The organism is Arthrobacter sp. Soil_C_49 (assembly GCF_057656635.1).
This window is the reverse complement of the sequence record NZ_JBDGJZ010000017.1, coordinates 57214-111080: the sequence shown is the minus strand read 5'-3', so window position 1 is coordinate 111080 and position 53867 is coordinate 57214. Positions and strand designations below refer to the sequence as shown.

48 protein-coding genes, 1 tRNA gene, 1 pseudogene and 1 riboswitch (1 of these 51 running past the window's edge) are annotated in these 53867 nt (G+C 65.9%); of the genes and pseudogenes, 30 read left to right on the top strand and 20 right to left on the bottom strand.

Going from position 1 to position 53867, the window contains the following annotated elements; all coding sequences use genetic code 11:
• Positions 1–337 (top strand): annotated as a pseudogene (locus tag AC3A4Z_RS20705) (hypothetical protein); the annotation flags it as partial.
• Positions 338–380: 43 nt separating this feature from the next.
• On the opposite strand, the gene AC3A4Z_RS20700 reads toward AC3A4Z_RS20705, so the two are convergent.
• Together AC3A4Z_RS20700 and AC3A4Z_RS20695 are read right to left on the bottom strand one after the other, a co-directional pair.
• Positions 381–1610 carry a glutamate--cysteine ligase 2 gene (locus AC3A4Z_RS20700; RefSeq protein WP_498713924.1) on the bottom strand — a complete coding sequence of 410 codons (1230 nt, stop codon included), beginning with the start codon at positions 1608–1610 and terminating at the stop codon, positions 381–383.
• Between the two features lie 67 nt (positions 1611–1677).
• The gene (locus AC3A4Z_RS20695; protein ID WP_493972633.1) at positions 1678–3201 is read right to left on the bottom strand and encodes a UDP-N-acetylglucosamine 1-carboxyvinyltransferase; all 1524 of its coding nucleotides are present in this window, start codon (positions 3199–3201) and stop codon (positions 1678–1680) included.
• Between the two features lie 185 nt (positions 3202–3386).
• Between AC3A4Z_RS20695 and AC3A4Z_RS20690 the strand changes: the two genes are divergently transcribed.
• Positions 3387–4205 carry a glycoside hydrolase family 25 domain-containing protein gene (locus tag AC3A4Z_RS20690; RefSeq protein WP_498713930.1) on the top strand — a complete coding sequence of 273 codons (819 nt, stop codon included), beginning with the start codon at positions 3387–3389 and terminating at the stop codon, positions 4203–4205.
• A gap of 76 nt (positions 4206–4281) precedes the next feature.
• On the opposite strand, the gene AC3A4Z_RS20685 is transcribed toward AC3A4Z_RS20690, so the two are convergent.
• The 3 genes from AC3A4Z_RS20685 to AC3A4Z_RS20675 are packed head-to-tail and all read right to left on the bottom strand — an operon-like array spanning position 4282 to position 7255.
• Positions 4282–5082: an energy-coupling factor transporter transmembrane component T family protein gene (locus tag AC3A4Z_RS20685; RefSeq protein ID WP_498713921.1), complete on the bottom strand. Its 801-nt coding sequence runs from the start codon at positions 5080–5082 to the stop codon at positions 4282–4284.
• On the bottom strand, positions 5079–6632 hold the full coding sequence (locus AC3A4Z_RS20680) for an ABC transporter ATP-binding protein (protein ID WP_498713919.1): 1554 nt from the start codon (positions 6630–6632) through the stop codon (positions 5079–5081). The genes AC3A4Z_RS20685 and AC3A4Z_RS20680 overlap by 4 nt, the downstream gene beginning before the upstream one ends.
• A complete protein-coding gene (locus AC3A4Z_RS20675; RefSeq protein WP_498713916.1) occupies positions 6632–7255 on the bottom strand; it encodes an ECF transporter S component in 624 nt (207 codons plus the stop codon). Before AC3A4Z_RS20675 ends, AC3A4Z_RS20680 begins: the two co-directional genes overlap by 1 nt.
• Positions 7256–7314: 59 nt before the next feature.
• Positions 7315–7455, bottom strand: a riboswitch (TPP riboswitch).
• A 73-nt stretch (positions 7456–7528) separates the two neighbouring features.
• On the opposite strand from AC3A4Z_RS20675, the gene AC3A4Z_RS20670 reads away from it, so the two are divergent.
• The 7 genes from AC3A4Z_RS20670 (at position 7529) to AC3A4Z_RS20640 (ending at position 11612) form a co-directional block, all read left to right on the top strand.
• Complete coding sequence (locus AC3A4Z_RS20670) at positions 7529–8071, top strand: heme-degrading domain-containing protein (RefSeq protein WP_498713914.1); 543 nt, start codon at positions 7529–7531, stop codon at positions 8069–8071.
• Between the two features lie 42 nt (positions 8072–8113).
• Positions 8114–8323, top strand: coding sequence for a hypothetical protein (locus tag AC3A4Z_RS20665; protein WP_498713912.1), 210 nt, complete (start codon positions 8114–8116; stop codon positions 8321–8323).
• A gap of 80 nt (positions 8324–8403) precedes the next feature.
• A complete protein-coding gene (locus tag AC3A4Z_RS20660; protein WP_498713910.1) occupies positions 8404–8883 on the top strand; it encodes a DUF4383 domain-containing protein in 480 nt (159 codons plus the stop codon).
• A 58-nt stretch (positions 8884–8941) separates the two neighbouring features.
• Positions 8942–10003, top strand: coding sequence for an iron-containing redox enzyme family protein (locus AC3A4Z_RS20655; protein ID WP_498713908.1), 1062 nt, complete (start codon positions 8942–8944; stop codon positions 10001–10003).
• Positions 10000–11040: a glycosyltransferase family 2 protein gene (locus tag AC3A4Z_RS20650; protein ID WP_498713906.1), complete on the top strand. Its 1041-nt coding sequence runs from the start codon at positions 10000–10002 to the stop codon at positions 11038–11040. Before AC3A4Z_RS20655 ends, AC3A4Z_RS20650 begins: the two co-directional genes overlap by 4 nt.
• Complete coding sequence (locus AC3A4Z_RS20645; protein ID WP_050053232.1) at positions 11037–11252, top strand: CDGSH iron-sulfur domain-containing protein; 216 nt, start codon at positions 11037–11039, stop codon at positions 11250–11252. Before AC3A4Z_RS20650 ends, AC3A4Z_RS20645 begins: the two co-directional genes overlap by 4 nt.
• A gap of 96 nt (positions 11253–11348) precedes the next feature.
• Positions 11349–11612, top strand: coding sequence for a DUF4235 domain-containing protein (locus AC3A4Z_RS20640; RefSeq protein WP_498713904.1), 264 nt, complete (start codon positions 11349–11351; stop codon positions 11610–11612).
• Positions 11613–11624: 12 nt separating this feature from the next.
• Here AC3A4Z_RS20640 and mnhG read toward each other — a convergent pair whose 3' ends face one another.
• From mnhG to AC3A4Z_RS20610, 6 genes are read right to left on the bottom strand one after another with little or no spacing between them, the layout of a single operon-like run.
• Positions 11625–12035: a monovalent cation/H(+) antiporter subunit G gene (gene mnhG, locus AC3A4Z_RS20635; protein WP_498713903.1), complete on the bottom strand. Its 411-nt coding sequence runs from the start codon at positions 12033–12035 to the stop codon at positions 11625–11627.
• Positions 12025–12303: an MrpF/PhaF family protein gene (locus AC3A4Z_RS20630; RefSeq protein WP_498713901.1), complete on the bottom strand. Its 279-nt coding sequence runs from the start codon at positions 12301–12303 to the stop codon at positions 12025–12027. The genes mnhG and AC3A4Z_RS20630 overlap by 11 nt, the downstream gene beginning before the upstream one ends.
• Positions 12300–12845, bottom strand: a complete 546-nt coding sequence (locus tag AC3A4Z_RS20625; protein WP_493972645.1) for a Na+/H+ antiporter subunit E — start codon at positions 12843–12845, stop codon at positions 12300–12302. Before AC3A4Z_RS20625 ends, AC3A4Z_RS20630 begins: the two co-directional genes overlap by 4 nt.
• Positions 12842–14446, bottom strand: a complete 1605-nt coding sequence (locus AC3A4Z_RS20620) for a Na+/H+ antiporter subunit D (protein WP_498713898.1) — start codon at positions 14444–14446, stop codon at positions 12842–12844. The genes AC3A4Z_RS20625 and AC3A4Z_RS20620 overlap by 4 nt, the downstream gene beginning before the upstream one ends.
• Positions 14443–14964, bottom strand: coding sequence for a Na(+)/H(+) antiporter subunit C (locus AC3A4Z_RS20615; RefSeq protein ID WP_498713896.1), 522 nt, complete (start codon positions 14962–14964; stop codon positions 14443–14445). Before AC3A4Z_RS20615 ends, AC3A4Z_RS20620 begins: the two co-directional genes overlap by 4 nt.
• Complete coding sequence (locus tag AC3A4Z_RS20610) at positions 14961–18074, bottom strand: Na+/H+ antiporter subunit A (RefSeq protein WP_498713894.1); 3114 nt, start codon at positions 18072–18074, stop codon at positions 14961–14963. Before AC3A4Z_RS20610 ends, AC3A4Z_RS20615 begins: the two co-directional genes overlap by 4 nt.
• A gap of 195 nt (positions 18075–18269) precedes the next feature.
• Between AC3A4Z_RS20610 and AC3A4Z_RS20605 the strand changes: the two genes are divergently transcribed.
• From AC3A4Z_RS20605 to AC3A4Z_RS20575, 7 genes are all read left to right on the top strand, one after another.
• Positions 18270–19673: an MFS transporter gene (locus AC3A4Z_RS20605; RefSeq protein WP_498713892.1), complete on the top strand. Its 1404-nt coding sequence runs from the start codon at positions 18270–18272 to the stop codon at positions 19671–19673.
• 144 nt (positions 19674–19817) lie between these two features.
• Positions 19818–20918 carry a Gfo/Idh/MocA family protein gene (locus tag AC3A4Z_RS20600; RefSeq protein WP_498713890.1) on the top strand — a complete coding sequence of 367 codons (1101 nt, stop codon included), beginning with the start codon at positions 19818–19820 and terminating at the stop codon, positions 20916–20918.
• On the top strand, positions 20915–21928 hold the full coding sequence (locus AC3A4Z_RS20595) for a DUF6807 domain-containing protein (RefSeq protein ID WP_498713887.1): 1014 nt from the start codon (positions 20915–20917) through the stop codon (positions 21926–21928). The genes AC3A4Z_RS20600 and AC3A4Z_RS20595 overlap by 4 nt, the downstream gene beginning before the upstream one ends.
• Positions 21925–22668: a cupin domain-containing protein gene (locus AC3A4Z_RS20590; protein WP_498713885.1), complete on the top strand. Its 744-nt coding sequence runs from the start codon at positions 21925–21927 to the stop codon at positions 22666–22668. Before AC3A4Z_RS20595 ends, AC3A4Z_RS20590 begins: the two co-directional genes overlap by 4 nt.
• The gene (locus tag AC3A4Z_RS20585; protein ID WP_498713883.1) at positions 22665–23723 is read left to right on the top strand and encodes a LacI family DNA-binding transcriptional regulator; all 1059 of its coding nucleotides are present in this window, start codon (positions 22665–22667) and stop codon (positions 23721–23723) included. Before AC3A4Z_RS20590 ends, AC3A4Z_RS20585 begins: the two co-directional genes overlap by 4 nt.
• Positions 23720–24202 (top strand): cation:proton antiporter regulatory subunit, encoded by a 483-nt coding sequence (locus tag AC3A4Z_RS20580; protein ID WP_050053222.1) that lies wholly within the window; start codon positions 23720–23722, stop codon positions 24200–24202. The genes AC3A4Z_RS20585 and AC3A4Z_RS20580 overlap by 4 nt, the downstream gene beginning before the upstream one ends.
• Positions 24203–24207: 5 nt before the next feature.
• Positions 24208–25389, top strand: coding sequence for a cation:proton antiporter (locus AC3A4Z_RS20575; RefSeq protein ID WP_498713881.1), 1182 nt, complete (start codon positions 24208–24210; stop codon positions 25387–25389).
• Between the two features lie 32 nt (positions 25390–25421).
• Here the strand turns inward: AC3A4Z_RS20575 and dcd are convergent, their stop codons facing one another.
• On the bottom strand, positions 25422–25997 hold the full coding sequence (dcd, locus tag AC3A4Z_RS20570) for a dCTP deaminase (protein ID WP_159829572.1): 576 nt from the start codon (positions 25995–25997) through the stop codon (positions 25422–25424).
• Between the two features lie 133 nt (positions 25998–26130).
• Between dcd and AC3A4Z_RS20565 the strand changes: the two genes are divergently transcribed.
• A complete protein-coding gene (locus AC3A4Z_RS20565) occupies positions 26131–27873 on the top strand; it encodes a CAP domain-containing protein (protein WP_498713877.1) in 1743 nt (580 codons plus the stop codon).
• Between the two features lie 3 nt (positions 27874–27876).
• Here AC3A4Z_RS20565 and AC3A4Z_RS20560 read toward each other — a convergent pair whose 3' ends face one another.
• A complete protein-coding gene (locus AC3A4Z_RS20560) occupies positions 27877–28338 on the bottom strand; it encodes an SRPBCC family protein (protein WP_498713875.1) in 462 nt (153 codons plus the stop codon).
• Between the two features lie 233 nt (positions 28339–28571).
• On the opposite strand from AC3A4Z_RS20560, the gene AC3A4Z_RS20555 reads away from it, so the two are divergent.
• The 3 genes from AC3A4Z_RS20555 (at position 28572) to AC3A4Z_RS20545 (ending at position 30072) form a co-directional block, all read left to right on the top strand.
• A tRNA-Gly gene (locus tag AC3A4Z_RS20555) sits at positions 28572–28645 on the top strand.
• Between the two features lie 135 nt (positions 28646–28780).
• Positions 28781–28921 carry a hypothetical protein gene (locus tag AC3A4Z_RS20550; protein ID WP_167344651.1) on the top strand — a complete coding sequence of 47 codons (141 nt, stop codon included), beginning with the start codon at positions 28781–28783 and terminating at the stop codon, positions 28919–28921.
• A complete protein-coding gene (locus AC3A4Z_RS20545) occupies positions 28918–30072 on the top strand; it encodes a N(5)-(carboxyethyl)ornithine synthase (RefSeq protein WP_498713873.1) in 1155 nt (384 codons plus the stop codon). Before AC3A4Z_RS20550 ends, AC3A4Z_RS20545 begins: the two co-directional genes overlap by 4 nt.
• Before the next feature lie 7 nt (positions 30073–30079).
• On the opposite strand, the gene AC3A4Z_RS20540 is transcribed toward AC3A4Z_RS20545, so the two are convergent.
• Positions 30080–31465, bottom strand: a complete 1386-nt coding sequence (locus tag AC3A4Z_RS20540) for an MFS transporter (protein ID WP_498713871.1) — start codon at positions 31463–31465, stop codon at positions 30080–30082.
• Between the two features lie 144 nt (positions 31466–31609).
• Here AC3A4Z_RS20540 and AC3A4Z_RS20535 point away from each other — a divergent pair, with 144 nt between their 5' ends.
• From AC3A4Z_RS20535 to AC3A4Z_RS20525, 3 genes are all read left to right on the top strand, one after another.
• The gene (locus AC3A4Z_RS20535) at positions 31610–32464 is read left to right on the top strand and encodes a LysR substrate-binding domain-containing protein (protein WP_498713869.1); all 855 of its coding nucleotides are present in this window, start codon (positions 31610–31612) and stop codon (positions 32462–32464) included.
• Positions 32465–32495: 31 nt separating this feature from the next.
• Entirely contained in the window at positions 32496–33308 is an 813-nt protein-coding gene (locus tag AC3A4Z_RS20530) for an alpha/beta fold hydrolase (protein WP_498713867.1), read from the top strand.
• 161 nt (positions 33309–33469) lie between these two features.
• A complete protein-coding gene (locus AC3A4Z_RS20525) occupies positions 33470–33787 on the top strand; it encodes a hypothetical protein (RefSeq protein WP_493972660.1) in 318 nt (105 codons plus the stop codon).
• 127 nt (positions 33788–33914) lie between these two features.
• Here AC3A4Z_RS20525 and AC3A4Z_RS20520 read toward each other — a convergent pair whose 3' ends face one another.
• Positions 33915–37418, bottom strand: a complete 3504-nt coding sequence (locus AC3A4Z_RS20520) for a proline dehydrogenase family protein (protein ID WP_498713864.1) — start codon at positions 37416–37418, stop codon at positions 33915–33917.
• Positions 37419–37790: 372 nt separating this feature from the next.
• Positions 37791–39254 carry an amino acid permease gene (locus tag AC3A4Z_RS20515; protein WP_498713862.1) on the bottom strand — a complete coding sequence of 488 codons (1464 nt, stop codon included), beginning with the start codon at positions 39252–39254 and terminating at the stop codon, positions 37791–37793.
• 152 nt (positions 39255–39406) lie between these two features.
• Between AC3A4Z_RS20515 and AC3A4Z_RS20510 the strand changes: the two genes are divergently transcribed.
• The 4 genes from AC3A4Z_RS20510 (at position 39407) to AC3A4Z_RS20495 (ending at position 43023) form a co-directional block, all read left to right on the top strand.
• Positions 39407–40321, top strand: a complete 915-nt coding sequence (locus AC3A4Z_RS20510) for a LysR substrate-binding domain-containing protein (RefSeq protein ID WP_498713859.1) — start codon at positions 39407–39409, stop codon at positions 40319–40321.
• 148 nt (positions 40322–40469) lie between these two features.
• Positions 40470–40895 carry an aspartate 1-decarboxylase gene (gene panD, locus AC3A4Z_RS20505; RefSeq protein WP_200900723.1) on the top strand — a complete coding sequence of 142 codons (426 nt, stop codon included), beginning with the start codon at positions 40470–40472 and terminating at the stop codon, positions 40893–40895.
• Between the two features lie 63 nt (positions 40896–40958).
• Positions 40959–41885: an AEC family transporter gene (locus AC3A4Z_RS20500; protein ID WP_498713857.1), complete on the top strand. Its 927-nt coding sequence runs from the start codon at positions 40959–40961 to the stop codon at positions 41883–41885.
• A 10-nt stretch (positions 41886–41895) separates the two neighbouring features.
• Positions 41896–43023, top strand: coding sequence for an FAD-dependent oxidoreductase (locus AC3A4Z_RS20495; RefSeq protein WP_498713855.1), 1128 nt, complete (start codon positions 41896–41898; stop codon positions 43021–43023).
• 13 nt (positions 43024–43036) lie between these two features.
• On the opposite strand, the gene AC3A4Z_RS20490 is transcribed toward AC3A4Z_RS20495, so the two are convergent.
• From AC3A4Z_RS20490 to AC3A4Z_RS20480, 3 genes are all read right to left on the bottom strand, one after another.
• Positions 43037–44503, bottom strand: a complete 1467-nt coding sequence (locus AC3A4Z_RS20490; protein WP_498713853.1) for an MFS transporter — start codon at positions 44501–44503, stop codon at positions 43037–43039.
• 62 nt (positions 44504–44565) lie between these two features.
• Positions 44566–47196 (bottom strand): trehalase-like domain-containing protein, encoded by a 2631-nt coding sequence (locus AC3A4Z_RS20485; RefSeq protein ID WP_498713851.1) that lies wholly within the window; start codon positions 47194–47196, stop codon positions 44566–44568.
• Between the two features lie 313 nt (positions 47197–47509).
• The gene (locus AC3A4Z_RS20480; RefSeq protein ID WP_493972669.1) at positions 47510–48499 is read right to left on the bottom strand and encodes an MsnO8 family LLM class oxidoreductase; all 990 of its coding nucleotides are present in this window, start codon (positions 48497–48499) and stop codon (positions 47510–47512) included.
• Between the two features lie 141 nt (positions 48500–48640).
• Between AC3A4Z_RS20480 and AC3A4Z_RS20475 the strand changes: the two genes are divergently transcribed.
• Both AC3A4Z_RS20475 and AC3A4Z_RS20470 read left to right on the top strand, forming a co-directional pair.
• Entirely contained in the window at positions 48641–49513 is an 873-nt protein-coding gene (locus AC3A4Z_RS20475) for an aldo/keto reductase (RefSeq protein ID WP_498713848.1), read from the top strand.
• A gap of 27 nt (positions 49514–49540) precedes the next feature.
• Positions 49541–50239: a type 1 glutamine amidotransferase domain-containing protein gene (locus AC3A4Z_RS20470; RefSeq protein ID WP_498713846.1), complete on the top strand. Its 699-nt coding sequence runs from the start codon at positions 49541–49543 to the stop codon at positions 50237–50239.
• Between the two features lie 94 nt (positions 50240–50333).
• On the opposite strand, the gene AC3A4Z_RS20465 is transcribed toward AC3A4Z_RS20470, so the two are convergent.
• Complete coding sequence (locus AC3A4Z_RS20465; RefSeq protein WP_498713843.1) at positions 50334–52667, bottom strand: coiled-coil domain-containing protein; 2334 nt, start codon at positions 52665–52667, stop codon at positions 50334–50336.
• A gap of 326 nt (positions 52668–52993) precedes the next feature.
• On the opposite strand from AC3A4Z_RS20465, the gene AC3A4Z_RS20460 reads away from it, so the two are divergent.
• Positions 52994–53867, top strand: the 5' portion of a protein-coding gene (locus tag AC3A4Z_RS20460; RefSeq protein ID WP_498713841.1) for an ABC transporter substrate-binding protein. The gene runs 110 nt beyond the window's last position; 874 of the gene's 984 nt are visible here — the first part of the coding sequence; the start codon lies at positions 52994–52996; its stop codon lies off the right edge, out of view.

Here is a 53867-nt window from a genome sequence, read left to right as displayed (position 1 = left end):
ACCCGAATTCCCCGTCCCTGCACCGGAAACACCCGGGCTGCTGACGCATGCAAAGGATGCAACCGAAACGCCAGGACCCCTGACCCGCGCAACCGACACCACCGGATTCCTGACGCCTCCGCAAGATCCACCCGCAACCGAAGCACCCGGATTCATGGACTTCCCGGACTTTTACCCGCCCTTTGAAGAGCCAAGCGATGACAACCTCGAGGATCCCCACGACTACTCGCCCGACGATCCCATCTGGGACGACTTCTACGCCCACCCGCCGACACTGCCCAAAGACCCGTTTCCGGACTGGCACCGCTGGCTCAGCGAATCCTCCTCGGTCCCCTGAGGCCTCTCGTCAGGACTGCCGAGGCTTGCCATAAGGTCTGCCGCTAGGACTGCCTGACCCGCAGCAGCTCCGGGGCCTCGTCGGCTGTGGAAAGATTCTGGGCCCCGCGCATGGTGACATCCACTGCGTGCCTGACGACAGCGCCGAAACCCAGGTCACCTTGTTCCATGGCGGCCAGGGTCCTGTCCCGGACGCGGCGCTGTTCAGCTGCCCCTGTTCCGCGCGCAATCACGTCTTCCACCCCTTGCCGGGCCAAGGAAAGTTCGCCTTGCTCCTGCAGTACCGGGGCAAGATAGTCAACCAGTGAACGCACCACATCCGCGGCACGCGCCGGCCGGAACGTCCCAAAATCGAGGAGTTCGCCGCCAAGTCCTGCGCTGCTCGCCTGCCAGGACGCCATCCGCAAAAGTACTGTCGGGACGGGAGCGGGATCCACGCCGTCGTGCCATTCGCGGCTGGCCGTCTCAACGAGCCCGCGCACCAGGACAGCGATCAGCGCGGCGTCCTCCGCCCGGAGGCAAACGTCTGCCACCCTGACCTCAACGGTGGGATGGTTCCGTGACAGGCGGGCGTCGAAGTACAGCATCCCTTCATCCAGCATCACACCGCTGTCCAGGAGCCGGGCCACCACCCTCCGGTACGCAGAGTAATCCCCGTAGATTCCCGAGGGTCCCGCGGTAGGCCACCGGTTCCACGCCTGCGTACGGTAACTCTCGAAGCCGGTCTGCACACCGTTCCAGAACGGTGAATTCGCGCTGAGGGCAGTCAGCACGGCGAGTTTGTCGCGGATCCGGTCCAGCACTGCCACACCCTCATCGTGCGACTCGATGTAGGTGTGGACGTGGAAGCCGCAGGTCAGTTGCTCCTGCGCAGTCAAGCCAAACCGCTCCAGCATCCGGGCATACCGGGGATCAGGAGTCGTGTGGCTGGACAAGCCGAGCGGTGACGTAGCCAAGGCAGCCACCCGTGCGTTGTTCTTTCGGGCTGCCTTGTCCGCAAGCGCCCGCCCGGCCCGGATCTGCTCCAGCAGTTCCGGGTACTCCAGGCAGGGCCGAGTCTGCGTCTCTATCTGCTCCAGCTTGAGTTCGGCACTCAGGCCCATCTCGTCGTCGTCGTAAACAGTTTTGTCCTGGTTGTCCAGTGCATGGGGGTCGTCAGGGGCGTCGTCGGCTGCCATGCGCCGCCCGGACAGCAGCGCATCAGCCAAGGCCAGCGGCTCACCGCTCTCCGGATCAACGATCAGGAGTTCTTCCTCAACGCCGAAAGTACGCATACTCACATTCTGCGACAGAGCAGCGCCTTTTGAGGGCCATCCACGCTTCATGACGAAGCGTGAATGGTCAGTCCTGGAAGTACTCCACCCTGGCCCCGATGGTGTTGAGCCGCTCTGCCAGGTCCTCATAACCGCGTTCGATGACGTAGATGTTCCGCAGCTCGGATACCCCCCTCGCCGCCAGCATGGCCAGCAACAGGCAGGCCGCAGGGCGAAGAGCCGGCGGGCAGCCAACCTCTGCCGCGCGCCACTTGGTAGGACCGTTGACGTAGATCCGGTGCGGATCCAGCAACTGAACCTGCGCCCCGAGCCGGTTCAGCTCCGTCAGGTAGATGGCCCGGTTCTCGTAGACCCAGTCGTGGATCATGGTCTGGCCGGACGCATTTGCGGCGATTACGGCAAAGAAGGGGAGATTATCGATGTTCAGTCCCGGGAAGGGCATGGGGTGGATCTTGTCCTCAGGAGCACGCAGCTCGGACGGCTTGGTGGTGACATCCACCAGCCGGGTCCGGCCGTTACGGGCCATATATTCGCCCGATATTTCCAGCCGCTGGCCCATCTGTTCCAGCGTGGCAAGTTCGATCTCCATGAACTCGATGGGCACCCGGCGGATGGTCACCTCGGAATTCGTGACGATTCCTGCGGTGATGAGGCTCATGGCCTCGATGGGGTCCTCGGACGGGAAGTATTCGATCTCGGCGTTGATCATGGGACGGCCGGTGATCTTCAACGTGGTGGTGCCGACGCCGTCGATGCTGACACCGAGCATCTGCAGGTAGAAACACAGGTCCTGCACCATGTAATTGGGGCTGGCATTGCGGATCACCGTGGTCCCCTCCCGGTGCGCCGCTGCCATGATGGCGTTCTCGGTAACGGTATCGCCGCGTTCGGTCAGCACAAAGGAACGGTCCCGGGTATCGGCGGCTGGTGCCTGCACGGTGTAGTAGCCCTGGGTTGCTTCCACGCTGAGACCGAACTGGCGCAGCGCCTGCATGTGCGGCTCCACGGTGCGGGTGCCGAGATCGCAGCCACCGGCATACGGAAGGCGGTAGACGGAGGACTCATCCAGGAGCGGCCCCAGCAGCATGATGACGCTGCGGGTGCGGCGGGCTGCCTCCACGTCCATGGCGTCGAGGTCCAGGACGTCCGGCCGGCGGAGCTGAAGGTCGGTGTCGTTGAGCCAGGTGCACTCGACCCCGATGCTGGTGAGGACCTCGACGATGCGGTTGACTTCCTCGATCCGGGCAAGGCGGCGAAGAACGGTGGTGCCCCGGTTGATGAGGCTGGCACAGAGCAATGCGACGCCGGCATTCTTGCTGCTGTTGACGTCGACAGCACCGGACAGGGTGCGGCCGCCCTCGACCCGGAGGTGAGTCATCTGCGGTTTTCCCACGTTGACGATGCTCCTGCCGAAAATTGTCTCCAGGCGCTGGATCATCTTCAGGCTCAGGTTCTGCTTGCCCTGTTCCATCCTGGCGATGGCGCTCTGGCTGGTGCCCAGCTCCGAGGCCAGCTGGCCTTGGGTCCAGCCCTTCTCGCTCCGGGCATCCCGAAGCATGGCGGCAACGTGTTCCGCGGTTTCCTGAGTCATGCAGGAAATATATCATAAATGAGCTACCGAGGCGTCTGAGGTAGCGAATGAAGCAACGTGGGCAGCCTCATTACCCACTACATGCGATAGAAATGAAATATTGAAGCGTTCTTGCCCCAAGCCCTGAAGCGGGGGAGACTGGGAAGACCTCTTCCTTCAGTGACCACGGAGGTGGCCTGGTGCGGATACTACAAGGTACACGAGCGCTGGTCCGGGCTGTGTTCCTGCTGGCCGCCCTGCTCCTGGCGTCTGCCTGGCCAGCTGCCGCAGCGCCGTCGCCGGGCGAGGGCACGCAGTCACTCCTTGGCAATGACGTGTCCTGGCCGCAGTGCGGCAAGGACCTTCCCAAAGGCCAGGCGTTCGCAATCGTGGGTGTCAACAACGGCGTGGCCAACACCACCAACCCGTGCCTCACTGAGCAGCTCGCATGGGCGGCAGGCTCATCCGGCGCCACTGAGCAGCCAAAAGTTTCTTTGTACGTCAACACCGCCAACCCCGGCAAGGCAGGCTCGTGGTGGCCCACCAGCGATGAGTATCCCGTCGGGTCCCCGGTCGACAACCCCTACGGCTCCTGCAAGGCCAAGGACTACGGCAAGGCCTGCGCCTACATGTACGGCTATGCCAAAGCCTGGGATGACGCCTACATCCGCGGCATCAGCAACCCTGCTGATTACGTCTGGTGGCTGGACGTGGAAACCGGGAACAGCTGGTCCACCACGGACAAGGACGCCAACCGCGCCGTCCTCGAGGGTATGACCGACTTCTTCAACAGCATCGGTGCCGAGGGAGTGGGCATCTATTCGACCGGCTCACAGTGGAGCCAGATCGTGGGAACCGTCAACAGCTCAAGCAACCTGTACTGGCTGCCCAGCTGGCTCGCCGGCGCCCGCACCCTTACCGGCGCCAAGGGCAACTGCTCCGACCCGCCGCTGACGCGGGGCGGCGACGTCGAGCTCACCCAGTTCGTGTCCCGCGGGTTCGACTACGACTATTCCTGCTCCTGAACAACAACACAGAAACTACCGCAGCCCCGAGACAGCAACCCCGTGCTGCCAGTGCAAAAAGCAGGCCAGGTCCCAGTCAGCTTCCCAGCCAGACCATGTTCCACGTGCCCGCCCACACGGCAGCCGCGCAGGCAGCCCCGGCCATCAGCACCCCGCCGCCCAGCACCCACGCATCCAACCGGCTGTAGGTTGACTCGCGGGCCCAGGTCCGCGTTCCGCCGCCGAAACCGCGGGCCTCCATGGTCACCGCCAGCCGCGATGCGCGCCGGATGGCCTGGACCAGCAGACCGAAACTTTGCCCCAGCGTCGCCTTCACCCGCTGCACCACACTGCCACGCGAGCCCACACCACGGGCGCGGCGGGCCATCCCGATGGTCTGCCATTCCTCAGCCAGCAGTCCCACAAGGCGCATGGCCGCCAAGGTTCCCAGCACGAACCGGTGCGGGAGCCGTGCCTTTTGCGCCAAGGCGTCGGCCAAGTCAGTGGGGTCGGTGCAGCTCATCAGCAGCACCGCGGGCAGCGCAATCGCCACCCCGCGCAGCATAAACCCTGCCCCCAGCTCCAGCGAGCCTTCGCTCATGGTCCAGATGCCGACGTCGATCAGCGTCCTTCCGCTGTCCGGCGCCAGGATGGAGGTGCTCCAGCCGCCCACGGCCGCGGCGATGATCAGCGGCCAGCCGCGCTGCCAGAGCAGCGTGAGGGTCAACCCGGCCAGTGGAAACAGCAGGAGTTCACAGGCGAGCGCCACGGAGGCGGACACCCAGTCGATGGAGAGCGCCAGCACTGCGGTCACCAGGAAAACGGCGGCAAACTTGCTCAGGGGGTTGGCCCGGGTCAACAGGGCATGGTTTCCCTGCAGGTTCAGCTCCTGCCTCATGACGCCACCGCCTGCGCCGCAGCCATCCTCAGCTCTGTTCCGCCCAGGGCTGCCGTGAACTCGGCATCATGGGTCACCGACACCACGGCAGTGCCGGCGTCGAGGAGCTCGGTCAGGAATGAGGCCAGCTCCGCCCAGGTGTTGGCGTCCTGGCCGAACGTAGGTTCGTCCAAAACCAGGACCTGGGGATGCGCGGCCAGGACCGTGGCCACGGAAAGCCGGCGCTTTTCGCCACCCGAAAGAGTGTACGGATTGGCGTCCACGAGCTCCGTCAGCCGCAAACGTTCGAGCAGTTCGTCCACACGCTCCGTCCCGTGGCCGAGGTGCCGCGGGCCAAACAGGAGTTCATCCAGCACCTTGCCCGTAACGAACTGGTGCTCGGGCTCCTGGAATACGGTGCCCACCCGCTCGATCAGCTGCTCCGCCTTCCACTGGTAAGGATCAATCCCGGCGCCCCGGCCAAGCGCCAGGGTGGCGGAGACCTTGCCGGCCACGGGCTCCAAAAGACCGGCAAGAGTCAGGGCAAAAGTCGATTTTCCTGCCCCGTTGGGACCCGTGATGGCGAGCGCCTGCCCGGCGCGGACCTGCGCGCTGATATCCTGCTGCACCGGCAACGGCGGCAGCTTTCGGAATCCCTTACGGCGGGCACGTTCTCGTGAGACCGCCAGCTGCTCGGCGGCAAGCAGCAGATCGCCGGTCCCCGAAGCCGGGACGGCCGCACGCTGCCGGGTCTCCGGGACGTAACCGGGAACCCATACTCCGGCCGCTATCAGCATGCTCCGGGCCTCGGTGAGCACGCGGTCCGGCGGCCCGTCCAGGAGCACGGCGGGGTCGGTGGACGAACCGGGCTGCAGCACCACAATCCGGTCCACCAGGTCCTTCCACACGGACACCCGGTGCTCCACCACCACCAGGGTCGCCCCGGTCTTGTCCAGGCAGCGCGCCACAGCGTCGCGGACCTCAAGCACCCCCGCGGGGTCAAGGTTGGCTGTCGGTTCGTCAAGGAGGATCAGCCCGGGCCGCATCGCAAGGATGCCGGCGAGCGCCAGCCGCTGTTTCTGCCCGCCGGACAGGGCCGACGTCGGATGGTCCAGCGGCAGGTGGGACAGGCCGACGTCGTCCAGCGCCTCGTGCACGCGGGTCCAGATGTCGTCGCGGGGCACGGCGAGGTTCTCGGCGCCGAAGGCAACGTCGTCACCCACCCGGGAGAGGACCACCTGCGTCTCCGGGTCCTGCTGCATCAGGCCGGCGCGGCCGCGCTGCTCACGGGGGTAGGCTCCGTCAACCAGCAGCGAACCGGACTCGTCGGATTCGGAGGCCTCGCCGTCGTCGTTAACATCGCCCAGGACGCCCGCCAAGGCATGGAGAAGGGTGGACTTGCCCGCCCCGGACGGACCGAGGAGGAGCACCCGCTCCCCCGGCTGGATGTCCAGGTCAAGGGCACGGACCGCAGGCTTGGCACGTCCGGCATGCCGCCAGCCCCAACCGCGGGCGCTGACGGCCGCCGGACGCACCGCAACCGGCACGCCGTGATGGGAGGGAGCGCTCATCAGGAGAAGGCGGGCTCCGTTGCTGCCTTGCGCGAGGCGAACGAGCTGAGGACACCGGTCTTCGCCAGGCCGCGCGTGGCGATCCAGGACAGGGTACCGGCGATGATGGCGCCGGAGACGGCTGTGAAGATGATGTACGCCAGTTTGTCGCCGCCGGAGTAGGCGATGTTCCAGCCCCACGGGGCGAAGGAGTCGTTCAGGCCGCAGAACAGCCCGGCGCCGGCACCGGCAAGCAGCGACACCGGCAGGTTGAACTTCCGGTACACGAAGATGGCGAAGATGATTTCTGCGCCCAGGCCCTGGACAAAGCCGGAAAAGAGCACGGAGGCGCCGTACTGCGAGCCCATCAGCAGCTCGCCGGTGGCGGCCACGGTTTCGCAGAACAGCGCCGCGCCCGGCTTGCGGATGATGAGCATGCCCAGCACCGCCGGGATCATCCAGCCGCCGGCGATCAGGCCGGTCAGGGGCGGGTAGACGGCGTTCATGGGGGCTGAGACTGCCGCGGCTCCCTGGGACCAGGCCCAGAAGATAACGCCGCCGGCGATGGCGATCAGGGCCGCCACTACGATGTCCACGACGCGCCAGGACTTGCTGGTGGTCTTCTTTACTGCTGTTGTTGCCATGCGATCCTCCTGAGGAACAGGAGGGGAAAGTGCGGCAAGGGCACTGACTGCCGTTGCCGGACTTCGAGAACTCGACTCCCTTGCGCCGGTACTAACCGGATCAGGTTCGAGGGTCTGCGGCTGTCCGCACTCTCAGCGCCCACCTGCGGATCCTGGCATTGCCAGTGATGCCCGACGGCGGCGCTCCCCTGTCGTTAATTGATTCTGTGGGTAGATAAATAGCCCTGCTGGGCGTGGTCCAGTTTACACCGGAGGAGGGGTAGATTGTGGGCCATGACTGCCAATGCGCCGGATATGACTGAGTTCGATCCCGATTCTGATGCCACCCAGCCGGAGGGCTCCCTGCAGGCGCTCATCGCGCGGATTGAGGGCGAAATCCGGGAGCTCCAGTTTCCCCGGTTTTCGATGGACGACGCATTGAACCTGGGGCTGCTGCTGGTGGAACTGGGCAAGGAGGACCAGCTCCCCATCGCCATCGACATCACCAAGGGTGACCAGGTCCTGTTCCATGTGGCCCTGCCGGGCGCCACTCCGGACAACGAGTTCTGGATCCGGGCCAAGCAGCGCACCGCCGCCCGGTACGAGGTCCCGTCCCTGCTGGTGGGGCTGCGCGGACGGCTTCGCGGCGGCAGGATCGAGGACCAGGGCTGGTTCGACCAGACCACGTACGCGGCGCACGGGGGTTCCTTCCCGGTCTACGTCACAGGGGTGGGCGCGGTGGCCACCGTGACTGTTTCGGGGCTTCCCCAGGTGCAGGACCACAACATGGTGGTCCAGGCCCTCCGCGAAGTCCTCGGCTCGATGGGCGCCGACTGACGCCTTCTCTGAGCTGGACAATGTCGGGGCAAGGAGGGTGCCATGAACGGTCCTGGCGACGAAAACCAGGTGCGGGCGGCGGTGGATAAAGCCGAAGACGAGATGATCTACATTGGTCCGGACCACCCCTACTATCCCCTGCTCGCCGAACTAGTGGCCGCCGTCGGGAAAGCCTGGCAGCAGGGATATGAGCAGGGCCGGCACGGCGGGACCCACACCAACCCCTATACCTGGAACAGCCCGGAGGCGTGAACGCCGGGTAGGAAGCGTACTTAGCTTTTATTAGTAATCATGCTTACTATGTTGTTCCCGGCTTTAGAGGAGTACAGGTTATGGCGGTCAGCACCCGCGCCACCGAAGCGAGGACGGGCCTGCAGAAGGCCACCCTTGCCAGCGGCACCGTCTTCCTGCTGCTTGGAATCCTGGGATTCATTCCGGGCATCACCGCCAACTACGGTTCCCTCCGCTTTGCCGGCCCTGGCTCCGAAGCCGAGCTGTTCGGAATCTTCCAGGTGTCCGTCCTGCACAATGCCGTCCACGCCCTGTTCGGAATCGCCGGCCTGGTGATGGCCAGGACGCACCGGCAGGGGCGGAATTTCCTCATCTACGGGGGCGTCGCCTATCTGTTCCTTTGGCTCTATGGCCTGTTGATCGCCGATGACCTGCCGGCAAACTTCCTCCCGGAAAACAATGCGGACAACTGGCTGCACCTGGTCCTGGGCCTGGCCATGATCGCCCTTGCCATTCTGCTGTCCCCCAGGACCGTCCCCGGCAGCCCGTCCCGTGACCCGGACAGGGACACGGATGCATGAACGCCCACCAAAGCCCGCTGTCGAAGACGCAGCAATGCCGCCCGCCCAAAGGAGCATCATGAAAATCCCGGAGTCCCGAGGCCCCATCAGCAGCACGCTGTTCAGCGCCCTGAAGCACGAACCAGGCACCGACGAAGCAGTCGCAGCCGTGGATGAACTGCACTCGCTGGTCACACCCCACATGGCGGTGTCCTCGGACATCATCGGCGACGACGACGTCCAGGCGGCCCTCTTCTGCCTCTACGAACTGCACTATTCCGGGCTGGAGGGCGTGAGCGACGAGTGGGAGTGGGAACCGGGACTGATCCAGGTCCGCCGCCTGATGGAGCGGCCGTTTGAGGCGGAGCTCCGGGCTGCCGCGGCTTCCGCCGCCGGCGAGATCAATGTTCCGCCTGCCGGGGAGCTGACCAGCGATGCCGTGGCGGACATCCTGTTCGGCCTCGCTGCCACCGATACCGGGCCCAGCGTCTCCCGTTTTGTGGCCAAGAAGGCGACGCTGGACCAGCTCAAGGAATTCCTGATCCACAAGTCCATGTACCAGCTCAAGGAGGCGGACCCGCACACCTGGGCCATCCCCCGCCTCACCGGCAGGGCCAAGGCTGCCCTCGTGGAAATCCAGGCCGACGAATACGGCGGCGGACGCCCCGAACGCATGCACAGCGTTCTTTTCTCCCGCACCATGCGGGGCCTGGGCATGGACGACCACTACGGCGCCTACGTGGACGCTGTTCCCGCCGTCTCCCTCGCGGCCGTGAACATGATGTCGCTCTTCGGCCTGAACCGCCGGCTCCGGGGTGCCATTACAGGGCACCTCGCCATCTATGAGATGACCTCCTCCCAGCCCAACCGGCTGTACGGCAGCGGCTTCCGGCGGCACGGTTTCGACGCCGAAGTGACCCACTACTTCGACGAGCATGTGGAAGCCGACGCGGTCCACGAGCAGATCGCCGGGCGCGACCTGGCAGGCGGCCTGGTGGAGGCGGAGCCTGGACTGCTCGGGGACGTACTGTTCGGGGCCACCGCCGTCATGGCGATTGACGGCCGGCTTTCCACGCACCTGATGGCCAGCTGGGAAAAAGGAGTGACGTCGCTGAGGGCGGCAATGCCGGCCGCCGCATGAGTACCCCGCCCACGGGGCAATCCGCGGAGTACATCCTGCCGCTGCGCTGGACCGAGGACCTGGATCCGGAGCTACAGGATCTGTCTGCCTATCTTGGCGGTCTTCTCGCGTGGATCCCAGTGACCGTGGTGGACGGTTCCGACCGGGCGCTGTTCGAACGCCACCGGGCTGCCTTTCCGCCCGCCGTGCGCCACATCCGGCCCGGGCCGGCCGCCGGCGGCAACGGCAAGGTGGCCGGAGTGATGACGGGCGTGCAGGCCGCCAGGGCGGAGCTGCTGGTGATGGCCGACGACGACGTGCGCTACACCCGTGGGTCGCTTGCCGCCGTCGTCCATCACCTCAGTTCGGCGGACATTGTGCGGCCGCAGAACTACTTTGATCCGCTGCCGTGGCACGCCTGCTGGGATACGTCGCGGACCCTGATCAACCGGGCATGGTCGGCGGATTTCCCCGGCACCCTGGCCGTCCGCCGGAGTGCCCTGCTGGCCACCGGCGGCTACGATCCGGTGCTCTTCGAAAACCTTGAGCTGATCCGGACCCTCAAGGCAGCCGGCGGCCGGGAGGAGATCGCGCCTGGCCTGTTTGTGGCGCGGCGCCCGCCCAAGCTCCAGCACTTCTTCAAGCAACGCACGCGCCAGGCGTACGATGACTTCGCCGAGCCCCGGCGCCTCGCCGCAGAGCTTGGCCTGCTGCCGATGATTGCCTGTGCTTGCTGCCTGCCCGCTTCCCGCCGACGGGCCGCTCTCCTGGCGCTGGCGGCCGTGCCGGTCCTCCTGGCCTGGATCGGACGACAGCGCCACTCAGGGGCCGGGGTCTTCCCCTTCCGGGCTGTCTGGTACGCCCCTCTGTGGAGCCTGGAGCGGGCGGTCTGTGTCTGGATCGCCCTGGCATTCCGGTTGGGCGGTGGCGTCCCCTATGCCGGGGCACGGCTCAAGACCGCAGCCCACTCGGAAGCCGAACTTCGGCGCCGGCACCACGGCAAGCTCGGCATCCACCATCATTTGAAAACCGACCACGCACTCAAGGAGCAGCCATGAACCAGGAACCCGCCGAAAGCTCGATCGTGGTGTGCCCCGACGGCCCGCTGATTGTCCGGGGCGACTTCGAGATCGTGACCCCCTCCGGAGCCCCGGTCCCCCGGCAGCGCCAGACAGTGGCGCTGTGCCGCTGCGGCGCGTCCGCCATCAAGCCCTACTGCGACGGCACCCACAAAATGATCAAGTTCCGCACGGAACCGCCCGCCAGCTGAAGCGCCCGCCAGCCGGCCGCCGTCGCTGTGCCGTAGCCGCAGAATGGGCGGTTAGGCTGGGTACAGCCCGTTTTCCGCCCGCAAGGAGTACAAAGAATGAACCTCTTCATCAAGCTGCTCGGTACCGGCGTAAGCCTTGGCGCCGGCTTCGTCGGGACCAAGCTGGTCAACACCATCTGGGAAAAGACCACCGGCCGGAAGCCGCCCACCGGCAAGGACGAGGACATCCCCACCAGCCTGCAGTCCGCGCTGACGTTCGCGCTGATCTCGGCATCGGTCAGCACCATCATCCAGGTCCTGGCCAACCGCGGCACCCAGCGCGCCATCACCCGGTTCGCCAAGAGCCAGGACATCGTCTAAAGCCCTGGGTTCTTAGTTCACCTGGCCGCCGCCGGAACCGTCCTCACGGGCTGTTTTGGCGGCGGCTTTCTGCACTACCGCCTCCAGCTCGTCCGCCGTCAGCAATTCACGGTGCAGGTGCTTGGTGCGGTAGCCGGCCCGGCCCACCATGTGCGCGGACACCGGCACTGTGAGCAGCTGGAAGATCCACGCCACGACCAGCACCGGCCACACCCACCAGGTGCGCATCTGCAGCCCGATCGCGGCCAGCAGCAGGAACAGCCCCAGCACCTGCGGTTTGGTGGCCGCGTGCATGCGGCTCAGAAGATCCGGGAACCGGAGCAGGCCTATCGCGGCGCCCAGCGACATCACCGCGCCCACCACCATAAACACGGCGGAGAACAGGTCGATCCAGAAATCCAGGCCAGTAGCGTCAGGACTCATCCGGCTGCTCCCTTCGGTCTGCCACGAACCGGGCAACAGTGACGGATCCGATGAACCCGATGATGGAGATGGCTACCACCAGCATCAGGTTGTTCAGGTGACGGTTCACGGCCATGTCCACACACAAGGCCCCGCCCAGGATGGCGAGCAGGACGTCTGCGGCCAGCACCCGGTCCAGCAGGGACGGGCCGCGGGCGATCCTGATGATCGCGCCACCGGCGGCGAGTGAGAGGATAACGGCCGTAAGGACCAGGACGGTCTGCATCATGCGGCTGCCTCCGATCGTACGGTTTCAAGCTCTTCCCGGGTGCCCATGATCCGGATCAGCCCGGCTTCGATGGACCGGACCTCCTGGCGGAAGTTCTCCACGTCCTCAACGGAATGGATGTTCAGCACGTGCAGGTACAGGGTGGAGGTTGACCGGTCCACCTCCACCACCAGCGAGCCCGGAATCAGGGATATGACATGGCCGGTAGCGGTCACCAGCAGATCCTGGTGGCTTCGCAGCGTCACCGCAACCAACGCGTTCTTGACCTGGGGTCCGCGTATCACCGCCAGGTACAGGACCTGGGCACTGGCCACCGCCACCTTCGCCAGGAACATCAAGGCGAAGGGCACGGCATAAAGGATGTTGAAGCGGCCGCTGAGCTCAACCGGCGGGAGGTAGAACAGCCTGGCCACCGCCACGGCCAGCAAGGCGCCGAACAGGAGGTTCCCCGGGCTGAAGTCCTGCCACAGGGCGCCCCAGACGATCACCAGCCAGACCAGGAGCGGTAGTTCCTGGCGCAGCGAAATCCGGCGGCGGCTCATTTTCCTCCTCCTGCCGTCAGGATCATGGGCACTACGGTGTCCTCGCCCAGGACTGCCTGGATGTAGGAGGACCTGTCGAGCATGTCGTGCGCAGCCTGGTCAGACACCGCAAACAGCGGGCCTGCGAAGACCGTCAGGGCGACGCCGAGAACCACCAGTCCCAGCGTGGAACCCACCATGGTGCGCGGCAGGAGCGTCACTGTGTTGAGCTTGGCGCCCGGCCCGGCAATCCGTGCCCCCGGCGTTGCCAGGAGCACGGGGTCCGGGTGCTCGGCGTCCGTGGGCCTGCGCCAGAAAGCGCGGTTCCAGACCCTGGCGATGGCCAGCAGCGTCAGGAGGCTGGTGACCACGCCGCCGATCACCAGGGCATAAGCAAGCGGCGTGCCCAGCTCGATGCCGGCCTGCATGAGCCCCACTTTCCCCAGGAATCCGGAAAACGGCGGGATGCCGGCCAAGTTCATGGCGGGGACAAAGAAGAGCAGCGCCAGCAGGGGCGACAGTTTGGCCAGGCCGCCCAACCGGTCCACGGAGGAACTGCCGCCGCGGCGTTCGATCAGGCCGGTCACCAGGAACAGGCTGGTCTGGATGGTGATGTGGTGGGCCACGTAGAAGACGGCCGCTCCCAGCCCGGCGGTGGAGGACATGGCCAGGCCGAACACCATGTAGCCGATATGGCTGACCAGGGTGAACGAGAGCAGACGTTTAATATCGTTCTGCGCCAGCGCACCCAGGATTCCCACCACCATGGTCAGCAGCGCGGCCACCATCAGGGGCGTGTTGAGCGTGTCCCCGGGGAAGAGCAGGGTCTCGGTGCGCACCATCGCATAAACGCCTACTTTGGTCAGCAGGCCCGCGAACACTGCGGTGACCGGAGCCGGCGCCGTGGGATAGGAGTCAGGCAGCCAGAAGGACAGCGGGAAAACTGCCGCCTTGATGCCGAACGCCACCAGCAGCATCACGTGCAGGAGGGTTTTGGTGCCCTGGTCCAGCTCGCCGAGCTTGATGGCGAGGTCCGCCATGTTCACGGTGCCGGTGGCCCCGTAGACCATGGCAATCGCAATCAGGAACAGCACCGAGGACACCACGGACACCACCACGTAGGTCACGCCCGCGCGGATCCGCGGCCCAGTCCCGCCCAGCGTCATCAGCACGTAGCTTGCCGTCAGCAGGATCTCGAAGCCCACGTACAGGTTGAAGAGGTCCCCCGAGAGGAACGCGTTGGAGACTCCGGCCACCAGGATCAGGTACGTGGGGTGGAAGATCGACACCGGCGCGTCGTGGTCGCCGTCGGCCATGCCCTGCCCCGTGGCGTAGACCAGCACGGCGAGGCTCACGGCGGACGACACCACCAGCATCAGCGAGGAGAACTGGTCCACCACCATCACGATGCCCCACGGCGGCAGCCAGCCGCCGATAGTGACCGCGGCCGTGCCGCCGTCCCACACCGAGGCCAGCAGGAGGCATTCGAGCAGCAGGGTGAGGGACAGCAGGCCAATGCTCACGGCACGCTGGGCGCGTGAATGCCGGATCAGCAGGAAGGTCAGGGCGGCGCCCAGGATGGGAAGTATGACGGCGAGCGGGGCAAAGCTTGCGATGTTCACTTTCCGCCTCCTTCCGGGCCAGCGGCCACATTCGTGGAGCCGGGTTTTTCTTCTGCGGCTGCGTGTTCGGCGGACATCTCGCGGCCGCCTGCCATGACCGTCGCTGCCGGGAATTCGGACGTTTCGGCCGGGATCTCGGCGTCATCCTCGGCGTCGAAGCTCGGCGTTACCGCCACGCGGAGGTCTTCCAAATCGTCCTGGATCTCATCCTGGCGGGCCAGGACCCAGGTGCGGTAAATGATGCCGAGCATAAAGGCCGTCACGGCAAAGGAGATGACAATGGACGTCAGGATCAGCGCCTGTGGAAGGGGATCGTTGTAATCCGCCGCAGCCGTCTCCTTTGAATACAGGGGTGCCAGCCCGGCGTAGCCGCCGGTGGCCAGGATCAGCAGGTTGGTGGCGTTGGCGAGGAGCATCAGCCCCAGCAGCACGCGCGTCAGGCTGCGTTCGAGGATGAGGTAGATGCCGCAGGCGTACAGGGCACCCATCACGATCAGGAGGGTCAGGTTTACGCTCATGCTTGGCCCCTTGAGGTGGTCTGGGCCCGGAAGCCTTCCGGCTCCCCGTCGTCGGCCACGTCGCTGGCGGGCATGTCATTGGCGGCCGTGTTACCGGCGGGCACGTCCGGTACCGAAGCGTCCGCGGCGAAGTCCTGCCCGTCGTCGGCCAGGTCGCTGGCGGGATCGGCGGAGCGCTGTTCAAAGTGCTCGTCGATCTCCGCCCCAAGGCTCCGCAGAACGTCCAGCACCAGGCCCACCACCACGATGTACACGCCGATGTCGAAGATGGTGGAGGTGACGAACTTGATGTCGCCGAACACCGGCAGCCAGAGTTCCACGATGGCCGTCTGGAACACCTGGCCGCCCAGAAGCAACGGCACCGCACCGGAGGCGGCGGCCACGGCCAGCCCGATTCCCAGCAGGGCACCGGCACTGACAGGCGTGGCTTCACGCAGTTCAAACCGGCCGCCGGCAAGGTACCGGATGGTCAGGGCAAGGCCAGCCGTCAGGCCACCGGCAAAGCCGCCGCCGGGCAGGTTGTGGCCCGCGAGCAGGAGGTACAGCGAGAAGATGATCATGGAGTGGAACACCAGCCGGGTGACCACTTCAAAGATGATGGAACGGCGCTCGGGGGCCAGGGTGCGGCCGGCAACGATCCAGGCGTCCCGCGCTGACGCCGCGAACTTACGGCTGACGGCGAGCGCTGCGGCGTCGCGGGTGCCGGGGTCGATGCCCCTGAGCCGGCCCACTGTGCCCTCCGCGACGGTGGCGGAGTTTTTGATCCGGTCACCACGGCCGCGGACGAAGATCAGGCTTGCCACGCCGGTGGCTGCCAGAGCCAGGACACTGATTTCGCCGAAGGTGTCCCATGCCCTGATGTCCACGAGCGTCACGTTGACGATGTTCAGTCCGCCGCCGCCCTCGTACGCCAGGCGCGGGAATTCCAGGGACACCGGCGTCGCAATCCGGGCGCCCATGGCCTGGATCCCGGCGAAGACCATGGTGACGCCGAAGCCCAGGCCGATGATCACCCGCACCACCCGGTATTTGCCGCCGGTGCGGTCCCGCAGCTCCGGCGGCAGGCTGCGCATCGCCAGCACGAACGCCACCAGGATGATGGTCTCCACCAGCATTTGGGTCAGAGCGAGGTCCGGCGCACCCTGCAGGGCAAACATCAGTGCGATGCCGTAGCCGGTGACCGACACCATGAGAACGGCCAGGAACCGCTTGTTCGCCTTGACCGCAGCCAAGGCCCCGATCACGATGCCGGCGCCCACCACCAGCTGGAGCGGGGAACCGGGATCAATCAGGTAGATCCCCTCCGGAAGCGGTTTGCCCGCCAGCAGGATGGCCGACAGGGGCAGCACGAAGGCGACGCTGAGGATGACTGCCAGGTAGTAGTACAACGAACCGCGCTGGGTGCGGCCGGTGATCCAGACCGCCACATCATCGAGCGCGCCGATAGTCAGCTGGTAGGCCTTGTCCGCGTCCACCCACGGCGGCACCAGCGACTGTGCCCGGGCCACGGCATTGCGGCCGAAGTACATCGCCAGGCCCAGCGCAAAGGTCAGGGCAGTCAGCCCCAGTGCCGGGGTGAAGCCGTGCCACAGCGCGAGGTGGCCGGCCTGCTCAGCCGGGGCGCCGGCGTCGCGCGCGGTGGAAGCAAACAGCGCCGCGTAAGGCTGGATCCATGCGTCCACGGGGACCGGCCACAGGCCGTAGGCGATGGTGAGGACGCTGAGGATGGCGGGGGCGGCCAGGAATGAGGGCCGGATGGCCTTGAAAGGGGTGGGTTCCACGCCCGGCTTGGTGGCAAAGGCCCCCCACATAAAGCGGGCGCTGTACGCGAAGGTGAGGACGGATCCCAGGACCAGCCCGGCGAGAACCACTGTTCCCCAGGCGTCGGCGCCACCGGCGTGGTGGACGAACGCCTCCAGCACGGATTCCTTGGCCACAAATCCGCCCAGGAGCGGGACACCGGCCATGGACGCGGCGCCGATCGCGGCCACTATGCCCAAGGCCCGTGAGGACCGGAAAACTCCGGAGAGCTTGGTGACATCGCGGGTGCCCGACTGGTGGTCGATGATGCCCACCACCAGGAACAGGGTGGCTTTGAACAAGCCGTGGGCCAGCAGCATTGCCAGGCCGGCGAGGGCGGCATCCGGGGTGCCGAGCCCCACCACCATGGTGAGGAAACCCAGCTGGCTGACCGTGCCGTAGGCAAGGATGAGCTTGATGTCGGTCTGACGCAGCGCGCGGTAGCCGCCCACCAGCATGGTCGCCAGCCCGAGGCCGAGCACCACCGGCTGCCAGAAAGGCGTTTCGGCGAAGCCGGGGGCAAGCCGGGCCACGAGATAGATGCCCGCCTTGACCATTGCCGCCGCGTGCAGGTAGGCGCTGACGGGCGTGGGTGCCGCCATGGCGCCGGGAAGCCAGAAGTGGAAGGGGACCAGCGCGGACTTAGTGATGGCGCCCACCAGGATAAGGACGACGGCGGCACTCACCACGGCAGCGGACGTTCCATTGATCAGTTCGGGCGCCTGTTCGAGGATGGCGGAGATCCGGTAGGTACCGGCGGCGTGCCCGAGCATAATGAGACCCACCAGCATGGCAAGGCCGCCCGCGGTGGTGACCATCAGCGCCTGCAGAGCGGACCGCCGGGCCGCCAGCCTGGTCCGGGCGAACCCGATCAGCAGATAGGACAGGATGGTGGTGAGTTCCCAGAAGATGAACAGCAGCAGCAGGTCGTCCGCCACCACCAGGCCGAACATGGCCCCGGCAAATGCCAGGAGCTGGGCCCCGAAGCCGCCGAGGTCCTGGTCCTCTTTCTTGAAGTACCGTGCGCAGTAGACGAGCACCAGCGAGCCGACGCCCAGCACCAGCAGGGACATCACCCAGGCCAGGGCGTCCATCCGGAAGGCGAACTCAAGCTGCAGGCCAGGGATCCACGGAACCACTTCGGCCACCGCGCCCTCCCCCGAGTACACGGGAGCGTGCTGGAACAACAGCCAGGCGAAGGACGCTGCGGGAACCACTGCCAGTGCGTAAAAAGCGTTCCGGCCCCATGCCCTGAAGAGGAACGGGGCCAGCACAGCCACCGAAAAGTGCACGGCAAGGACTGTGATCACTGGTATCTCCGCAACGTCAGGGATTGGATTGTCAAAAGTTGGAGCAGGCGGTTCATTCGTTAGGTCCGGGAGGGTCCAGTTTACCAAGAGCCGGTACCCATTCCTCCCCCGCTGCTGTATGCTTCCGCCGGTTTTCCCGGTGTCACGGGCCGGAGCTCCGGCTTCTGTTCGCCATGGGCGGATACGATGCATCCTATGAACAGCGCCAGCGCTCCCGGGGCAACGCAGCCGTCCTCCGAACTTGAGTCGGGGAACCATGCCACGAGCAAGGGCCGCGTCCTGGCCTGGGCCTCCTGGGACTGGGGTTCGGCGGCCTTCAACGCTGTAATGACGACATTCGTCTTTACGGTGTATCTCACCTCGGACGCGTTCGGCGGCGAGGACCAGGCCTCGGCGGTCCTGGGCGGCGCTCTTGCCATCGCCGGTTTTGCCATCGCTTTGCTGGCACCGGTCACCGGGCAGCGCTCGGACGCGGGCGGACGGCGCAAGCTGTGGCTGGGAGTCAACACGGCCGCCGTCGCCATCCTTACCGCCCTGTGCTTCTTTGTGTTTCCCCGGCCGGAGTTCCTGCTTCTGGGCGTTTCCCTGATCGCTTTGGGCAACGTGTTTTTTGAGTTCGCGGGCGTGAACTACAACGCGATGCTGGCCCAGATCTCCACGCCCCGGAACATCGGCAAGGTCAGCGGACTCGGCTGGGGAGCCGGTTACCTGGGCGGGATTGTGGCGCTGCTGATTGTCCTGCAGCTGTTCGTCCAGCCGAGTTTCGAATGGTTCGGGGCCTCCACCCAGGACAGCCTGAATATCCGGCTTGTGGCGGTCTTCTCAGCCCTGTGGTTCTTCGTCTTCGCCCTGCCGGTGCTGTTCGCCGTCCCCGAGCTGCCCAAAACCCCGCAGGCCCGGCGGCTGGGGATCGTGGCCAGCTACGGTCTGCTGATCCGGCGGATCAAGGCCATTTACACCACCAGCCCGCACACCATCTATTTCCTGCTGGCCAGCGCCGTTTTCCGTGATGGCCTGGCAGCGGTGTTTACCTTTGGTGGAATCATTGCCGCGGGCACGTTCGGCTTTGAGCTGTCCCAGGTGATCTTCTTCGCGATCTTTGGAAATGTGGTGGCGGCTGTTGGGGCCATCATCGGCGGCTTCCTCGACGACAAGGCAGGCCCCAAGGCGGTGATCATCGGGTCCCTCATCGGGCTGCTGATCGCCGGGACAGTCATCCTGGTGCTGGGAAACGGGACGTATTCCTTCTTCGGCATGGACTGGCAGGGCTCCACCACCTTCTGGGTCTTCGGACTCTTCCTCTGCTTGTTCGTGGGCCCGGCACAGTCCTCATCCCGCGCCTACCTGGCGCGCCTTGCTCCGCACGGCGAGTCGGGCGAGCTCTTCGGGCTCTACGCCACCACCGGCCGGGCCGTGAGTTTCCTGGCACCTGCCCTGTTCACCCTCTGCATCACTGTGGCCACGCCGCTGGTGGCGCAGGGCGAAGCGCAACGCTGGGGCATCCTTGGCATCATGGTGGTACTCCTGGCCGGGCTCCTGGTCCTGCTGCCGGTGAAGTCCCCGGACAAGGCGCCCATCGCAGTGGTTCCCGTCGCTTAGCGTCCTCGACAAGGTTTCCTCACACTGTTTTCTCCGCACTTTTCCTCAACACTGTTTCGGCTGCGGGTCTTGACGCCTCATGTTATCGATCACATAATTGTTCATGGCCGTAAGTTTGAAACCTTTCAAAAGACGAGGAGTCCCATGGACCAGCCCCTGCAAAGGGTCCGCGCCGGCATTGTCGGTACGGGCGGCATCGCCCACGCCCATGCTGAAGCCCTGAAGTTCGCGGGCGCAGAGCTCGTGGTCGCCGTAGACCTCGACGCAGCCAGGGCCGCTGAGTTCGCAGCAACAACGGGCGTCGCCCAAACCGCACCCGGCCTGGCAGCAGCTGCCGAAGCGGGCCTGGACGTCGTAGCGGTGTGCACCCCGCCGTCGTCCCACGCTTCGCTGGCACTGGAAGCCCTCTCCCTGGGCCTGAACGTGGTGCTGGAGAAGCCGCCGGCCCTGTCACTGCGCCAGATGCGGGAACTGCAGGACGCCGAACGCGCCTCCGGGAAGCACGTCAGCTGCATCTTCCAGCACCGCTTCGGCAGCGCGGCGCGCAAGCTGGCAGCCCTGCAGGAGTCGGGAGCCCTTGGCGCCGCACTCACCGGATATTGCAACACCCTCTGGTTCCGCAACCAGGAGTACTTCGATGTTCCATGGCGGGGCCTCTGGGATGTTGAAGGCGGCGGACCCACCATGGGGCACGGAATCCACCAGTTCGACCTCCTGCTGCACCTGTGGGGACCCTGGCAGGAAGTCACGGCCTTCGCCGGGAGGCTTGCACGCCGGACGGAAACAGAGGACGTCTCCACCGCCATCGTCCGTTTTGAATCCGGTGCCCTAAGCACGGTCATAAACTCCGTCATTTCGCCGCGCGAAACCTCTCAGCTCCGCTTTGACTACGAGAATGCCACCGTGGAACTCGAGCACCTCTACGGCTACGACGACTCCCACTGGCGCTTCACCCCTGCGCCTGGACAGGAGCACCTTGCCGATGTCTGGTCAGACGGCTCGCCCGCAACTGCCAGCGGACATCCGGCCCAGTACAGGCACATCATTGAGGCCATCAGCTCGGGCTCGGTTCCGCCCGTTACCCTCGCCGACGCCTACCCCACCATGGAACTTGCCGCCGCCATCTACGCTTCCGCCATTACGGGCAAGGCCGTCCGGCGCGGTGACATCACCGAAGGAAACCCGTTCTTTGACCGCGCCGACGGCCGGCTGGAACCCTGGAAACTCGAAAAGAGCAACGCGTGAACAGCCCTACCGAATCATTCAGCACAGCGGAGTCCGGCAACCCGGAATCCAACAGCGCAGGTACCTCCTCCCCCGGCAGCCCCTTCAGCTGGGCCGACGACGGCGCAGCTGTGGCCGTTTCCCTGGACGGCGTTCCCATCCTGGCCTACACGTACGCGGCCAACGATCCGCAGGTGGAATCGCCGCGGCCCTACTTCCACCCGGTGCGCACCAGGACCGGCGACCTGGTCACCGCGTACCGGCCCCACGACCATGTGTGGCACAAGGGCATCGCCTGGTCGCTGCCCCACCTGGGCCCGGACAATTTCTGGGGTGGTCCCAGCTACCGGCGCGGACAGGACTACCAGTGGCTGCCCAACAACGGTGCCATGCGGCACCGCGAACTCCGCAAGATGACGGACGACGGCGGGCGGTTCAGTTTTTCCCACACGCTGCAGTGGATCACCCAGCAGGGCTCCCTGGTGGTCGAGGAAGAGCGGACCTTCGAGGTGGTGCCCGGCGCTGACGCAAGCTACGTCCTGGTTTTTGATTCGGCCATGACCAACGTGTCCGGCGAGGACATCCACATCGGCTCGCCCACCACGGAGGGGCGGGACAACGCCGGGTACGGCGGATTGTTCTGGCGCGGGCCGCGGTCCTTCGCCGGCGGCGCGATCATCGGACCCGGCGGCGCCACCGGCGAAGAGTTGCGCGGGCAGCGGGCACCGTGGCTTTCCTTCGTGGGCCAGCACGACGAGACGTGCCGGTACTCCACTGTGGTGATGGTGGACCAGCCCGGCAGTGAACACGGCGAGCCCGAATGGTTTGCCCGGTCCGAGCCTTTCGCCTGCATGGGCCCGGCGCCGTTCTTCAGCCAGGAAGTCCTGTTCAAGGCAGGCTCCACGCTCCGCTACCGGTACGGCGTCGTCATCGCGGACGGGGAGTCGGATGCCGTCCGCGCCGAAGCGCTGGCAACCACAGCCCGCGAAGTCCTCGCCGGGGCGCCCGCATCCCCGGCGGCAGGGCGGTGACCAGCGCAGTGGACACCGCCACCGCTCCCGGCTTCCCGGGCGGCACGGCGGTGACCGGACTGCGCGTATATGAGTGGGAAGCTGCCGACGGTCTCTGTGGCGGCTCCCCGCACGTGCACACCGTCTCGTCCGAGGCCTACCTGGTCACGGCCGGGACGGGACGGGTGGACACCATCAGCAGGGACGGCGCCGCAGAGCACCCCCTGGCGTTGGGATCGCTGCTGTGGTTCAGTCCGGGAACCGTTCACCGGCTGGTCAACACAGGCGGACTCACGCTGCAGGTTGTGATGTCCAACGCCGGCCTGCCGGAAGCGGGCGACGCCGTCCTGACCTTCCCGCGCAACATCCTGGCTGACCCGGCCCTGTACGCACGGCACGCCACCCTGCCCCGCGACGCAGGCCAGCCGGCCGCCGCTGCCGCTGCGCGCCGCCGTCGTGACCTTTCCCTGGAAGGATACGACGAGCTGCGCAGGTCCGTGCTCCGGGAGGGACCTGAGGCGCTGCTGGAGTTCCACCGGCTGGCCGCGGCCCTGGTCCGCCCCAGCGTGGAACGCTGGAAACAGATTTGGGCAGCCAACGTCCGGAAGCAGATGGAAACAACAGAGAAGGCGCTGAACGACCTGGGAGCCGGCTCCGCTGCCTCCATGGCGGCAGCGGCGGTGACGCGCGCGCAGCAGCGTCCGCAGGAGGGCTTCGGCATGTGCGGCCATCTGACCACGTGGGAAGATTCCAGGCTGTGACGCCGTCAGCTTCCGACGCACCGCAACCCGCCCGGGCCGCCACCATCTACGAGGTGGCGCAGCTGGCCGGGGTATCGCACCAGACCGTCTCGCGGTACATGGCCGACCGTTCCAAGCTGAAGGCGTCAACGTCCGAAAAGGTGGCGCGGGCCATGGCGGAGCTGAACTACACGCCCAACCTCACTGCCCGTTCACTGCGGACCAAATCAACGTACAGGCTGCTGGCCCTCGTCCCGGGCGCCTTCCCTTACTTCCCGTCCCGGATGGTCGAAGGCGCGGCCGCCAGCGCCCGGGCGGCGGGCTACCAGCTCGACGTCGTCGCCCTGGAGGGAACGGGACCTGAGCGCACGGCCAGGCTGCGCAGCATTCTCGACGGCGGCCCCTTCGCCGGCGCCCTGTCCTTTGTGCCCCTTGCAGGCGCTGACCTCCTCCAGGCACAGGAGCGCATCCCCGTGGTGGTGGCCGGGGACTACGACGACAGGATGCGCGGCCAGGGCCGGATCTCCGACGGTTCGGCGGTGCGGGCCATCATTGCCCACCTTGCCGGCCTCGGGCACCGCCGGATCGCCCACATCGCGGGACCGCAGGAGTGGCCGTCCGCCCGCAACCGCCTGGCCGTCTACCGCCAGGCGGTCAGCGCCGCCGGCCTTGAGGACGGGGGCACCATTGAAGCTGGGTGGAGCTCCGCGTCCGGCTACGAAGCGGCGCGGAGCCTGATGGCCGATTCCTCCATCACGGCAATCTTCGCCGCCAACGACCACCTTGCCATTGGAGCCATGCGCGCCCTTCACGACCTTGGTTTCAGCGTTCCCGGGGACGTCAGCGTGGTGGGATGGGACGACCATCCCGAATCCGCGTTCCTGGTACCGTCGCTGACCACGGTGCACATGGATCTTGAGGCCGAAGGAAGCCGCGGCATGCTGCAGCTCCTCGCGGCGCTGACTCCCGATGCTCCCGCGGCCCCGGAGCCCGGACCTGCCGGAATGCGGCTGGTGCTGCGGGAATCCTCAGGACCAGCCCCAAGCGCTCCGCGGGAGACTAGGCTGGAATTATGAACGTGGATGATACGAACCTTCCGGGCCTTGGCCGGCGGAAGGATTTTATGACGGCTTCCGGCCGCCGGATCGGCGTGGTGGAGCTGCGGGAAGGCCAGACGGAACTCATCGTTTCCACCTGGGATGATCCCGATACCTGCCAGGCGTCAATCCCCTTGACCGCGGAAGAGGCAGCAACCCTTGGCAACCTGCTGGGCGGGCAGCACCTCGCCATGAAGCTGACCGAGGAGCACAAGGATGTTCCCGGCATCGTCACCCGGCAGTTCTCCATCGCGCCGGGATCCCCGTTCCAGAACCAGCCCATGGGGAAGGCCTGCATCCGCACCCGCTGCGGCGTCTCCATTGTGGCGATCATGCGCGAAGGCGAGGTGCTCCCCTCGCCGGGACCCGACGTCGTACTCCACACCGGTGACCTGCTTGTTGCCGTGGGCACGCAGGAAGGCCTCGATTCGGCGGCCGATATCCTCCGTAACGGATAGACGCCATGGACCCGTTGGCCCTGACCCTCATTGAACTGGGGGCCGTTGTGTTCTGCCTCGGCCTTTTGGCCAGGCTGGCCGGACGGATCGGAATGTCGCCCATCCCGCTGTATCTGTTGGGCGGGCTGGCCTTCGGGGCCGGCGGGATCGTCAAGCTCGAAGGTATGCACGAGTTTGCGCACCTTTCCGGGGAAATCGGCGTGATCCTGCTGCTGCTTATGCTCGGGCTGGAATATACGGCCGCTGAGCTTTTCACCGGGCTGCGCCGCTCCTGGCAGGCCGGTGTCCTCGACCTGGTGCTGAATTTCCTGCCCGGCGCGGTCCTTGCCCTGTTCCTCGGATGGGGCGGCGTAGGGGCCATGGTGATGGGCGGCGTCACCTATATCTCCTCCTCGGGAATCGCGGCCAAGGTCATCACCGACCTGGGCCGGCTGGGTAACCGCGAGACGCCCGTTGTGCTGTCCATCCTGGTGTTCGAAGACCTGGCCATGGCCGTCTACCTGCCCATCCTCACCGCCACACTGGCAGGCGTCAGCTTCCTGGGCGGACTCACCACCGTGGGCATTGCCTTGGCCGTAGTGAGCCTGGTGCTGATGGTGGCGTTGCGGCACGGACACCACGTCTCAAAAGCTGTGCACAGCGAGAACTCAGAAGTATTCCTCCTGAACGTCCTCGGCGCGGCGCTGCTGGTGGCAGGCGTGGCATCAGCCATGCAGGTATCTGCCGCAGTGGGGGCCTTTATGCTCGGAATCGCGATCTCGGGCGCCACGGCCCATAACGCCACGCGCATCCTCGAGCCGCTCCGGGACCTGTTTGCCGCCATCTTTTTTGTGGCGTTCGGGCTGAACACCGATCCCACGTCCATCCCGCCGGTGCTCGGCTGGGCGCTGGTGCTGGCCGTCATTACGGCGGTCACCAAAATGCTGACTGGCATCTGGGCTGCGAAGCAGGCTGGTATCGCACGCCCGGGCCGCCTCCGTGCCGGAGCGGCGCTGATTGCCCGCGGGGAATTCTCGATCGTGATTGCGGGACTGGCGGTGGCCAGCGGCGCCGTCACTGATGAGCTCGCTGCCTTGGCCACTGCCTATGTGCTGCTGATGGCCGTTATTGGCCCGCTCGCGGCCCGCTACGTGGAGCCGTTGGTCAAGTCCTTGCTGCGGCCCGCGCGTCTGGCTGCGAAAGCATAGGTTGCCGTGCGGTACTGGATGTCCCTGCGGTACTAGATCTCAGTGCGGTGGAAGTTCAGGTGGCTCCGGCTGGCAGTGGGTCCCCGCTGCCCCTGGTAGCGGTTGCCGTAATCGCCCTGCCCGTAGGGGTAGGCCGCTGCCGAGGTGAGGCGGAAAAAGCAGAGCTGGCCGATTTTCATGCCCGGCCACAGCTTGATGGGCAGCGTGGCCATGTTGGAGAGTTCCAGGGTCACGTGGCCGGAGAATCCGGGGTCGATGAACCCCGCAGTGGAGTGCGTCAGCAGCCCAAGCCGTCCCAGCGAGGACTTGCCTTCGAGGCGGGCGGCGATGTCATCCGGCAGGGTGACGGTCTCGTAGGTTGAGCCAAGGACGAACTCCCCTGGGTGCAGGATGAAGGGTTCGTTCTGCTCCACCTCCACCAGGCGCGTCAGTTCCGGCTGCTCTTCGGCGGGATCGATGTGCGCGTACTTGTGGTTGTCGAACAGGCGGAAGAACTTATCGATGCGCACATCCACGGACGACGGCTGGACCATCGCGGGATCGTACGGTTCAAGAACGATCCGCTGGGAGTCTATTTCGGCACGAATATCGCGGTCAGAGATCAGCACCGTCCCAAATTACCGTATCGGTTATCCACAGCCACATTCTTTCGTTGTTGCTGTAGCCCGGTGGGGCTAATGTTGCCTCAGTGATTAAGGCGCCGGATGGTCTCCCGGATGGCCCAACAGAGCTGGGGATGTTGTGAATAAATTAGTGGCGCCCGGTTTTCTTGGCGTGCTCTGCGTTATAGCGCTGGTTTCGTCGTCCGCGGGCGTCCTGCCCGCGCCGCTGCCGGCGGGCCCGCCTGCCGCCGCCGCAAGCGTAACGCTGGGCCCGGTAACGGTCGACGGCGGTGGGGGCCTTCCCGGCGACAGCTCACTTTTGTCCCGGTTGACCCCGGCCGTGGACCCGGACATCAGGCCGGCGTCGCCATCCACCGCGCCGACTGCGCTGACGCAGCCTGCCGCAGTTCAACAAAAAACCGTGCAACAGGATCCCGGGGAGAAGGATGGTGCCGCATCCTCCACCGAGGCGCTGGCGGCGCCCGCGCCCGCCACTACGGCACCGGAACCCGCCCCCGAAATTCCCTGGATTCCACCGCTCTGGGCACCGGATGAAGAACTGGCGTCGCCCTCACCCACCCGGCTGGCGGCCCCCGAATCGCTTAGCTCCGCACCCGCAACGGAAGCCCTGGTCCCGGACAGCAACGCGGCGGCAATTCTCACGGTGTTCAACAGAATCAACGAATACCGGGCGTCCAAGGGCCTGAACCCGGTGAAGTACAACCCCACGGTGGCGGGGCTCGCACAGGAATGGTCGGACAACATTGCCTCACGGGAGGTAATCGAGCACCGTGCCTCGTTCTGGACCGATCCCCGGGCCATGAACCCCAACAACGGCGCCGGGGAAGTCATTGCCATCCGCACCGACCGGGACGCAGCACAGCTGGTGGAATGGTGGCAGGGGTCACCCGGCCACAACGCCATGCTGCTCGATCCGCGCTTCAACGTGATGGGCGCCGGAATTTCCTACACCAACTCCACGTACCAGATCTGGGGCGTGGTGAACTTCTTCGGTTACACCACGCTTCCCGCCGGGACCGTGAACTCGCCCGGCGGCGCGGGGTCCGGCCCTGCGTTCCCCCCGCCGCCGCCGAGCTTGTGTGACGCCCCGGTCCGGCACATGCCGCCCACGCTGGACCTCTCCGCCGCAGCCATCAAGGGGCCCGGGGACCTGGTGAGCGTTGATTCAACCGGCCAGCTCCTGGCCCGCGCGTCCACCGGCGCACGCACCTTCGCAGCAGCCAAGGTGATTGGCTCAGGTTTCGCGGGCGCAAAGGAAGTTTTCACCAGGGACTGGGACCGTGATGGCGCCTTCGATCTCCTGACGCAGTGGACCAACGGAACCCTGACCCTGCACCGCGGCATCGCAACCGGAGGGTTCCAGGCCCCCGTCACCCTCGGGAACGGCGGGTGGGACACGCTGGCCCTCGCGGTGGGCGGCTGGTGCGCCAACAACAGGCTTCCACAGGTTCTTGCCCTCGACGGTTCCGGAAACCTGTACCTGTACCCGAACAGGGGCACGGGCGACCTCTCGGAACGGACGCTGGTAGGCGCCATCGGTGCCGCGCGGAAGCTGTCCATGGTGGATTACGACGCCGACGGGTTCCAGGACGTGCTGGCGGTCCGTGCCGATGGGTCAGTCCAGCTCTACCGCGGCTGGGGCACCACAGTATTGAGGGCCGAGACCAGGCCCACTGTCGCCACCGGCTGGGGCGATGTAACCGGCATCCGGCCGCTCAAGGACGTTACGGCGCTGAACTCCTCAGGCCTTGCCCTGCGCCGGGCCAACGATGTTGTGCAGTACTGGGACCTGACCTCGGGAAGCCTCGCATCGCCGTCGACCATTGCCGGGCCCTGGACGGGGCAGCGGCTGGCGCAGTAGCGGCTAGATGGCCGGCTGGAGTTCCAGTACGTCTTTGAGGCGGTCCAGCTGGGCCACCTCGGCGCAGAGGCTTCGCTGGAGCATGCTGTTCAGGAAGCCAAGCCTGTTCAGGACTCCCAGCGGCCCTTCGGGCTGGGCTTCAAGGGCAAAGCGGACCCTGGTCCCCGCGGTTTCGGTGCTCAGGTAATAGCCGCCGGACCGGATGGCAGGTCCGGACGTGACCTGGAACTGGATTTCGGCCCCTGGCCGGGCGCTGGTGATTTCCAGGTCGGCAGGGATGCTGAGGCCTGAGCGCCCCGCCACCATCTGGCGGTACACGGCACCCTTCGTCCCCTCGGATCCGTCTACCAGCTTGACCCTGCGGACACCGTCCCGCCACAGCGGAAGATTGGTGGCATCGAGCAGGTACAGGTACACAGCCATGGCGTCACGCCGGATGAGGACCTCATGCTCTGCGAATGCCATCGGGATCTTTCGTGGTTGACGTCGGCCTGCCGCGCAGCTGCACCCCCCGGCACCGCAGCTACCGGATCAGGTTAGCCAGCGCTCCACACCCCCACCTAGCCAGCGCCGGGGACGTTATTGAACAGTTACTGGATGACGTCCGGATGACCGGACACGCGCCGCTTGCCTGCCGCTTGAACGGCCCGCCGGCACATCTGCGCTAAGCTATGTTCTGCCCCTGAAACAGGGGCATTGCGGCTGTAGCTCAATGGTAGAGCGCTAGCTTCCCAAGCTTGATACGCGGGTTCGATTCCCGTCAGCCGCTCCACTTTCCGCCCGGGATCCCAAGCCCTGACCTTCCTGCGCGGCTGCTGCCGATCCTTCCCCACACCCCGGAGACATTAGGTACCCGGGTGTATGGTCAGAGGTCAGGAACCTCTTCGGTTCCGCTACAGGAGCAAACATGGCTGACAAGTCCCCGCGTCAAGCAGCATCCAAAAAGTCCGGCAAGTCCATCAAGGAAAAGCGCGCAGACAAGAAGGCCGCCGCGGCGCCGGCCAGCTCCCTGGACATCACGTCCAGCAAGGCCGCCAAAAAGAAGTGACGGACGGCAGCAACACACTGACCCTGGGCGTCCTGGCTTCCACTCGAAAGCCTGCCGAGCGCCGGCTCCCCATCCATCCGCTGCATTTCGAGCGCATCGAGCCTGAAGTACGGCGGAACATCATCCTTGAGCAGGGCTACGGCGAGCGCTTCGGGATCTCCGACGCGCACCTGTCCACCCTGGTGGGGAGGATGGCGGGGCGCGAGGAACTGCTGGCCAGTGCCGACGTCGTACTCCTGCCCAAGCCGCAGCCGGAAGACCTCTCCGAACTGCGCGACGGGCAGGTCCTCTGGGGCTGGCCGCATTGCGTACAGGACCGCGCCATCACCCAGTTGGCCATTGACAAGAAGCTGACTCTGATCGCCTTCGAGGCCATGAACCACTGGGCGAGCGATGGTGGTTTCGGCCTTCACGTCTTCCACAAGAACAACGAGCTGGCAGGCTACTGTTCAGTGCTGCACGCGCTGGCCTTGACCGGTTCCACCGGCGATTACGGGCGGCGCCTCAGCGCTGTGGTGATCGGTTTCGGGGCCACCGCCCGTGGGGCGGTGACCGCATTGAACGCCCACGGCATCCATGATGTCCAGGTCCTGACCAACCGTGGCGTGGCCGCCGTCGGCGCCCCCATCCACTCGGTCAACATCGTCCAGTTTGATCACGACGACGAAGCGCCCTTCCTAAGCCAGGTCATCACGGAGAGGGGCCGGGTTCCCCTCGCACCCTTCCTTGCCGAGAGCGACATCGTGGTCAACTGCACGCTGCAGGACCCCAACAATCCCCTCACCTACTTACAGACGGACGATCTCGCCGCCTTCGCACCCGGCAGCCTGATCGTGGACGTGTCCTGCGATGAAGGGATGGGGTTCAGCTGGGCCAGGTCCACCACGTTCTCGGACCCGGTGTTTACCGTTGGTGACCACATTACCTATTACGCGGTGGACCACAGCCCGTCGTATCTCTGGAACTCCGCCACATGGGAGATCAGCCAGGCGCTGCTGCCGTTCCTGGCCACCGTGATGGACGGTCCGGAAGCCTGGGCGCAGAACGACACCATCGCCCGGGCCATCGAGATCCGCGACGGAGTAATCCGGAACAAGGATGTCCTGGAGTTCCAGAAGCGGGAAGACGCCTACCCGCACGCGGCTCTGTAGTCCGTGGTTAAGCCGCCGTTGCCTTGCTGACGATGCTCACGGGGTGGCGGCGGTCCTTGAGGCTGACCCGCAGCAGCAGTGAGCCCTTCCGGGCCAGAATAGCGGCGACCGTCAGGGCGGCGAGCGCCGGGACTCCCCCGGCCACCAGCAATGCTGTGTGCGGGCTGGCGTGCTCGGACAGCCAGCCGAGCATCGGCCCGCCGATAGCCTGGCCGCCGATCAGCACCATGATGTACAGGCTCATGACGCGGCCGCGGATCCTCATGTTCGAGCTCACCTGGACCAGCTGGTTGGAACCGGTCAGGAACATCAGGCACCAGAATCCGGACAGCACCATCACGGCGCCGAAAACGGGCATGGACGGCGCGATGGCCGCAAGGCAGAGCATTACGCCGTACATCCCGGCGCAAAACACCACTGAGCGGAGCCGCAGCTGCCGCCGCCGGGTTGACGCGACGGCGCCAGCGAACGCTCCAAGCGCGACGAGTGCGTTCAGTAACCCGTAGCCACCGGCACCCACGTCAAAGATGTGGTCGGCAAAGGCAGCCAGCACCACGGGCAGGCTCATCGCGAACACAGCAATGAACCCCGCCATCAGCCAGGGCCAGTAAATGGTGGGCTTGCTGAGGGCGTAGCTCAGGCCTTCACGCAGCATCCCTTTGCTCTTCGGGGCAGGCGCACTGACGAACAACTTATCCTTCCGCAGGATCAGCAGCATGGCCACCGTGGAGCAGCAGGCGAGGGCGTTGCCCGCGAAGGCCCACCCCGCCCCCACCGCGGTCAGCAGCCATCCGGCAAGGGCAGGACCGATCAGGCCTCCCAACTGGAAAGTGGTGGAGTTGACGCTGATCGCGTTGCGCAGGTACTTCGGGCCCACCAGTTCGTTGACGAATACCTGCCGGGCCGGCTGGTCCAGCACGGTAACCAAGCCAAGGACCAGCGCGATGACGTAGACGTGCCACACCTCGACGGCTCCCGTCAGGGAAAGGACGGCGAGGGCTGCTGCGAGGAGGGCAGCCATGCTTTGGCACAGGATCAGGATCTTCCGCTTTGCGAACCGGTCCGCCACCATGCCGCCCCACGGCCCGAGCAGGAGCGAGGGCAGGAACTGCAGCGCCACCGTGATGCCCACGGCAGTCACCGATCCGGAAAGCTGCAGGACCATCCAGTCCTGGGCAATGCGCTGCATCCAGATGGCGATGACGGCTATGAAGTGCCCGATCACAAAGATCCTGAAGTTGGGGACCTTCAGCGAGATGAACGTGTGCTTCCAGGGAAGGCGTTCGGGGACGACGGCGAGGGGCTGGGTCTGGTGGTCGCGCGGCGGTGCGGAGGCTGCTGAGTCGATGACGGGCTGGGTGACGGTTGCCGATGACGGCGGTGCGGGTGCCACAGGAGTGTCCTCAAATTGCGGTCGGTCCGGGATGTCGTTAACGCTAGGCTGGGATAACCGGATTATGGAGACGTATCGTCCCTATAACTCGTATTGCGAACTGCAATGCTGCCGACATCCGCACTCATGCCACTGGAGTCCTAAGTGTTTGAACCAGCCCAGCTGCGCTCCTTCCTGGCGGTGGCCGAAACCCTCAGCTTCACCAAGGCGGCCGAACGGCTGGGCCTGGCCCAACCGACCGTCAGCCAGCACGTCCGCAAGCTGGAAACCGCGGCCAAGCGGGTCCTCATCACCCGGGACACACGGGATGTCCGGCTCACCGACAACGGCGATGCCATGGCGGGATTTGCCCGGAACATCCTCTCCGCCCACGACGCTGCCGCCCGGTACTTCTCAGGTTCTGCCATGCGGGGCCGGCTGCGGTTCGGCACCGCCGACGATCTTGCCATCACGGGCCTGCCGCGGATCCTTCGCGAATTCCGGCAGATCTATCCGCAGATCAACCTGGAACTGACCGTTGGCCAGAGTGACCAGCTCTACCGGAAACTCAACGCGGGCCAGCTGGACCTTGTGTTTGTGAAGTGGGTTGCCGGAGCCAAGGACGGCACTGTGGTCCAGCATGACTCGTTTTCCTGGGTAGGGCAGGAGCAGACCGTGCTTGAACCCGGGGCGCCGGTCCCGCTGATCGCCTACCCCTCACCCAGCCTGAGCCGGAAACTGGCCATCGACGCCCTGGAATCCCACGGCAGGACCTGGCGCATCACCTGCACCACGCGCCAGATCAGCGGCGTGCTTGCGGCGGTCCGCGCCGGAATCGGAGTGGCCGTGATGCCGTCGTCCCTGGTCCCCGAGGACCTGAAGATCATCACCCGCCGCTTTGACCTGCCCGCGGTGGGCGATGTTGACTTCACCCTGATCCGGAACCCGCTGGCCAACTCAGAAGTCATCGATGCGCTGACGCAGTCCATCGTGGGAAGGACCATCAACCGTCCCGCGTAGGCAGGCTTCAGCCGCTTAAGGAACTCATTTCATGACCGAAACCGACCACGTCGGAAAGCAGCATCTCATGGATGTTGGTGGCGGCGTTCAGATCAACTACTTCGATACCGGCGGGCCCGGCCTGCCGGTGGTGATCCTGCACGGCCTGGCGGGCAGTGCCAAGGAATTCTTCAGTACAGCGCGCGCCCTTCCCGAATACCGGACAATCCTGGTGGATCTTCGCGGGCACGGCAGAAGTACCTCCAGACCCGGCGACCTCTCGCGCGGTTCCTTCGTGGCCGACGTCGTCCACCTGATTGAGTGCGCGGCGGTCGGCCCAGTTGCTTTAGTTGGCCAGTCCATGGGCGGCCACACCGCGATGCTGGTCGCGGCCAAGCGCCCCGACTTGGTTTCCCGGCTCGTGCTGCTCGAGAGCGGCGCCGGCGGCGGCAGCAAAGCGGAGAGTATGCAACTCAGGGAATTCTTCCAATCATGGCCCGTTCCGTTTGCGAGCCCTGCCGCCGCCCGCAAGTTCCTGGGACCGGGGCCGGTAGCGGAGGCATGGGTGGTCGACCTCGAAGAGAAACCCGACGGGTACTGGCCCCGCTTCCACCCCGACATCATGGCGGGCACCATGGAAGGCCTGATTCAGCCCCGCTGGGAGGAATGGCAGGCGGTGAGCGTGCCGGCCCTTGTGGTTTATGGCTCAAGAGGAATGTTTGCCGAGGAGGAGAAAAGAACGTTCCTGCGGTTTAGGCCGGGCACGCGGCGGGTGGACCTCCCGGCAGCATCGCACGACGCCCACCTTGACGCGTTCGAACCCTGGATAGGCGCGCTGCGCACATTCCTGGAGAGCCCGCAGTAGCCGCACAATAACCCGTCCGGGGCTTCCGCGCGCTTATTTTCCATTGATCACGGAAGGCCGCATCGCCTATGCTGGTTTTCCCAGGGTCAAGCAGATGGCCGGTTCACTAACACGAGCATGCTCCTGCGTGCCAGGTTCCACGTGCTCGGGACAGGCAGCCAATGACGACAGCCCGAAACACCCATCTCAGCTCCACGCACGCGCGCCCGCATAACGCAGCGCGTCCACCCGCCACCCGCAGCTCAACACTCGGCGCCGGCATCGCCTCCACAGACACCGGCTATGTGGGCAAGCCTACCTGCGACACATGCCGCACCGATGAATTTGTCTACCTCGAGTCCTACATCCCCCCGACCTACCGGCGGGACGGCAACGTCGCCACTTTGGGCGAAGTTGCTTACACCTGCACGCATTGCGAACAGTTCTCCGCCCACAGCGTTCCCGTGACCTGGACACCCCCGGGCTGGTACCTGGGCTAGGTTTCGACAGGCTCAACCCAGGAGTCGAAGCTCAACGAACGAAGTCGAGACTGAACCAACAGCACGACGGAAGGCCGGCAGCCACCGCAAAGGTGGCCGCCGGCCTTCTGTCTTGCCTGCAGAGAAACTAGATCAGGGTGTCCGAGAGGTGGTTGGGTGTGCCGAAGCGGTGGGCCGTGATGCTGACGGCCTGCTCGTGCAGGAACGGCAGCAGCTCAACGCGTCCGGCCTCGGTGACCGCGTGGGCGTAGACGGCAAGGTCGGGACGGCCGCCCGTGGCCTTCGCCAGGGCAGCGGCGTCACCGCCAATCAGGCGGATGCGTGCCCCGGACAGCTTGCCTGCCGTGGCGAGGCGTTCCGCAGAAGCCAGCCATTCGGCGTCGGGCTCCACCGTCACTTCAATGTCCAGTGCCGTCAGCACCGGGCGAAGCTGCGCAGGAAGTTCGACGGCGGAGGACACGGTCAGTTCCGAACCGGCCAGGACGCCGGCGGCTACGGTCCGGACCAGGTGCGCCAGCGGGGCACCTTCGGAGAGCCGCACAGTGACGGGCAGGCTCCGGTAACGGAAGATGTTGCGCTCCGCGCTGAGGCCGGAAACGTCCTTGGCGGTGCCGAATTCCTCAGCCCAGGCCTGGGCATCCGATGCCAGCGCCCGCCGCACGGACTCCAGCTCGGCAGGCTCGAGGGCTGCACCGGCGGCGTTGATGATCCGGCGGACTCCGGGGTTGGTAACAGCGGCGTCAGCGGTGCTGGCGGCCGGGGTCCAGTCGCCCAGGCCGGCCAGGTAGTTGGGCCCGCCTGCCTTGGTGCCGGCGCCGACGGCTGACTTCTTCCAGCCGCCGAACGGCTGGCGCTGCACAATGGCCCCGGTGATGCCGCGGTTCACGTACAGGTTTCCGGCCTGGATGGAGTCCAGCCAGATCCCGAGCTCCTCGGAGTTCAGGGAGTGCAGGCCTGCGGTGAGGCCGTACTCGATCTGGTTCTGGATGGCGATTGCCTCTTCGAGCGTGTCGGCGGTCATGACGCCGAGCACCGGCCCGAAGAACTCTGTCAGGTGGAAGTAGGACCCACGCTTGACGCCGTAGCGCACGCCCGGGCTCCAGAGCCGGCCGGTGTTGTCCAGCTTCTTGGGTTCAACAGCCCAGTTTTCGCCGTCGCCGAGGGTGGTGAGGGCGTTGAGGAGCTTGCCGTTGGCCGGCTCGATGATCGGGCCCATCTGGCTGGTGGGGTCCTCCGGGTAGCCCACCTTCAGGGAGGTGACGGCGTCGATGAGCTGGTTGTGGAAGCGCTTGGACTTGGCCACCGAGCCCACCAGGATCACCAGTGAGGCGGCGGAGCATTTCTGGCCGGCATGGCCGAACGCGGAGTAGGCAACGTCCTTGGCAGCCAGGTCCAGGTCCGCGCTGGGGGTGACGATGATGGCGTTCTTGCCGCTGGTCTCGGCAAGGAGGGGCAGGTCCTGGCGGAAGGACCGGAACAGCTCGGCGGTTTCGTAGCCGCCCGTAAGGATCACGCGGTCCACGGCCGGGTGCGAGATCAGCTGCTTGCCGAGTTCACGCTCCCCCAACTGCACCATGGTGAGCACGTCGCGCGGCACGCCGGCTTCCCACAGCGCATCCACCATCACAGCGCCGCTGCGGGCGGCCTGCTTGGCGGGTTTGATGACGACGGCGGAGCCGGCGGCGAGTGCCGCAAGGGTGGACCCTGCGGGGATGGCGACCGGGAAGTTCCACGGCGGCGTCACAACGGTGAGCTTGGCCGGGACGAACGTGGCGCCGTCGACCGCGTCCAGCTTCCGCGCAGACTCGGCGTAGTAGTGGGCAAAGTCCACCGCTTCGCTGACCTCGGGATCGCCCTGGTCGATGGTCTTGCCGGTTTCGCTGGCCATAACCTCGAGCAGGTCGGCGCGGCGGGCCTCCAGGACATCGCCGGCCCGGTGCAGGATCTCCGCACGCTCGGCACCGGACAGGGCGCCCCAGGCCTTGCCCTTCTCCACTGCCGTCTGGATGACGTCGTTGAGGGTGGCCTCGTCCTTGATGGAAGCCGCCGCCACGGCGGCGTTGCCCAGGGTGGAGGACGGGACGCGCTCCAGGATGGCACGGCCCCAGTCACGGTTGGCGGGGAGGGACGGGTCGGTATCGGGGGTGTTCTCGAATCCCTCATGCTGCATCGGGACAGGCGGCAGGCTGCGGTTTTGCCGGCGGTTCGGCAGCGGAACGCTGTTGTCCAGCGCGGCGAGCGAGGCCAGGAAGCGCTGCTTTTCGCGTTCGAAGAGGCCCTCGTTTTCGCTGAGCTCGAAAACTGCCGACATGAAGTTGTCCTGGCTCGCGCCCTCTTCGAGACGGCGGATCAGGTAGGCAATGGCGACGTCGAACTCGGCCGGGTGCACCACCGGGGTGTAGAGCAGGAGGGAACCGACGTCCTTCTTGACGGCCTCGGCCTGTCCCTGAGCCATGCCCAGCAGCATCTCGAACTCGATGCCGGATTCAACGCCGCGCTGCTTGGCCAGGAGCCAGGCGAAGGCGATGTCGAACAGGTTGTGGCCCGCAACGCCGATGCGGATGTTCTTGATCCGCTCCGGGTGCAGGGAGTAGTTGATGACGCTCTTGTAGCTTGTGTCCGAGTCCTGCTTGCTGCCCCAGGTGGCCAGCGGCCAGTCGTGCAGGGAGGATTCCACCTGCTCCATGGGCAGGTTGGCGCCCTTGACCACGCGGACCTTGATGGCGGCACCGCCGTCGGCGCGGCGTTCGGCCGCCCAGTCCTGCAGCCGGATCATGGCGGACAGGGCGTCGGGGAGGTAGGCCTGGAGCACGATGCCGGCCTCCAGGTTCTTGAATTCGGGCTTGTCCAGGATCCGGGTGAAGACCGCAATGGTCATGTCCAGGTCCTTGTATTCCTCCATGTCCAGGTTGATGAACTTGGCTTTGCCTCCGTTGTGGGCGAAGGACGCGGCGCGCTGGAACAGCGGGGTGAGCTTCTCGACGACGTGTTCCACGGCTTCGTCGAAAGCCCAGGCGGAGTGCGGGGCCACGGTGGAGGAAACCTTGATGGAGACGTAGTCGACGTCGGGACGCGCCAGCAGGGTGTGCGTGCCTTCGAGCCGGCGGGAGGCCTCGTGTTCACCGAGGACAGCTTCGCCGAGGAGGTTGACGTTGAGCTTGATGCCTTCCTTGCGGATTTTGGCGATGGCCGGGCCCAGCTTGGCGTCGGTGGCGTCCACGATCAGGTGGCCCACCATCTCGCGCAGGACCTTCCGGGCGATGGGGATAACAACCTGCGGCATGGCCGGCGCCATGGTGCCGCCCAGGGCGACAGCGCGGCGCATGTACCAGGGGAGGAAGGCGGGCACCTTGGGCGCGAGTGCGGCAAGGTTGCGGGCGGCGACGTTCAGGTCCTCGGGACGGACCACACCGTCCACGAAACCAACGGTGAACTCCAGGCCATTGGGATCCTTCAGCACCCCGGCCAGCTGCTGCGCCGAGGCATCCACCGGGACCTTGGCGGCTTCGGTGAGCCAGTGCCGGACCAGTGCTACGGCTTCCGTGGCGAGGGCTTTCGCCTGCGGCACATCAACGTCAACGGTGGGTAGTGTCCCGGCTGCGACTCCGGGCTCCATTGCAATGTGGGTCATGGCTTTTTCTCGTTCTTTCCTGTGGTTCGAGGAGGTCTTATTCATCAGTATGAGCCTCGAGTCACATAAGATAAAGCGATCTTTTCTAAGCAATACAGGTTAGAAAAACCAATGCTTTTCCGATGCCTCCGAGCCCCGGCAACGCGCGCTCACATGTGGCCCCCAAACCCCGACGCGCGCTCACTCCTGGCACCCAAACAGCGAACCCCCGCTCACGCGTAGTGAGCGGGGGTTCGCATTTTTGGGGCCACAAGCGAGCGGGCGTCCCGGGAAAGGCGGCCACAAGTGAGCAGGCGCTGCTGGAAAGGCGGCCACAAGTGAGCAGGCGCTGCTGGAAAGGCGGCCACTTGTGAGCGGGCGTCCGGGGGACGGTCAGGCGAGGGGGCGGTGCATCTCCACGATTTCTTCGTGCCGCGGACTGTTGGGGTTCATCAGCGAGTTCCGCTTGCCGTAGAAGAAGTAGATGGCCAGGCCAATGACCAGCCAGATACCGAACCGCAGCCAGGTTTCCCAGTGCAGCTGGAACATCAGGAACGCAGAGGCCAGGACGCCGAACGCCGGAACCAGCGGCATCAGCGGCAGGCGGAAGGAACGGGGGGCGTCCGGCCGCTTGTACCGGAAGATGATCACCGAGAGGCAGACCACGACGAACGCGGCGAGGATGCCGATGTTGGTGAGGTCGGCCACCGCCTTGATCGGGAAGACACCGGCCAGCAGGGCTGAGGCAATGCCCGCAATCCAGGTGACCCGCTGCGGCGTGCCGTGCTGGTCGGTCTTGGCGAACCAGCCCGGCAGGAGCCCGTCGCGGCTCATGGAGAACCAGACGCGGGTGACGCCAAGGAGGAAGGTCAGCATAACGGTGAGGATGGACAGAACTGCGAACACGGAGATGATGGTGGCGATGATCGGGAGGCCAACACCGGTGAAGGCTGACGCGAAGCCGGCCTTGGGGTCGATGTCCTTGTAGTTCTGCATGCCCGTCAAAACCAGGGTAGCGGCTACATAGAGGAGCATCGCGATGATCAGGGACAGGATGATGGCCTTGGGCATGTGCTTCTTGCCGTCGGTCGCTTCCTCTGCAGCCGTACTCATGGCGTCGTAGCCGAACACCGCGAAGAACACCGTCGCTGAGCCGGCCAGCACGGGACCGAAGCCGCTGGGCATAAACGGGTTGTAGTTATTGGTGTCGATGTAGAAGATGCCCAGGCCGATGATGAACAGGATCAGGACCACCTTGATGGCCACTGCCACCAGTTCGAACCGGCCGAAGGCCTTGGTGCCGCGGGACAGGATCCAGGTGACGATCAGGCAGACAACAATGGCAGGAATATTGACGATGCCGCCCTTGCCTTCATCCGGAGTTGACGTCATCCAGACCGGCATATGGATACCGATACCCGAGAGGAACGCGTCAAAGTAGCCGGAGATGCCGATGGCCACCACAGCCACGATGGCGATGTACTCGAGGAGCAGGTCCCAGCCGATGAACCAGCCGATCACCTCGCCCAGGGCAACATAGCCATAGGTATAGGCAGAGCCTGCGCGGGGAATCATGCCGGCGAACTCCGCGTACGAAAGTGCCGCCGCCGCGGAGGCGAGGCCCGCGATCAGGAACGAAATCAGGACGGCGGGGCCCACCCCGGGCGTTCCCTCGCTGCCTGCCGCCACCAGTCCGGCAAGGGAGAAGATGCCGACGCCGATGATGCCGCCTACGCCGATTGCGGTCAGCTGCCACAGGCCGAGCGACTTGAAGAGGCCACTGTGTTTGTTTTCTTCCTCGATGTCATCGATCGGCTTGCGCCGCATGATCGACTGGGTCATGTCTCTACTGCTCATCAGGAACTCCTGCTTGGGGTGCTGCCCCGCCACGGCGCGAAAAAATCACTTGTGACAGGGGTAACTCGATCCCAACAGTATGCAAGGGTGCTTGCATTAGATAAAGTGACTACTTCTAACCTATATTCATTAGTTCCGGTAAGGATTTCCTTATGCTTGACGTCCGCCGGCTCCGGCTGCTCCGGGAATTGAGTATCCGGGGGACCTTGGCGGAGGTGGCCGAGGCACTCCAGTACAGCCCGTCGTCGGTATCGCAGCAGCTGGCCCTTCTCGAGAAGGAAGTGGGCGTGGAGCTGCTCCGGAAGACCGGCCGGCGGGTCCAGCTCACGCCCCAGGCCGAAGTGCTGGTGGCGCACACCGCGAACCTGCTGGAAACCATGGAGCAGGCGGAGGCGGACCTCGCCGCTTCCCTGACCACCGTCACGGGAACGGTCCGGATCGCGGTCTTCCAGTCCGCAGCCCTGGCCCTGATGCCGGACACCCTGACGAGGATGAGCACCGCCTACCCGGAGGTCCGGATCGAAATGATCCAGCGCGAGCCGGAAACGGCCCTGCACGAAACCTGGGCGCGCGACTTCGACCTCGTTATCGCCGAACAGTATCCGGGCCACGCGGCGCCCCGATACCCCGAACTGGACCGCATCAAGCTGACCACCGACGCCATCCGGCTTGCCGTTCCGCCGGCGTCCGACGGCGGGCCCGCCATCCGTTCGCTCGAGGACACCGCGGAGCTCGCCTGGGTCATGGAGCCGCGGGGCGCCGCATCCCGCCACTGGGCCGAGCAGGCCTGCCGCAGCGCCGGCTTTGAGCCCGACGTGCGGTTTGAAACCGCGGACCTGCAGGCCCAGGCCCGCCTGATCGAGTCCGGCAACGCGGTGGCCCTGATGCCCGACCTGGTGTGGACCGGCCGCGGCACCACTGCCCAACTCCTGGAACTACCGGGAAAACCGCACCGCACCATCTTCACCTCCGTGCGCCGCTCCAGCGCCCAGCGGCCGGCCATCCTGGCCGCGAGGGAGACGCTGGCTGCAGCAGCCGCGGCGGTGGCAAGGAACGACGACGGGTGACCGGCCGCCCTCGTACGCGCCCCTCCTGAGGTGGCAGCAGGTCCGATGTGCGCAACGAACCTCCCCGTCGCTGCGCGGGGACGGTCCCTGCGCCGGTGTTCCCTGCGTCACTGCGCCGTGGGCCCCCCGGCGCTAGACTGATGCCGTTATGAATCGAACAATGTTCAAGTCCAAAATCCACAGGGCCACCGTCACGCACGCCGACCTGCACTACGTCGGTTCCGTCACCGTGGACCTGGACCTGCTCGAGGCCGCCGACATCCTGCCCGGCGAGCTCGTGTCCATCGTGGACATCACCAACGGCGCACGGCTTGAGACCTATACCATCGCCGGCGAGCGCGGTTCCGGTGTCATCGGCATCAATGGTGCAGCGGCGCACCTCATGCACGAGAACGACCTCGTCATCCTGATTACCTACGCCCAGATGACCACCGAAGAGGCCAAGGCCTACGAACCGCGGGTAGTCCACGTGGACGCGGACAACCGGATCATCCAGCTGGGCAACGACCCCGCCGAGGGCCTCACTCCCGGGATGATGCGCCCCCCTTTCGCGCTTAACAACGCCACCGTCTAACCGGAGCGTGCGTCCCGGTACCCACATCCGCCGCGCCCTGGGGGATAAGCCGCCGGTGATCCCATGCTAGGTGTACTGGCCGGCTTCTTTGTCGTCTGGTGCATCATCCTGGTGGGCTGGTTCGTGGGCCGGCGGAAAATTCTGGGTGACAACGCCCGCCAGGTGCTCAGCTCCCTCACCTTCTTTGTGGCCAGCCCCGCGCTGCTCTTCGAGACCCTCAGCAGGGCGCGCTTGGCCGAAGTCTTCGCCGCACCCCTGCTGGTAACCGCGGCGGCCGCCATCACCACTGCCGCTATCTTTTTCTCCATTGCCAAGTTCTGGCTCAAGCGCTCACTGCCGGAATCCCTGATGAGCTCGATGGCAGCCTCACTCGCCAACTCCGCCAACCTGGGTATTCCTATCGCGGTATATGTTCTGGGTGATGCGAGCTATGTGGCGCCCCTGCTGATCTTCCAGCTGGCCTTCTTCACGCCGCTGTTCCTGATGATCCTGGACTCCAGCACCAGCGCGCACCGCACCACACCCCTGAATTTTGCGGTGATGATCCTGCGCAACCCCATGATTGTGGGGTCCGCGCTGGGCCTGGTGGTGGCCGGCACCGGCTGGCAGGTCCCGCCACTGGTGATGGAGCCCATCCACCTGATCGGCGGTGCAGCCATTCCGGCCATGCTGATCGCCTTCGGCATGAGCCTGAACGGCACCCGCCCGCTGCAGGCGGCTGCGGGACGGCGCGTGGACACGCTGCTTGCGAGCGGTTTCAAGCTGGCCGTCCAGCCGGGGCTGGCGTATCTCTTCGCCCGGTTCGCGTTGGGAATGGAAGGGCATGCGCTGTTCGCCGTGGTTGTCACATCCGCGCTGCCCACCGCCCAAAACGTCTTTGTGGCCGCCAGCCGCTACAAGACCGGCCTCACCGTGGCCAAGGACACCGTGCTGATTACTACCGTTGTGGCGGTTCCGGCGATGATTGGCGTAGCGCTGCTGCTGACGTAAGGGGAGATTGATGGACAAGATGCTGGACACCGTGGTGATCGGCGGCGGAGCGATGGGGTCGGCCGCCGCCTGGGCGCTGTCCCGCCGCGGCCGCCAGGTCACGCTCGTGGAGCAGTTCGGGCCCGGGCACAAGATCGGCGCCTCGCACGGCAGCACGCGCAACCTGAACCCGGGCTACCACCGTCCCGAATACGTGGCGATGCTGGCCGAGGGGCTGGCCCTGTGGGACGAGCTGGAGCAGGACAGCGGCGAGACGTTGCTGGCCCGCACGGGAATCGTCAACCACGGACCGGACCCGCGGCTTCCGGACGTCGCGGCTGCCTTAAACGAGGCCGGCATCCGGGCGGAGTTCCTGTCCCCCGCGGAGGCAGGCGAGCGCTGGCGCGGCATCCGGTTCGACCAGCAGGCCCTGTACATGCCCGACGGCGGCCAGCTCAACCCGGAGGCGGCGCTTCCCGCCTTCCAGCGGCTCGCCGCAGCACGCGGCGCCGAGATCCGGCACCACACCAAAGTGATCGAGTTCCAGGTGATGGACGACGGCGTCCGGCTGGCTTTGGAGTCAGCCGCCGGAACCGAGACGGTCACCGCCGCCCAGGTAGTGGTCACCGCCGGCGGCTGGACGGAGAAACTTCTCGGCAGCCGCGGCGCAGGACTCCGGATTCCGAAGCTGCGGGTCACCCAGGAGCAGCCCGCGCACTTCCGCGTAGCCGATGCCGGTGCCGTTTGGCCCGGGTTCAACCACATGCCGGGCACCGGCGTGGAATATAAAGACTGGTACTCCCCCGTGTACGGGATGCAGACACCGGGTGAGGGGATCAAGGCCGGCTGGCACGGTGTGGGCCCCCTGGTGGATCCGGACCGGCGGTCCTTCCAGCCCGAACCCGTACAGCTCGCCGCCCTGCAGGATTACGCGCGGACGTGGCTGCCGGGCGTGGACGCGGATTCGTTTGAGGCCATCAGCTGCACCTACACCACCACCCCGGATGAGGACTTCATCCTGGACCGGATCGGCCCCGTGGTGATCGGCGCCGGCTTCTCAGGGCACGGGTTCAAGTTCACCCCGGTGGTAGGCCGGATTCTCGCGGATCTCGCAACTGGCACCCGGCCGGCGCCGGAGATCTTCCGCGCTTCACGCTAGGTACAAGCGGCAGCTACTTATCAGCAACGCTCCGGCTTTTTTCCGGATCCGAATCCGGTTCCCCGGCGTCTGCTGTGTCCGGTTTCACTGCGGGCATCGCCAGCACCGCCGCCACAGTAAGGATGCCGCCCACGAGCGCCGCCAGGAAGACGGCGCCGGAAGCGGCCACCACGGCGGGGGCGTCGCCTTCGCCGGCTGTGTTCGCGTAAACCGCGTTCCCTACCGCGCCGAACACGGCCACACCCAGCGCGCTCCCGATGGACCTGGCAAACATGTTGGTACTGGTGACCACGCCGCGCTCATTCCAGGAAACGCTGGACTGCGCAGAGATCAGCGTGGGTGTGGCAACCAGCCCGAGGCCGAGTCCCACCACGAAGCAGCTGGTGGCCACCAGTACCACGTTGGGAGTGGCTGCCGTGAGCGCCAGGACCAGCAGGCCCGCCACGGTAATGCAGATCCCGATCAATGCCGTGGCCTTGAACCCGATCCGCAGATATAGCCGGCCCGCTTGTGAGGCACTGACGGGCCAGCCGAGGGTGAGTGCCGCGAGCGCGAGGCCGGCAATCAGGGGTGAGGTGTTCAGTGCCCCTTCCAGGAACGTGGGCACGTAGGAGGTCAGTCCGATCATTACTGCCCCCACTCCGAACGACACCAGCGCGGTGGTGCCGAGCAGCCGGCGAGAGACTACCCAGGACGGCAGCACCGGCTCTGCTGCCCGCCGCTCCACCACCAAAAACACGGCCAGCAGTACCGCGCCCACCGCGAAGATGCCAATGCTGATGGGCGAGTCCCACTCCCACCCCTGGCCACCTTGCAGGGCGCCAAGGATCAGCAGGCCGAGTGAACCCGCCAGCAGGACCGCGCCGGCGTAGTCCACCCGGTGCCTGGCACGCTCGATGTTTTCGTGCAGGGTCCGGAACAGCATCCAGCCGGCCAGCAGGCACAGCGGGACGTTGACCAGGAAGATCCCGCGCCAGATTCCCAGCGAGGAGAAGATGCCGCCCAGGCTGGGGCCCACCACGGAGGAGACGGCCCATACGCTGGCCAGGTAGCCCTGGACCTTCGCGCGTTCTTCCAGGGAGTAGATGTCCCCTGCGATGGTGATGGAAACCGGCAGTACGGCCCCGGCACCGAGTCCCTGCAGGGCCCGGAAGGCGATCAGTGTGGGCATGCTCCAGGCGATCCCGCAGAGTACGGAACCAAGCAGGAACAGCCCGATGCCCGCCAGGATGATCGGCTTTCGGCCCACCATGTCTGAGAGTTTTCCGTAGATGGGCACGGAGACTGCCTGGGCCAGCAGGTACGCGGAGAACAACCACGGGAACGATTCGAACCCGCCCACATCCCGGACGATTGACGGCACGGCCGTGGCCACGATGGTGGAATCAATGGCCACCAGCCCGGTAGACAGCATCAGGGCGATGAGAATAGGGCCGCGTTCCGAACGGAACCCCACTCCCTGGGCACGGGCGGTCATCATCAGTCTCGTTTCAGTCTTGGGTCCCTGTTACCTCCACTCTAGGTACCCACGACCGGCCCCGCCTATCTTCTGTGCTGGTGTTCGTCCAGGAGCCGGGCGCAGCGGATGAAGCCAAGGTGCGAGTAGGCCTGCGGATGGTTTCCCAGATGGGTCTCCGTGCCGGGGTCGTACTCCTCGGGCAGCAGGCCGGTGGGGCCGAAGAGGTTCACCAGCTGGTCGAACAGGTCCCAGGCTTCGTCGATGCGGCCCACGGCTACGTACGCTTCGATCAGCCAGGTGGTGCAGATGTGGAACCCGCCCTCCAGGCCCGGCAGGCCGTCGTCGTACCTGTACCGGAAAACGGTGGGTCCCACCCGCAGCTCCCGTTCAACGGCGGTGACGGTATCCAGGAAGCGCTGGTCAGAAACATCCAGTAGGCCGGAGAGGCCGATATGCAGGACGGCGGCATCCAGGTCCGGGCTGTCGTAGGCCACGGTGTAGGAATTGGCGGACTCATCCCAGCCTTCGCGCAGCACCTCTTCGCGGATGGTGCTTGCAGTTGGTTCCCAGGCGGGGTCCGGCTCCCGGCCGTGGCGGGCGGCTGTCCGCAAAGCGCGGTCAAGGGTCACCCAGCACATCACCTTGGAATAGACGTGGTGGCGTGCTGCCCGGCGGGCTTCCCAGATGCCGTGGTCGGGTTCGTGCCAGCGGGCCAGGACGGCCGAGGCCATCTGGACCATCAGCTCCCAGTGGTCATCGGCGAGCGCGCCTTCCCGCTCGCTCAGGGTACGGATCAGTTCCGCAACGGGCCCGAAGACGTCCAGCTGCACCTGGTGGTCCGCGGCATTGCCGATCCTGACCGGGCGGGAGCCAGCGTACCCGGGGAGGCTGTCCACGACGGCTTCCGTGGAGAGCGGCGCACCGGTCACCGAGTAAAGGGGGTGCAGCCATTCGGGGCCGGGCGCGTGTTCGAGGATCCGTCCCAACCAGGCGAGGAATCCGGCGGCCTCCGCTGTGGAGCCGAGGTCCACCAGGGCGTTGACGGTCATGGATCCGTCCCGCAGCCAGCAGTACCGGTAGTCCCAGTTCCTGGTCCCGCCGATACCCTCGGGCAGCGACGTGGTGGGGGCCGCGAGGACGGCGCCCGTGGGTTCATGCACCAGGGCCCGGAGCACCAGGGCTGAGCGCCGCACCAGTGACGGCTTGACTGAAGGCAGGGCAAGCCGCTGCACCCACTGCCGGGCATGAAGGGCCACCCCCGCCCGCCGCTCCGTTTCCCCTTCCGGGTCGGCGGGCTGCGGTTCCGTGTCGCCGCAGCGCAGGTTGAGCACTATGGGCCCGTCCTGCAGGTTGACGGATGCAGTGGCCGTGGCGTGGCGGCCGTCCGAGGTGATGCTGAAGGTGACACCGGGCGCGAACAGGATGATGGGTTCCGACGTACCCACCACATGCACTTCGGTGCCGCGGGCTTCCATGCTGAACGGGGCGTTGGCGTAGTCCGGCCGGGGTGCGAAGACGATCCTGGCGGCTCCGTTGCCGGAGAGCACGCGGACCAGGCTGGTGATGCCCTCCGGGGCGGGCTCCAGGTAGTCCGTGACCGTGACGTCCGCCCACCGGGTTTCGACGATCATGGTGCTGTCCACGTACCGCTGCCCCAGCACCTGGGAGGCCTTGACCGGTTCCACGGAGAAGTGGCCTGCGGCGTCTCCGCCCAGGATGTGGGCAAACAGGGACCCGGAGTCCGGAAGCGGGTGGCTCATCCAGCAGACCTTGGCGTCGGGTGTCAGCAGCGCGGTGGAGGATCCGTTGCCGATCATGGTGTGCCGTTCCAGGCCCACGGCGTCCTCGCCGAACAGCCAGGCCCGCCGCAGTTCGAAGAGGAGGGCGAGGACGCGGGCGAAGGATTCTGGGTCGCGGACACGGTGTGCGGCGGCGGTTTCCCCCGGGCCCACGTGCAGTCCCAGGTCCGGCCCGCGGAGGGTGGCGATGGCGAGTTCGTCGCTGTAGGCGTCGCCGGCGAACATGGCCGCACTGGCCCCGAGCCGGGAGCGGAGTGTCTCCAGTGCCTCTGCTTTGGACGGCTCCACTACGGACAGGTCCAGTACTGAGCCGTCCACGATGAAGAACAGGCCGTGGATCCGGGCGATCTCCCGGGCGGTTTCGGTGACGGACTCCACGACGTCCGGCGGGGCGGGCCGGGTGTGGACGGAGACGGCCACGGGTTTGCGTTCAATCCAGATCCCTTTTTGGAAACCCACTGCCTCGATGAGGGCCGCGTTGACCTTTTGCAGGACGGATTCGGTGGCGAGGGTCTGGCCGTGCGCGAAGCCCATGTCCGATTCCGCGCCGTGCGAGCCGATGAGATGTACTTCCACGGGAAGGCGCGAGACCGCCGCGAGGTCACGGAGCGAGCGCCCCGAGATGATGGCGGCATGGGTGTTGGGCAGGGCCGCCAGGGCGCGCAGGGCAATGGCAGCATTGCCCAGCGGCAGGATTTCAGTGGAAATTCCCTCGGCGTCGCACAGGGTACCGCCGTAGTTGCAGGCCACCAGCAGCCCTGGAACGCGGGCCAGTACTTTGAGTTCGGCGAGGAGCGCAGGCGTCAGCCCGTTGTCCGCCGCATCAGACTGGACGAACGCGCGGAGCATCTCCAGCGGGAGGGAACGGGTGAGCAGCGCGGAATCCGCCACGCTTTGGTTCAAGGGCGTCGGCATCCAGGTACCCCTTCGAGGAAGGACCAGTCCGGGAATTCAGCCCGCGGGATCGCCTGCGGTCTACCGGTTGGTGCCCCTCCCGGGAATCCCAGCGATTCCCAAGGAGAGGCATTTCCCATAGTCAGCCCCGGCGGTTTCCCGCGAAAGTCCCCTGCATTGCGTATGTGTAAAAGTCCGGCCGAAAAACTTCGGCGCCGTCACGCAGGGCACTCTTTTGGACTACGACGTCGGGGCGCGCCGCACGAAACAAGGGAACCCGCCGTCGTGCTTTCCCAAAAGAGTGCCGGGTGTGACACGGCGGCGGACCGAAGAATTAGACGCGGGCCAGCCCGGCAGCCTGGGCCAGGAGTTCCACGGACCGCAGCCGTTCCTCCGTGCCGGTGCTCTGGTGCGCCACGATGAGTTCGTCGGCGTCAGCGTGCCGGCCGAACCCGTCCAGGTAATCCAGGACGACGTCCGGTGTGCCCACCGCGGAGTAGGTCATCATCTGCGAGACGTGCTGGCCCTGCGGGGAATCGAGGATCATGTCCGCTTCGTCGTCGGTGAACTCCCGGCCGCCGCCGAAGAAGAGGGACACCCGGGCACGCTTGGTGGCCTGCATCATGGCCTGTGCCTCGGACGCGGAATCCGCGGCGATGACGTTGACTCCGGCGATGACGTGCGGCGCGTCCAGCTGCGCCGAGGGCTTGAACTCGCGGCGGTAGAGGGCCACGGCATCCTGGAGAGCGTTGGGGGCAAAGTGGGAGGCGAACGCGTATGGCAACCCGAGCTGGGCTGCGAGCCGCGCGCCGAACAAGGAGGATCCCAGGATGTACAGCGGAACGTTGGTGCCCTTGCCCGGGGTGGCCTCAACGCCCTGGATCCGGGTGGGACCGGTGAGGTAGCCCTGCAGTTCCAGGACGTCCTGGGGGAAGCTGTCCGCGGACATCGGGTCCCGCCGCAGGGCGCGCATGGTGTTCTGGTCGCTGCCCGGAGCCCGGCCCAGGCCCAGGTCGATCCGGCCCGGGTGCAGGGTCTCCAGGGTGCCGAACTGCTCGGCGATGGTGAGCGGCGAGTGGTTGGGCAGCATCACGCCGCCGGCGCCGAGCCGGATGCTTTCGGTGTGCGCGGCAACGTGGGCGATCAGCACGCTTGTTGCGGACGAAGCAATCGAAGACATGTTGTGGTGCTCGGCGTACCAGACGCGCCGGTAGCCCAGTTTCTCGGCGCTCTGCGCCATGGCGACGCTGCCTGCGAAGCTCTCCGCCGCCGTCTGGCCCTTGCCGATGGTTGCCAGGTCAAGGATGGAGAGGGGAAGAGTCACGGTAAGTGCCGGCCTTTCAGAATGTTTCGCAGGGAGGTGCCGGCTGGGTTGCGGCGGGCACGGAGTGTATAACGACGGCGGCTGCCGGCTTATTTCTGTGACTTACGGAATACTCAGCAGGCTGATGATGTTGCCGCCCCTATGAGCCTTGAGACAACGAACCAGTTGGAACTGTCCGCAACGATCGACCTGAAGGATCTGGGAACCGTGCACCGGCTTGGCTTCGGCGCCATGCGCATCGTGGGTGACGGCGTCTGGGGCGAGCCTGCAGACCGCCAAGCCGCACTGGATGTGGTGCGCCGCGCCGTCGAGTTAGGCGTGGACTTCATCGATACCGCAGACTCTTACGGCCCCAACATCAGCGAGGAGATCCTTGCCGAGGCCCTGTACCCGTACAAGGACGGGCTGAAGATCGCCACGAAGGTGGGTTTCACCCGCACCGGGCCCCACCAGTGGATCCCGGTTGGCCGGCCGGAATATCTCCGCCAGCAGACGGAACTGAGCCTGCGGAAGCTAAAAGTGGACACGCTGGACCTGCTGCAGCTGCACCGCATCGATCCCAAGGTGGACGCCGAGGAGCAGTTCGGCGTGCTCCGCGAACTCCAGGACGAGGGCAAGGTGCGGGCGCTGGGGCTCTCGCAGGTGAGCGTGGCGGAGCTCGAGGCGGCGGGGAAGTATTTCAGTGTTTCAACCGTGCAGAACCGGTACAACCTGACGGACCGGAGCTCCGAGGACGTGCTGCGCTATTCAGAGGAGAACGGGATCGGGTTCATTCCGTGGGCGCCGATTTCGGCCGGCGAACTGGCGCAGCCGGGCGGGCCGCTGGACGAGGCCGCGAAGCGCCTCGGCGCCACCACATCCCAAGTTGCGCTGGCCTGGCTGCTGCGCCGGTCCCCGGTGATGATGCCCATCCCCGGCACCGGTTCGGTGAAACACCTCGAGGAGAACCTGGCCGCCGCGGACATCACACTCGACGACGAAACGTATGCCGGGCTCGAAGCCGCCGGCGAATAGCACTTCCGTACAGACAGGAGCAGCACTATGGCAAACATTTTGATGGTCGTTTCAGCAGCAGATTCCCTCACCATGAAGGACGGCAGCGAGCACCCCACCGGGTTCTGGGCCGAGGAGCTGGTGGTGGCCCACCAGACCCTGCTCGACGCCGGCCATACCGTCCACATCGCAACTCCGGGCGGCCGGAAACCTACTGTGGACCAGGTGTCCCTCGCCCCGGATTCCGCCGGCGGTGAGGAGCGGGCGAAGGGCTTCCGGGACTACCTGGCAGCCATCGATGCCGAGCTCTCGCACCCGCTGGTTCTGGCCGACGTCGACCCTTCCGCCTACGACGCCGTGGTGATGCCCGGCGGCCACGGACCCATGGCCGACCTGTACAAGGACGCGGACCTGGGCCGGCTGCTGGTGGCCGCGGACAGGGGCGGCAAGGTCATCGCGCCGTTCTGCCACGGTCCCGCCGGGCTGCTTAGCGCAGCGGACGACGGCGGCGCTTTCGTTTTCGCCGGACGTCGCCTCACGGTGTTCAGCAACGAGGAGGAGCTGGGCGGCGGTACCGGCGAGAACACGCCGTGGCTGGTGGAGGATGCGCTGAAGGAAAAGGGCGCGGTTATTGAGAACGCCGCGGCGTGGACGTCCAACGTGGTCCGCGACGGCAACCTGATTACCGGCCAGAACCCGCAGTCCAGCGAGGACGTGGCCAAGGAAGTCATCAAGGCCCTGGGCTGATCGGTGCAACTGCCCTGCTGACAGAGAAGTGGCCCGGTCTGATGACCGGGCCACTTCTCTTCGGCGCACGTCGTTGGGCGCTGCCGCTCGTGAACTAGACGGCGCAGCCGCCCAGGGCGATGGTTCCGTCGATGGCGGTAATCTGCTTCTGGACCTCACCCAGTTTGGCTGTCAGGGCGTTGACGACCAGCCTCTGGGCCGCAACGGCATCCTTGTTCGCCCCCTTCTTGGCTTCCAGATTCCTCAGGGTTGTCTGGGCCGCCGTGATCTGCTGGTCCAGGGTGGTCAGCTGGCCCTGCAGGGTTTTCAGGTTCGCCTCCGCGGCGCTGATTTCACCGTTGAGCTGGTCGAGCTGGTCGAGAAGGGGCTTCACCCGGTTCTGCAGGGACAGGATCTCGTTTTCCTTGATAATCACCTGGCTGTTGATCGCCGACACGTCCGCTGCCAGGCTTTCGGCCAGCCGGTTCAGGGACTCGACCTGCGCCGTTTGGTCGGTCACGGCACCGTTCGCGGACTCCAACGCCGACTGCAGTCCCTTGAGCTGGTCCTGCAGTGCTGCAAGGTCGGTCTTCTTGCCCTCCACCGCCTGGTTGGCCGCGGCCAGTTCTTCCTGTGCCGTCCCCAGCGCGGACTTCTTGCTTTCCAGCACGGTTTCCTGGTCGGCGATGGCCTGCTCTGCCTGCGCGGCGCCGGACTCCAGGGCCGGAAGGGCGTTTTTCAGGTCCGTGACCACTGTTTGCTGGGCCGCCACAGCTTTGGCTGCGTCGGTGGCGGCCTGCTCGAAGGTGGACAGGTCGCCCTGCAAGTCCGCCAGTTCGGTCTGCTTGGCGGTCACCGCGGCGGTGGCCTTGTCGACAGCGCCCTGCAAGGCGGAAATTCCGGCCTTGAGCGACGCAATCTGGGTTTCCTTGGCCGTAACTCCCTCATTGGCTGCCGTCAGTACCGCCTGCAGCGGTGCTGCCTGCTGCTGACGGGCGCTGCTCTCCTGCTGCTTGGCCAGGAGTTGGGTGTTGAGGGTGTTCACCTGGTTCTGGAGTGTTGTCAGGTTGCCCTGCAGCCCGGAGATCTGCGCGGTTTTGTCGGCGATCTGGCCAGTGACAACACCCAGTTCGTCCTGCTTGGCCTTGCGCTGAGCCTGCAGCACAGTCTTCTCGTCCGAATTTCCCTTGATGGCGGCAATTTGCTTTGTCAGATCGCTGATTTGGGTTTGCAGGGATGCAGAGTTGTTCTGCAGCGCCGTGAGCTCGTTCGTGGCGGCAGTCAGCTCAGCCCGCTTTGCAGTGATGCCGGCGTTCAGCGTGGTGATCTGGCCCTGAAGGGCTGTGGTCTCGGCGCCCAGGGTGCTGACCCTGGCCGTGTTGTCCTCCACCGCTTTCGCGGCAGCCGCCGCAGCAGCCTGGAGGGTGACCAGCTCGGCCTCAGCCGCTGCGATGGCATCGTTCTGGGCGTTGCGGGCGTTCGTCGCGGCGGTGGCCGCGGCCTTAAGTGTGGTCAGTTGACTATCGGCCGCGGTGATCTGTGCTTTCTTGTCGGCGACGGCATCATTTGCGGCTGTGGCTGTGGTTTGGAGATCAACCAACGCCTGTTCCTCAGTGGCCAGCTGATCCTTCGCGGCCTGCAGCGTATCCGCTGCCGTGGCACTGTCTGCTATGAGGCTGTCCAGGTGCTCCTTAGCCTCGGTGACCTCCAGCCGGGCAGCGTCCACGGCGGTGGCTGCGCCGGAGGCCGCGGCAATCAGGATTGCCAGTTCGCCGTCGGCCTGCTGGATTTGGCCTTCCTTGGCGGAGACGGCACCTGCCGCGTCAGCCGCCGCCGCCTGCAGCGTTTCGAGGTCCGCCCGGGCGTCGGTGAGTTCCTGCGCGTTGGCTGCCTTGCGGGCTTCGAGCCGGGCCGCCTCCGCCTCCAGGTCTGCGGCTGCGCCCTCGGCGGCCGCCAGTTCTTCCTGAAGGGGTGAAAGCTCGCTGACGACGGCCGCTTGCTTGGCCTTAAGGTCAGCGATGGCTGCCTCAGTTTCCTTAACCTGTGCGGCCTTGCCGGCCCTCTCCTCAGTGAGCTGGGCCAGTTCCCGAACTGCGGCAGCCTCGTTATCCACGAGTTGCTGCTCCTCGGCCGCAAGTTCCGCGAGGGCTTTGTCTGCAGCCTGGATTCCGGCCTTCAGTTCAGCTTCCTGCGCCTGAAGCTGCGCCTTTTCGGCCTCCAGCTTGGCGATGACATCCGCGTTCTTCTTCGCCGCCGCCCTCAGCAGGTTCTCCTGCACTGTTCCACGGTGCGCGAACTGGTTCACCACGCCGTTGCAGACGGATCCATTGGACGACGTCGCTGCAACTGCTGGCTGGACCAGCACCAGGCTGGTGGCGAGCAGTCCGGGCAGCACAACGGCGGCGGCGAGACGGCGGGAAAGGACAGACTTCGACGCTGCATTGCGCATATGAACTCCTGTAGAGACCACCAGGCGGCCCGTCCGGACCGCTGCTGAGCCAACGGTAGGCTGCTGCACCAGCGGGGCACACGCGTAATCGCCCACCTGTCTTTGCTCGCGCAGTACTCGTTTTCCCGAACCGCACCCGGCCGGCACTACTTGGACGTGCCCGAGTTCGGGCGTTGCAAATGTGACCGCCGCGGTCCTCCCGTGACCTGCAGTTACTCCCCGTATCTCCGGGTTTCACCGCCTTTGATTCGCCGGCCCGCGCTGTCGGATAGTGGCTGCAACGAACACATTCCGTTGCAACAAAGACCTACCTCCAAGGAGGAAAAATGGCCATTACCAAGGCGAAACCGGCTGCTGCCGTGGCCCTCACTCTCACCGCGCTGCTGGGGCTTGCGGCGTGCGCCGACCCGGGCGCGACGGCGGCGACAGCACCGACGTCGGAATCCTCCGCCACCTCGGCCGGCAAGACTTTCAACCTGTCCCCTGAGCAGGACCGCTTCAAGGTGTCCGTGGACTCCGAGGCCGCAGCGCTGGTCCCGGAGGCCATCAAGGCCGACGGCAAACTGACAGTGGTCAGCACCGGCGGCACTGCCCCGCTAAGCACCTTTGCCACGGACAACAAGACGCTGATCGGCAGCGAGGTGGACATCGCCTACGCGGTGGGTGAGACGCTGGGCCTGGAGGTGGAAGTCCTTCCCGTGGCCTGGGCGGACTGGCCGCTGGGCATCGAATCTGCGAAGTACGAAGCCGTGCTGTCCAACGTGACCGTCACCGAAGCGCGTAAGGAGAAGTTCGATTTCGCCACCTACCGGAACGACCTGTTGGGCTTCTACGCGAAGAGCGATTCGGACATCCGCGAGGTCAAGGAGGCCAAGGATGTTGCCGGCAAACGCGTCATCGTTGGCTCCGGCACCAACCAGGAAGCGATCCTGGTGCGCTGGGACGAGGAGAACAAAAAGAACGGCCTGAAGCCGGTTGAGTTCCAGTATTACGACGACGACTCCGCCTCCACGCTGGCCCTGCAGTCCGGCCGTGCGGACCTGACGTTCGCGCCCAATGCCGGGTCCGCCTACAAGGCCGCGCTGGACGGCAAGAGCAAGCAGGTGGGCACCCTCAACGGCGGCTGGCCGCTGACGGCCCAGATCGCCTTCACCACCAAGAAGGACAACGGCCTGGCCGTCGCGGCCCAGGCCGCACTGA

Coding starts and splice junctions, on each gene's coding strand:
- AC3A4Z_RS20700 (WP_498713924.1), bottom strand. CDS start 1,610: ATGCGTACTTTCGGCGTTGAGGAAGAACTCCTGATCGTTGATCCGGAG.
- AC3A4Z_RS20695 (WP_493972633.1), bottom strand. CDS start 3,201: ATGACTCAGGAAACCGCGGAACACGTTGCCGCCATGCTTCGGGATGCC.
- AC3A4Z_RS20685 (WP_498713921.1), bottom strand. CDS start 5,082: ATGAGGCAGGAGCTGAACCTGCAGGGAAACCATGCCCTGTTGACCCGG.
- AC3A4Z_RS20680 (WP_498713919.1), bottom strand. CDS start 6,632: ATGAGCGCTCCCTCCCATCACGGCGTGCCGGTTGCGGTGCGTCCGGCG.
- AC3A4Z_RS20675 (WP_498713916.1), bottom strand. CDS start 7,255: ATGGCAACAACAGCAGTAAAGAAGACCACCAGCAAGTCCTGGCGCGTC.
- AC3A4Z_RS20670 (WP_498713914.1), top strand. CDS start 7,529: ATGACTGCCAATGCGCCGGATATGACTGAGTTCGATCCCGATTCTGAT.
- AC3A4Z_RS20665 (WP_498713912.1), top strand. CDS start 8,114: ATGAACGGTCCTGGCGACGAAAACCAGGTGCGGGCGGCGGTGGATAAA.
- AC3A4Z_RS20660 (WP_498713910.1), top strand. CDS start 8,404: ATGGCGGTCAGCACCCGCGCCACCGAAGCGAGGACGGGCCTGCAGAAG.
- AC3A4Z_RS20655 (WP_498713908.1), top strand. CDS start 8,942: ATGAAAATCCCGGAGTCCCGAGGCCCCATCAGCAGCACGCTGTTCAGC.
- AC3A4Z_RS20650 (WP_498713906.1), top strand. CDS start 10,000: ATGAGTACCCCGCCCACGGGGCAATCCGCGGAGTACATCCTGCCGCTG.
- AC3A4Z_RS20645 (WP_050053232.1), top strand. CDS start 11,037: ATGAACCAGGAACCCGCCGAAAGCTCGATCGTGGTGTGCCCCGACGGC.
- AC3A4Z_RS20640 (WP_498713904.1), top strand. CDS start 11,349: ATGAACCTCTTCATCAAGCTGCTCGGTACCGGCGTAAGCCTTGGCGCC.
- mnhG (WP_498713903.1), bottom strand. CDS start 12,035: ATGAGTCCTGACGCTACTGGCCTGGATTTCTGGATCGACCTGTTCTCC.
- AC3A4Z_RS20630 (WP_498713901.1), bottom strand. CDS start 12,303: ATGATGCAGACCGTCCTGGTCCTTACGGCCGTTATCCTCTCACTCGCC.
- AC3A4Z_RS20625 (WP_493972645.1), bottom strand. CDS start 12,845: ATGAGCCGCCGCCGGATTTCGCTGCGCCAGGAACTACCGCTCCTGGTC.
- AC3A4Z_RS20615 (WP_498713896.1), bottom strand. CDS start 14,964: ATGAGCGTAAACCTGACCCTCCTGATCGTGATGGGTGCCCTGTACGCC.
- AC3A4Z_RS20605 (WP_498713892.1), top strand. CDS start 18,270: ATGAACAGCGCCAGCGCTCCCGGGGCAACGCAGCCGTCCTCCGAACTT.
- AC3A4Z_RS20600 (WP_498713890.1), top strand. CDS start 19,818: ATGGACCAGCCCCTGCAAAGGGTCCGCGCCGGCATTGTCGGTACGGGC.
- AC3A4Z_RS20580 (WP_050053222.1), top strand. CDS start 23,720: ATGAACGTGGATGATACGAACCTTCCGGGCCTTGGCCGGCGGAAGGAT.
- AC3A4Z_RS20575 (WP_498713881.1), top strand. CDS start 24,208: ATGGACCCGTTGGCCCTGACCCTCATTGAACTGGGGGCCGTTGTGTTC.
- AC3A4Z_RS20560 (WP_498713875.1), bottom strand. CDS start 28,338: ATGGCATTCGCAGAGCATGAGGTCCTCATCCGGCGTGACGCCATGGCT.
- AC3A4Z_RS20550 (WP_167344651.1), top strand. CDS start 28,781: ATGGCTGACAAGTCCCCGCGTCAAGCAGCATCCAAAAAGTCCGGCAAG.
- AC3A4Z_RS20530 (WP_498713867.1), top strand. CDS start 32,496: ATGACCGAAACCGACCACGTCGGAAAGCAGCATCTCATGGATGTTGGT.
- AC3A4Z_RS20525 (WP_493972660.1), top strand. CDS start 33,470: ATGACGACAGCCCGAAACACCCATCTCAGCTCCACGCACGCGCGCCCG.
- AC3A4Z_RS20520 (WP_498713864.1), bottom strand. CDS start 37,418: ATGACCCACATTGCAATGGAGCCCGGAGTCGCAGCCGGGACACTACCC.
- AC3A4Z_RS20515 (WP_498713862.1), bottom strand. CDS start 39,254: ATGAGCAGTAGAGACATGACCCAGTCGATCATGCGGCGCAAGCCGATC.
- AC3A4Z_RS20510 (WP_498713859.1), top strand. CDS start 39,407: ATGCTTGACGTCCGCCGGCTCCGGCTGCTCCGGGAATTGAGTATCCGG.
- panD (WP_200900723.1), top strand. CDS start 40,470: ATGAATCGAACAATGTTCAAGTCCAAAATCCACAGGGCCACCGTCACG.
- AC3A4Z_RS20500 (WP_498713857.1), top strand. CDS start 40,959: ATGCTAGGTGTACTGGCCGGCTTCTTTGTCGTCTGGTGCATCATCCTG.
- AC3A4Z_RS20495 (WP_498713855.1), top strand. CDS start 41,896: ATGGACAAGATGCTGGACACCGTGGTGATCGGCGGCGGAGCGATGGGG.
- AC3A4Z_RS20490 (WP_498713853.1), bottom strand. CDS start 44,503: ATGATGACCGCCCGTGCCCAGGGAGTGGGGTTCCGTTCGGAACGCGGC.
- AC3A4Z_RS20485 (WP_498713851.1), bottom strand. CDS start 47,196: ATGCCGACGCCCTTGAACCAAAGCGTGGCGGATTCCGCGCTGCTCACC.
- AC3A4Z_RS20475 (WP_498713848.1), top strand. CDS start 48,641: ATGAGCCTTGAGACAACGAACCAGTTGGAACTGTCCGCAACGATCGAC.
- AC3A4Z_RS20470 (WP_498713846.1), top strand. CDS start 49,541: ATGGCAAACATTTTGATGGTCGTTTCAGCAGCAGATTCCCTCACCATG.
- AC3A4Z_RS20465 (WP_498713843.1), bottom strand. CDS start 52,667: ATGCGCAATGCAGCGTCGAAGTCTGTCCTTTCCCGCCGTCTCGCCGCC.